A 57,671-nucleotide genomic window follows, 5' to 3' on the forward strand; every position below is an offset into this window, starting at 1 on the left:
GTGCGCAAGCCGCCGTCGAGCAGGATCACCGCCAGGGCCAGGTTGCCCACCAGGTACGCGGTCGGGTAGTTGTTGAAGATGATGCCGCCACCGTCCACGCCTGCGACCATGCCGACGGCGAGGATGATGACCAGAATAGGGATACCCAGGCGTGACGACAATGAACTGACCAGGATACTTGCACCCACCAGCAAAGCGCCGATCAGAAACAGGCTGTTGATGGTGCTGGCATCCAAAGGCAGTACTCCGGGAAACGCGGGGAAGAAGACTCGATAGCGTTGATGACTAGCAGGTCGCGTGCCAATCGATTCTAACCTGATGAATTGGCAGCATGTAAAGCGTTTCTGCAGATGTAGAAAAGGCACCGCGGTGGGTGCCTTTTCTTGTACTGCCAGGGTGGGCCTCTTCGCGGGTCAGCCCTGCTTCACTTCACGCATCGGCTTGCCTTTGACCGGCGCACCGTTAGCCACGTAGTACTTGGCAGTGCTGCGCGCCAATGGCTTGCGGTTGCGGATCTTGTCCGAGATTTTCTCGGCGATCATGATCGTGGTGGCGTTGAGGTTGCCGGTGATGATGATCGGCATGATCGACGCATCGACCACACGCAGGCCCTGCATGCCGTGCACGCGGCCTTCGCCATCGACCACCGCCATGTCGTCGGTGCCCATCTTGCACGAGCAGGACGGGTGGAAGGCGGTTTCGGCGTGCTCGCGGATGAACGTGTCCAGCTCTTCGTCCGTCTGCACGTGTGCGCCCGGGCTGATCTCGCGACCACGGTATGGGTCCAGCGCCGGCTGGGCCATGATTTCGCGGGTCAGGCGGATGCCGTCACGGAACTCCTGCCAGTCCTGCTCGGTGGCCATGTAGTTGAACAGGATGCTCGGGTGCTGGCGTGGGTCTTTCGACTTGGCCTGGATGCGGCCACGGCTTGGCGAGCGCATCGAACCCATGTGCGCCTGGAAGCCATGTTCCTTGACGCCGTTGGAGCCGTTGTAATTGATCGCTACCGGCAGGAAGTGGTACTGGATGTTCGGCCATTTGAACTCAGGACGGGTACGGATGAAACCACCGGCCTCGAACTGGTTGCTGGCGCCGATGCCGGTGCCGTTGAACAGCCACTCGGCACCAATGGCCGGCTGGTTCCACCACAGCAGCGACGGGTACAGCGACACCGGCTGGGTGCAGGCGTACTGCAGGTACAACTCAAGGTGGTCCTGCAGGTTTTCGCCGACGCCCGGCAGGTCGTGCACCACCGGGATGTCGAGGCTTTCCAGCAGGGCGCGCGGGCCAACACCAGAGCGCTGCAGCAGTTGCGGCGAGGCGATGGCGCCGGAGCTGACGATGACTTCCTTGCGGGCGCGGGCTTCGACGCGCTCTTCGCTGTCGCCGACCAGGTAGGTCACGCCAACGGCGCGCTTGCCGTCGAACAGGATGCGGTCGCTCAGGGCGTGGGTGACGATGGTCAGGTTCGGGCGCTTCTTGGCCTGGTCCAGGTAGCCGCGGGCGGTGCTGGAACGGCGGCCGTTCTTGGTCACCGAACGGTCCATCGGGCCGAAGCCTTCCTGCTGGTAGCCGTTGAGGTCTTCGGTGCGCGGGTAACCGGCCTGCACGCCGGCCTCGACCATGGCGTGGAACAGCGGGTTGTTGCCAGCCTTGGGCGTGGCGACGCTGACCGGGCCTTCGCCGCCGTGGTAGTCGTTAGGGCCGATATCGCGGGTTTCTGCCTTGCGGAAGTACGGCAGGCAGTCCAGGTACGTCCAGTCCTCAAGGCCTGGCAGTTCAGCCCAGCCGTCGAAGTCCATGGCGTTACCGCGGATGTAGCACATGCCGTTGATCAGCGAGGAGCCACCCAGGCCCTTGCCGCGGCCACATTCCATGCGGCGGCCGTCCATGTGCGGCTCCGGGTCGGTCTCGTAGGCCCAGTTGTAGCGACGGCCCTGCAGCGGGAACGCCAGGGCGGCCGGCATCTGGGTGCGGAAGTCGAAGCGGTAGTCGGGGCCACCGGCTTCGAGCAGCAGCACGGTGACGCTGGCGTCTTCGGTCAGGCGCGTGGCCAGGGTGTTACCGGCCGAACCTGCGCCGACGATGATGTAATCGAATTCTTGGGACATGAAAGTACCCTCGTTTGGCGGTGATCAGGGAGCGGGGACGCCCGTGCACGGCGGCACGGGCGTGGCTAGACAGGGTTTAGAAAACCGAGTTGTAGCCGCCCAGCTCGACCTGGACCGACTTGATGCGAGTGTATTGAGCCAGCGAGCTGACGCCGTTTTCACGGCCAACGCCCGACTGCTTGTAGCCACCGACCGGCATTTCGGCCGGCGATTCACCCCAGGCGTTGATCCAGCAGATGCCGGCTTCGAGCTTGTGGATGATGCGGTGGGCACGGGTGATGTCGTTGGTGCACACGCCAGCGGCCAGGCCGTATTCGGTGTCGTTGGCGCGGCGGATGACTTCTTCTTCGGTCTCGTAGCTGAGGATGCTCATCACTGGGCCGAAGATTTCTTCCTTGACGATGGTCATGTCGTCGGTGCAGTCGGTGAACACGGTCGGGGCGACGAAGGCGCCCTTGGCGAAATCACCCTCGGTCAGACGCTCACCGCCACACAGCACGCGGGCACCTTGCTCTTTACCCTTGGCGATGTAGCCCAGCACGCTTTCCATGTGCTGGAAGCTGACCAGCGGGCCGAAGTTGGTGTTTTCGTCTTCCGGGTTGCCCACACGGATGCGGGCAACGCGCTCGGCGATCTTGGCTTCGAAGGCGGCTTTCATCGGGGCAGGGATGAACACGCGGGTGCCGTTGGTGCACACCTGACCGGAGCTGTAGAAGTTGGCCATCATGGCGATGTCGGCGGCCTTGTCCAGGTCGGCGTCGGCGCAGATGATCAGTGGCGACTTGCCGCCCAGTTCCATGGTGACTTCCTTGAGCGACGAGCTCGAGGCGCTGGCCATGACTTTCTTGCCGGTGGTGGTGCCGCCGGTGAAGGAAACTTTTTCGATGCGCGGGTGTTCGGTCAGCCAGGTGCCGACTTCGCGGCCGCTGCCGGTCAGGACGTTGAACACGCCGTCAGGCAGGCCCGCTGCGGTGTAGATCTCGGCCAGTTTCAGGGTGGTCAGCGAGGTGACTTCCGAAGGCTTGAAGATCATCGCGTTGCCGGCGGCCAGGGCTGGCGCGGACTTCCACAGGGCGATCTGGATCGGGTAGTTCCAGGCGCCGATACCCACGGTCACACCCAGCGGCTCGCGGCGGGTATAGACGAAGGAGCTTTCACGCAGTGGGATCTGCTCGCCTTCGATGGCCGGAACCAGGCCTGCGTAGTACTCCAGCACGTCGGCGCCGGTGACGATGTCGACGTAACGGGTTTCGGAGTACGACTTGCCGGTGTCCAGGGTTTCCAGCTGGGCCAGCTCATCGTTGCGCTCGCGCAGGATGTCGACGGCGCGGCGCAGGATGCGCGAGCGCTGCATGGCGGTCATCGCTGCCCAGACTTTCTGGCCGCGTTCGGCGCTTTCGACGGCTTTTTCGACGTCGGCCTGAGTGGCGCGCTGCACATGGGCGAGGACTTCGCCGGTAGCCGGGTTGATGGCTTCGAAGGTGGCATCGCTGCCAGCGTCGACATAACCGCCATCAATGTAGAGTTTTTGCGTTCCGAAACGGGCCATAGTGTCCTCGCAAGTGCAGTGTGTGGTTGGCTACTGCGTCACGCGCCTGCCTGTTTGGCAATCGCCGTGCGCGGTTGTTCAGAGGCCTGGTCGATTGTGCCCAGGGTCTGCTGTTTAGCCAGTTGTAGATCCATGTATTCGTAAGCGATTCGTATCGCCTGGTCGGTGTCGAAAGCATCTCCCGACAGGGCGCCTCGCAGCCACAGGCCGTCGATCAGGGCCGCCAGCCCGCGGGCTGCCTTGCGCGCATGGTAAAGCGGCAGGACGCGGCGGAACTGACAGCAGAGGTTGGAATACAAGCGGTGATCGTTGATCCGCTGCAACCTGTGCAAGTCGGGCTGGTGCATGCTGGAAGCCCAGAAGGCCAACCAGGTTTTCATTGCCGGGCCGTTCACCTGGCTGGCATCGAAGTTACCTTCGATGATCACTTTCAGGTGGGCACGCGGGCTGTCGTCCGTCAGTGCCTGGCGCCGCGCTGCAACGCCTTCGTTGAGCATGCTCATGATGTAACCCATCGTCGCTGCGATCAGGCCGTTCTTGTCCCGAAAGTAGTGACTGATGATGCCGTTCGACACCCCGGCCAACCGGGCAATCAGCGCAATGCTGGCGTCCCCCAGTCCGACCTGATCGACCGCCAACAAGGTGGCTTCGATCAACTGCTGGCGGCGGATGGGTTGCATACCGACCTTGGGCATCTTGCTATCTCCTCAGGCCTGCGAGCAGACGACGGGCGGCTGACTCGGCGAAGGCCAGTCTATTTTGTTTTGATTGAACGTTCAATCAATAAAGAATAAGCTCTGCGACAATTTGTGCCATTGACACCCTTTGAGGGCAGCCAGGCAGCACGAATCGACACCCCAGGAAAATCGTGTAACCCCCGGAATACAAGGCGTTGACGGGCATGAGCGATGCGAAATGCAGATTCTGCCGAGCGGTCAAAGGCCGCGCGCAGGGCCCTTGGAGCGGGCCTGAGTCTGTTTTTTTTGCAACGATTCGATTCGGGATCACGGTTTCCAGGGTGCTTTTATAACACCTGATGCAGTGGGGGTATTCCACCAATTGCTCGGGAAAACACTGATTAGCCTCCATAGCCGTACTGCCCGGAGCATTCGTGCAATGAGTTCTGCCTCCCTTACCAAACCCCCCGCCGAGAGGGTCCGGGTCAACAGCGTGGTGTTCTACACCTCGGCGCTGCTGATCCTTGCGTTGACTGCCTTGCTTATCGCTGTACCCGAAACCGCAGGCCAAGTGCTGGGCGTGGCCCAGAAATGGCTGACGCGCACCTTCGGCTGGTACTACATGCTGGTGATCTGCGGTTACCTGCTGTTCGTCGTCTACCTGGCGTTCTCCGACTACGGCAAGCTCAAGCTTGGCGGCAAGGATGACCAGCCCGACTTCAGCTACGGCGCCTGGGCCGGCATGCTGTTTTCGTCCGGTATCGGTATTTCGCTGCTGTACTTCGGCGCCTCCGAGCCCCTGGACCACTACTTCAACCCGCCAGAAGGCACCCCTGCCAGCCTTGAGGCCGCGCGCCAGGGCCTGCAGCTGACCTTCCTGCATTGGGGCCTGCACGGCTGGGCGATCTACGCCCTGGTCGGCCTGGCCGTGGGCTACTTCGCCTACCGCCACAACCAGCCGCTGGCACTGCGCTCGGCGCTGTACCCGCTGGTCGGCGAGCGTTGGGTCAAGGGCGCTGCCGGCAATGCCGTGGACATCTTCGGCATGTTCGTCACCTTGCTGGGCCTGGTGACCAACCTGGGTATCGGTTCGATGCAGGTCTCTTCGGGCCTGGAGTACCTGTTCGGCATGGAGCACAGCCAGACCAACCTGCTGATGGTGATCCTGGTGATGGCCGGCGTTGCCACCGTGGCGGCGGTATCGGGCGTGGAGAACGGCATCCGCCGTCTGTCCAACCTGAACATCATGCTGTTCAGCGGCCTGCTGATCTTCGTGCTGCTGGGTGGCGAGACCCTGCACCTGCTCAACGGCTTCGTGCAGAACGTCGGCGACTACCTCAACGGCATCGTGCTGAAAACCTTCGACCTGTACGTCTACGAAGGCGAGGCTGGTAAATCCGAGCGCTGGCTGGGCCTGTGGACCGTGTTCTACTGGGCCTGGTGGATTTCCTGGGGCCCGTTCGTCGGCATGTTCATTGCCCGTATCTCCAAGGGCCGCACTGTGCGCCAGCTGGTCAGCGGCGTGTTGCTGATCCCGTTGGGCTTCACCTTGGCCTGGCTGTCGATCTTCGGCAACACCGCGCTGGACCTGGTGATCAACCAGGGCGCCGTGGAGCTGGGCAAGACAGCCCTTGAACAGCCGTCGATGTCGATCTACCAACTGCTGGAATACTTCCCGGCGGCCAAGATCGTGATCGGCGTGGCGGTATTCGTCGGCTTCGTGCTGTTCCTCACCCCGGCCGACTCCGGTGCGGTGATGATGGCCAACCTGTCGTGCAAAGGCGGCAAGGTCGATGAAGACGCCCCGCACTGGATGGTGGTGTTCTGGTCGGTGATCATCACCCTGGTCACCATCGGCCTGCTGTTCGCCGGCAACTTCGAAGCCATGCAGACCATGGTGGTGCTGGCCGGCCTGCCGTTCTCGGTGGTGTTGGTGCTGTTCATGTTCGGCTTGTACAAGGCCATGAAGCAGGACGTCGCCGTCGAGCAGGAGCGCGCCCAATTGGCCGCCCGTGGCCGCCGCGGCTTCAGCGAGCGGCTGACCCAGCTGGACCTGCAGCCAACCCAGGCGGTGGTACAGCGCTTCATGGACAAGCAGGTCAGCCCGGCCTTGAAGGAAGCGGCCGAGCAGTTGCGCACCTTGGGCTTCGAAGTGGAGTCCCGGGTTGGCCAGTCTCGCAACACCATGGGCCTGCGGGTGATGATGGAAGAGGGCAACCCCTTCGTCTACGAAGTAAGCCTGGACGGCTACATGGCCGCGCCGAGCGAGGCCCCGGTCGAGGGTGAGCCGGAAGTGCGCCAGCGCTTCTACCGTGCCGAGGTCTACCTGCATGATGGCAGCCAGGAGTACGACCTGATGGGCTTTGCCCCGGAACAGATCGTGCGTGATGTGCTGGACCAGTTCGAAAGCCACCGCCAGTTGTTGGGGCGTGTGTACAGCTGATGCGGTTGCAACAGGCCCTGCCCGATAAGCAGGGCCTGTTGCCTTTGTGCATGTATTAAGTAGCACCGCTACCGCAGGCGTTCGCGCAAGGCTTCTGGTCCATCCACCAGGAGGCCCTGGACATGTCCAGTTCCGACACTTCGACATTCGATTTCAAACGCGCCGCTGCCCTGCAGTTCGGCGACCGTCCGACCCTGCGTCAGGTCGTCAGCGAGCAACTGCTCACGCTGTTGCTGAGTGAGCTGCCGTGGTTGGCAGCCGTCGAGCCTACCTTGCCGTCTGCCGACGCGCTGATGTTGGACAGCCCTGACCCTTCCACACCTTACTGGTCCACTGAGCCGCTGGTCGACAGGGTGCTGCAGGCCATGCTCCAGACCAACTCGGTCGACCTGGAGCCTGTCGATGGGCGCCACCATAATCTCGGCTTGGTCGATCCGTACCGGTTCGCCGGTTCCGACAGCGCGTTCGACACCCGGCAGCTCAGTGGCTTGACGGGCCCTATCAATGACCTGATCGAACAACTGCCGCAGCACTTTTGCCAGGCGCAGCTCGACTATTGGCGCAGCCAGGGCAGCAGCGGTGCAAGCCGTGATGAGTGGCTGCAGTTGCTGTTGAAAACAGCTCTGCTGCGCGGCCTGCCGTTGCAAGGCCTGGATGCGCAAGAGCAAGCCTGCGTCCGTGACCTGATACGGGGCGGTCGTGACCAACCGGCGGTGAGCTTCGTGCAAACCCGGCTGACGACGGGCTCCGGGCATTGGGATGAGACGCTGTGCCATCTGCTGATCACCGGCGAATGGGACGAACGGCAGGTCGTGTTGTGGTGCGCCCCTTCTGGCAATGTGCGAGGTTTTCCATCCTTGGCCGCGTTCGCCCTTGCCCTGCGTGACGAGCTTGCACAGCGCTACAGCTTCGATGGCCTGTCATGGCAACGCTACCCGGTCGAGGGCAATGTATTCGCTCAGCAAGTCGGGCTGCTGCTCGAGACGCTGTTCACTCAGGTCGACAGGGTGCGCTATGGGCAGTTGGCCGATGTCGCGGCACTTGAGCGGCTGTTTGCTCAGATGAGCGACCCCGCACAGTGGTTCGACCGTTACCCCGACGATACCCCGGCGGTCGAGCCTCCGCCTGGCTTGTCGCTGAGCGACGGTGATGACAGCCTGGCTTATCACGCGGGCTTGCTGCAGCTCGCGCTCGACCAGCTCGACGCTGAGAGTATCCCAGCCTTGGATGGCATCCAGGGCCTGGCCGACTACACCCGTCAGCGCCTGAGCGAGCAGATGCGCCTGGCCCACGGCGATCACACATCCCCGGACGATCTGATGTTGCAGTTCTTCGTGGCCCGTGGGGTACCGGGTGGCGCCGGAACGGGCACAGGGGGCGGCGAGCCGTTGGTACTCGAAGGCGAGAAGACCCTCACCGAATTCGCCATCGGCAACCTCGGTGCTCTCGGGGGGGCCTCGGTGCTGCGTATCCGGTGCGCCAACGGTGCAGACGTACCTGCCTGGCTGGATGCCGACGCAGCCAATCAGTTGGTGAGCCAGGTCGATATCGGTGGCAATTACCCGGCGTACGTTGCCCGTCAACTGGACGACCCGCTGCAGCGTGCACAGCGCGTCAGGCGATTTGGCCGGGAATGGCGCAGCGCCCTGCGGTTCAGCGCGCTGACCAGCAAGCTTGAAGGCAAGCTCACGGATGCCGGCTTGCAGTGTGTGGTTGATTTCTGCGCTGGCCATGTCGACCCGCAAACCCCGCGCATGGTCCTGATGCCGCTGGCATTCAGGCGCCAGCCTCACTCTGGGCAACATGACAACGTGCGTGGCATGTATTTGCTGTTCTGCGTCGAGCCGTCGCGGGTGCTGTTCTATCGCCCTTTGTACAGGCAGGACACGCTGCGCGAATACGCAAGCCTGGCGGCGTTGCTGGAGCACATCCAACAGTCCCCCTTGTTGCAAGTGAGCATTCTGGATTGGCTGGACCCCCAGGTTCGCTCTATCTATGACCATGGTGGGTTCCGCGAACCCCATGTCACGAGTCTGGGGCCGGACCCTTTCAGCCTGCCTGAGAAGCCTGAGCCACCCGTCATCGATCCGCAGCTGTGGGGCAGCGATATCGACGACAAACTCTACAACGCCAACCGCGACCTGCTCGTCGAGTTGGCTGACATGCAATCCACCTCCAATGCAGAGCGCCGTTGGCAAACCCTGTGCCAGGGCGCTTGGCTGCTGTTTGACCTGGCCACCCTGGCGCTGCGCGGCCCGGTGGCCAGCGTGGCGTGGCTGGTACAACTGCTGACGTCGCTGGAAAACGACCTGTTGGCCCTCGAGCAGGGGGGGGAATTCGACCGCTCCGCCGCCATCGCTGACTTGCTGCTGAACCTGGGGATGGTGTTGCTGCATGCGCGGCAACCCAGTCTGCAGCTTGGTGTGGCCGGGCAGCCCCCCGGCGCAGACCAGTTCGAAGGCCCTGCCGCGCAACGCGGGGCATTTGCCGAAGTGTCGGTGGCGCCTGCCACTGAAGCCGAAGCGGCGATTGGTGCGCTGGCAGCGCTGCCTGGGCGTCAGCTTGACTTGAGCTGGCGCGGCAACCACGGGTTCAACTGGCTGCCGCCTGCGCAGCGGCAGGCGCTGCGGGCCATGCGGGTGGACATAGCACTGGATGAGTCGAACTTGCAGGCAAGTGGCGATGCTGAAGGTTTGTATCGAGTCCAAGGGAGACTCTACGCGGCCATGGGGGGCGATGCTTACCCCGTTGAAGTGGGCCCGGACGGTGTGCGAGTGATCGACTCTAAAGGCGGGTATGGGCCATGGCTGGCCTGTACGCTGGGTGTTTGGCGAGTGGATACTGCGTTACGCCTGGTTGGCGGAATGAGGCGGGGCGACACGCGGGCGCAACTGGCCCGGCGCTTTGACAAGCTGAGGGAGTTTGCCGACAACCTCAATGGCAAGGTGAACAGTGCGACGGCGCAGTTTGGAACGGTTGGAACTGAAATCACGGCACTGCAACACAAACTCACCCAGCTCAAGACCTTGCGCGCAAGGGCACAGGCCAGGGTGGACGCCGCTGTCAGTGACGGTGAGCGGGAAGCGTCCCAAGCTCTCATCAGTCAGTACGCTGTGCGTATCGCTGAGTGGGAGGCACAAATCGTCAGTAAGCGCGAAGAGGCGGTCGGGTACCTCGAAGAGGCTGTTCAAAGTGACACAGCCATACAAAGTGTTCTTGAAACCCTGTTCGAACCCAAGTTCGCCAGCGCTCGGAGCGGGTGGGAAGAGGTCATTTCAGAGCAGCGGCGCACTGTTCTGATCAATCAGATCCGTAACAGCGATTTCATCCTCAATGAGTTGTGGAACCTGGCGGATTACCCAGGGCTGGATCGCATGCAAGCCAGGCTAGATGGGCAGCCGCTGCTGCAGGTGCTCGAACCCTATCGAGCATTGCGTCGTAGACTCGAATATGTAGTGGGCCTTCAAGACCGCATACTCGCCGTCTACGAGCGCCTGGACGAGCTGTTGCCGGGTGCGCCTGGCGATCTGGTAATCAGCAGCCCCATTGAAATGCACAGTCGCACCGTTGACTCACTCATTGCGCTGCGCAAATTCAGCACAGTGCAGTTCCGTTTCCATCAGGCGATGAACCTAGCGAATCTGGCGCTGCACCTGGACGTCACCAGCGGCCAGCGCAAAGTAGCCCGGTTCAGGGAGGAGCTTACCGGGGCTGCCTTGCGCAATGCGGCCGGCGCTCATGGCGAGCTCGATTTCGCCAACCTGCCGGTGGAAGACCGGGTTGTCATCCTTCAGGAAGCGTGGGACGAGTATGCCGAGGCGTTGGTCAACAGCGCACGCATTCGCAGTGATGGTGGGGCGCTGGTCGAAGTCTCGATGACCGACCGGTACCGCACCCAGCTGGAAAAACTGAAGCTCGATGCCGGTCGCCGCCTGGTCGAGGCCATCAAAGAACAGGAAGGCGCAAACGTGCCGCCGAAGCGGGCGGCCTACCTTGTTTCGAGCGAGCCGCAACGGGTAGTGCGAAACGCCGAGGGGCAAACACTCATCGGTACCGAGCGCGATGACGACGGGCAAAAAGTGCTTGAGGTGCGTGACCCTTTCAGCGGCGTCGTACTGGCCATTTTCGACTGGGAGCATGGCCAGTGGCGAGAGCGTGTGGCTGAGCAGGTTCCGCTCGAATCGCAGGCAGAGCCCGTTGATACAGCCATGCGCGTGCAGACCCTGCTGGACGAAAACGACGAGCTGAGCCTCAAGGCGCAAGCGTACATCGACAACGACCTCAAGGGCCCTCGGCTGGCGCGGTTGTTCGAACACCAGATAGACAAGCTCGGCCGCGCGGCGACATCGCTGGGTGAGGAGGGCGCAAACCCCGCCTTGATAAAAAGCCTGGAAGCGGCCTCGGACCGGCTTCGAGCGGAGAAGAACCTCAAGCTGACCACGCTTTACACCAATACACACTACCCCAGCGCTGAAGCATTGCGGTTCTTGCATGAGCAACGCTTGCTCAAGGTGGAATATGTCAGCCCCAGGCAAGTCATGAGCAATGGCAGCACCTTCGATGAGTACAAGATCATGCGTCTGGCGCAACCTGGAGCAACGTCGGGGCGGCCATTGTGGGTGGCGCATTTTCATATGCGCTCAGCTGATGCGCTTGCCCGGGACTTTACCCAGGGCCACCTGAAAACCTGGAGCCAGCGCCGTATGAGTGGACGCGAAGAAGCTGCCGCGAGCGTTCGTGTACACCGCGGCAAGCTGACCCTGGAGCAGGCGAGCGGCATCATCCCGTTCGACTGAGGGGCTCAGCGGTTGCTGTAACGGCCGTGCTTGCCGTGGGCAGGCATGGCCTGGTTGCCACGCTCGGCGATCATCTGCGTAAGGCCGATCAGCACGATGCCTTCTGCCTTCAGCCGGGGCAGTTCGCGTTCCAGCACCTGCAGGGTCTGGGGGTAGGGGTGGCCGATCAACACGGCTGAGCCTTGCCGCCGTGCAAGCTCAACCCCCTGGCGCAACTGGCGGTCGATTGCCTCCACGGAGCGCTCGTCATCGAGGAATACGTCACGCGAAACGTGCGCCAGGCCAACGGCCTGCGCCTGGGCCGCTGCCACGGTGGCTGCACTGGTACGGCTATCGACGAAGAACAGATGCCGCCGTTGCAGTTCACCCATCAGCCAGGTCATCGGGTCCCGCTGGGCCGTCATTCGGCTGCCCATGTGGTTGTTGATGCCGGCGGCGTAGGGCACCTTGGCCAGGGCCGCATCCAGGCGGCTGGCCAGTTCGGGCAGCGGCAGGCCGGGGTGCCAGGCGTATGGGCCGGTGGCAGGGTCCATGGGCATGTGCAGGATCACCGTCTTGCCGGCCTTGTGCGCCTGGCGGGCGAAGTCGGTGGCGTGCGGGGTGTCGGGCATGATCGCCATCGTGACCGGGCCGGGCAGGGCAAGCGTGCGGTGGTCGCGCTCGCTGCTTTGGCCCAGGTCGTCGATGATGATGCTCATGTAGGCCTTGTTGGTCGGCGCCGCTTGGGCGACGCCAGCCAACACACAGAACAGCAGACACAGCAGATAGCGCATCGGCTGGATCATTTGCCCGAGGTGATGTTCAGGCCCTTGAGCAGGCTCAGCGCCTGGCTCAGCTGGAAGTCATCATCCTGCGGGCGTTCCTTGCGCTTGCTGCTGCCGGTCGGGCGGTCGGCGCCGCCGTTGCCGTTGCCCAGGTGGCCCTGCAGGTCGGCTTCCTTGAAGTTGTCGGTGTCGACCTCGGCGGTGAGCTTGGCCGGGCGCACCTCGATGTCGGGCACGATGCCCTGGGCCTGGATCGAACGGCCATTAGGGGTGTAATACAGTGCGGTGGTGAGCTTCAGGGCGCGATCGTTGGCCAGCGGCAGCACGGTTTGCACCGAGCCTTTGCCGAAGCTGTCGGTGCCCATCAGCACCGCACGTTTCTGGTCTTGCAGGGCGCCGGCGACGATTTCCGAAGCCGAAGCGCTGCCGCCGTTGATCAGCACCACCAGCGGTACGCCTTCGCTGGCATCGGCCGGGTCGGCAGAGAAACGCAGTTCGGAGTTGGCGATACGGCCTTTGGTGTAGACGATCAGGCCCTTGGTCAGGAAGTGGTCGGCCACTTCTACCGCCGACTGCAGCACGCCGCCGGGGTTGTTGCGCAGGTCGAGCACCACGCCGCGCAATTTCTTGCCGTTGTCCTTGCGCAGCTTGGCCAGGGCCTTGCCCACTTCGTCACCGGTCTTGACCTGGAACTGGGTGATACGGATGTAGCCGTAGTCGTTTTCCAGCAGTTGGCTCTTCACGCTCTTGACCTGGATCACCGCGCGGGCGAGGGTCACGTCGAACGGGTTACCGCCGTCACGGACCAGGGTCAGGGTGATCTTCTCGCCGATCTTGCCGCGCATCTTGTCGACCGCTTCGGTCATGGTCTGGCCCCGAGTCGGTGCGCCGTTGATCTTGACGATCAGGTCACCGGCCTGCACACCGGCCCGCGACGCTGGGGTGTCATCGATGGGCGAGACCACCTTGATGAAGCCGTCTTCCTGGCCAACTTCTATGCCCAGGCCACCGAATTCGCCGCTGGTGCTTTCTTGCAGCTCCTGGAAGTCTTCGGGGCCAAGGTAGGCCGAGTGCGGGTCCAGGTTGCTGAGCATGCCCTTGATGGCGTTTTCCAGCAGGGTCTTGTCGTCCACAGGCTCCACATAGGCGGCCTTGATGCGGTCCATGACCTCGGCGAAGGTGCGCAGCTCCTCCAGCGGCAGCGGCGCCTTGGCCGTCACCTCGGTGGCCGGCACCGCGGCTGGCTTGGCCGGCTCTGCGGCAGTGGCCAGGGGCGCACCGACCGCCAGGGCGATGGACAGGGCCAGCTGGGTGAGACGAGGCGAGTGCAGCATGTCGAACGAACTCCTGATCCTGTAGGCGCTCCTTGAGGAGCATCGGCGCAGCATTCAGGCTACGCCGTAAAAAGGTGAATTGGGTTGCAACCCTAACCTCTGCACCACTGTGAAGGGTCGGTAGGCCGGCCCTGCTGGCGGATGGCGAAGTACAAGCCTGCGCTGTCCTGGCCACCGCTGTCACCCACGGTGGAAATGGCGTCGCCGGCCTTGACGATGTCGCCGGCGCTCTTGAGCAGGCTCTGGTTGTGACCGTACAGGCTCAGGTAACCATTACCATGGTCGAGAATGACCAGAAGTCCAGCACCGCGCAACCAGTCGGCAAACACCACACGGCCGCCGTGTACGGCGCGTACTTGAGTGCCTGGGTTGGCGCTGATCATCACCCCGTCCCATTTGGCGCGGGCGTCACTGCCGCGTGCATCGCCGAAGCGTGCCAGCAATCGACCATTGACGGGCCACGGAAGTTTTCCCCGCGCAGCAGAAAATGCGCCGCCGTAGTTTGCGCCATCGCTGGACACTATCGGGCCAAGGGTGGTGCGGGCTTTTTTCGGTGGCTCTGCGGCTTCGCGGGCATCGTTGCGTGCGGCGGCGGCAGCCAGGGCTTCCTGTTGGCGACGTTTTTCCGCCTCCTGCTGGGCCAGCAGGGCTTTCTTGCGCGCTTCCTCGGCTTCGCGGGCCTGGCGCGCCAGGGTTTCCTCGATGGTCTTGAGGACTTTGCCAAGGTCGGCCTGGTCCTGCTCGCGGGCCTGCAGCTTCTGGTCGCGGTCTTTCATGTCGCTGTTGAGCTTGGCCAGTACTTGCTGGCGCTTGCTGCGTTCGGTTTCGAGCGCCTGGCGGCGGCTGTCGAGGTCGCCGCGCTGGGCCAGCAGTTGCGCTTGCTGGCGGCCGATGTCCTGTTCGACATTGGCCAGTTGGCGCAGGGTCTCGTTGAAGGTGCGCAGTTGTTCCAGGCGCGCCTTGCTCAGGTAATCGTAATAGGTCAGGGTGCGGGCGAATTTCTCGGGGTTCTGCTGGTTGAGCAGCAGCTTGAGGTATTCCTCGCGGCCGTTCTGGTAGGCGGAACGGGCCTGGATGGCGATCAGTCGCTGTTGTTCAACGCGGGCGCTCTGGAGTTTTTTTTTCTCGGTATCAAGGCGCTCCAGCTCGCCCTCGGTCTTTTTTAGTTCTTGTTGCAGTGCCTCCACCTGCTTTTCGAGATCGCCGATGTCGGTCTCGGTGGACTTGAGGTCTTTCTGCACGCCCGACTTCTCTTCCTGGAGCTTGCCCAGCATCTTTTTGAGCTCGGCGATGTCCTGGCGGGTGGCGTCCAGTTGTTGCTGGGTCTGCGCACGCTCATCGGCGAACGCCGGGCTGAGCAGGCAAGACAGGGCGAGTAGGATCAGGGCGCGAAGCATGGGGTTGGGCGTACCAGGGATGGAGACTGGCCTAGTATGCCCGCGCGGGCCTGCAAAAAAAACGCCTCGCGGCAGATGCGGCGAGGCGTTTGTCTGGAATTCATCGGTAAAGGGGCCGCAAAGCGGCCCCGATACACCGATCAGGCATCGACCAGAATCGACGTGCCGGTCATTTCCACAGGCTTTTCCAGCCCCAGCAGTTGCAGCATGGTCGGCGCCACGTCGGCCAGCACGCCGCCTTCGCGAACCTTGAGCTTGCGCTGGCCAACATAGATGAACGGTACCGGCTCGGTGGTGTGGGCGGTGTGCGCCTGGCCGGTGCATTCGTCTTCCATCTGTTCGACGTTGCCGTGGTCGGCGGTGATCAGTGCCTCACCGTCGACCTTTTCCAGCGCCTCGACGATACGCCCGACACAGGTATCCAGCGCTTCGACCGCCTTGACCGCAGCCTCGAACACGCCGGTGTGGCCGACCATGTCGCCGTTGGCGTAGTTGACCACGATCACGTCGTAACGCTGCTGCTCGATGGCTTCGACGATACGGTCGGTGACTACAGGCGCGTTCATCTCCGGCTGCAGGTCATAGGTGGCGACCTTCGGCGATGGGATGAGGATGCGCTCTTCGCCTTCGAACGGCTCTTCGCGGCCACCGGAGAAGAAGAACGTGACGTGCGCGTACTTCTCGGTCTCGGCGATGCGCAGCTGGGTCTTGCCGTTCTTGGCCAGGTACTCGCCCAGTACGTTGTTCAGGCTGGAGGGGGCGAAGGCGGCCGGGGCCGGGATTTTCGCCGAGTACTGGGTCAGGCCGATATAGGCCGCCATCTTCGGCAGGCGCGCCCGGGGGAACTCGTTGAAGTCCGGCTCGACGAAGGCACGCGACAGTTCGCGGGCGCGGTCAGCACGGAAGTTCATGAAGATCACCGCGTCGCCGTCTTCGACCTTGACTGCCTCGCCAATGCGCGTGGCTTTGACGAATTCGTCGTTCTCTTCACGGGCGTAGGCGGCTTCCAGGCCGGCGAGGGCGGTTTCTGCCGTGTAGTCGGCAACGCTGTCGACGATCAGGTTGTAGGCAGCGGCGACGCGGTCCCAGCGGTTGTCGCGGTCCATCGCGAAGTAGCGGCCGATGAGGCTGGCGATGCGGCCCTTGCCGAGCTTGGCGAAGGTCGTGTCGAGCAGTTCGATGGACGACTGCGCGCTGCGTGGCGGCGTATCGCGGCCGTCGAGGAAGGCGTGCAGGTAGATTTTTTCGGCGCCACGCTGTGCGGCCAGTTCGGCCATGGCAATCAGGTGGTCCTGGTGGCTGTGCACGCCACCGTCGGACAACAGGCCGAGGATGTGCACGGCCTTGCCAGCACCGGCCGCCTTGTCCACCGCGCCGGTGAGCACCGGGTTGCTGAAGAACTCGCCATCACGAATGGCCTTGGTGACGCGGGTGAAGTCCTGGTAGACGACACGGCCGGCACCGAGGTTCATGTGGCCGACTTCGGAGTTGCCCATCTGCCCGTCCGGCAGGCCCACATCCATGCCTGAACCGGAAATCAGGCCATGCGGCCGTGTGGCGCGCAGGCGGTCATAGACCGGTGTGTTGGCGGCAAAGATGGCGTTGTATTCGGGGCTTTCGCTGTGGCCGAATCCATCCAGGATGATCAGGACCAGGGGTTTGGGCGTACTCGTCATCAATCAAACTCACGGTTGTTCAAAGATGATAAAGACACGCATTTTAGGGCAAATGCGCCATCAGCGGCGAATATTCGTCCTATCCCCCGACCGGCGCGGCCACGCTGACAGGGCCAAGGTGCTTTTCCGGCCGGCCGGTCGGGCTTTGGTGGCACTGGGGGGCTGTGTATACTGGCCGGCATTTTCAATCGCCTGGAACACCGCTGATGGTTGCTCACCTGATTCAATTCGCGACAGATCACTACATCCTGGTTGCGATCTTCGTTGTTCTGCTGGTCCTGTTGCTCATCAATGAAGTCCGCCGTGGCGGCCAGAGCCTGAGCAATGGCCAGCTGACTGCCCTGGTCAACGCCGACAAGGCCTTGGTCATCGACATCCGCACCTCCAAGGAGTATGCCGCGGGCCACATCGTCGGTGCGGTGAACATCCCGCAAGACAAACTGGTCAGCCGCATGGCCGAGCTGGAAAAACACAAAGAGAAGACCCTGATCATCGTCGATGCGATGGGCCAGCAGTCCGGCACGCTCTGCCGCGAACTGCTCAAGGCTGGTTTCACCGCTGCCAAGCTGAGCGGTGGCGTTTCCAGCTGGAAAGCCGATAACCTGCCCCTGGTGAAGTGATATGAAGCCCGTCATCGTTTATTCCAGCGACTATTGCCCCTACTGCATGCGCGCCAAGTACCTGCTCGAGAGCAAGGGCATTGCGTTCGAGGAAATCAAGGTCGATGGCAAGCCGCAGGTTCGTGCCGAAATGAGTCAGAAGGCCGGCCGTACTTCGGTGCCGCAGATCTGGATCGGCAGTACCCATGTCGGTGGATGCGATGACCTCTATGCCCTGGAGCGCGCGGGCAAGCTCGACGCGCTGCTGGCGGCCTGATTTGCACTGCATTCAAAAACATTAGGATAAGGATCTGCCATGACTGACCAACAGACCAACGGCGCAGCTGCCGAAGACAACAGCCCTCAGTTCTCGCTGCAGCGCATCTACGTGCGTGACCTGTCGTTCGAGGCCCCGAAAAGCCCGCAGATCTTCCGCCAGCAGTGGGAGCCGAGCGTTGCGCTGGACCTGAACACCAAGCAGAAAGCCCTGGAAGGCGACTTCCACGAGGTGGTGCTGACCCTGTCGGTTACCGTCAAGAACGGTGACGAAGTGGCCTTCATCGCCGAAGTACAGCAGGCCGGCATCTTCCTGATCGCCAACCTCGACGCGGCTTCGATGAGCCACACCCTCGGCGCGTTCTGCCCGAACATCCTGTTCCCTTACGCCCGTGAGACCCTGGACAGCCTGGTGACCCGTGGTTCGTTCCCGGCACTGATGCTGTCCCCGGTCAACTTCGACGCCCTGTACGCGCAAGAGCTGCAGCGTATGCAGGAAACTGGCGAAACTCCGACCGTTCAGTAACGCTGCCCGGTTGTAAAAAGGCGACCTTCGAGGTCGCCTTTTTTGTGTGAGCGGTTTTATTCGCCAAGAGGCCGGCACAGGCGATGGATCAGCTCCCGGCAAACCCATTCTGGCGCCACGCCTCATACACCGTAACCGCCACGGTGTTGGACAGGTTCAGGCTGCGGCACCCCGGCCGCATTGGCAGGCGCAGGCGCTGCTCGGCGGGCAGGCTGTCCAGCACCTCGGCCGGCAGCCCACGGCTTTCGGGGCCAAACAGGAAGGCATCGCCCGGCTGGTAGGTGACTTCATGGAAGGGGTGCGAGCCCTTGGTGGTGAAGGCGAACAGCCGAGGGTTGCCCAGGCTTTCCAGGCATCCAGCCAGGCTCTCGTGGCGCTTGAGCGTGGCATACTCGTGGTAGTCCAGCCCCGCCCTGCGCAGGCGCTTGTCATCCAGCTCGAAGCTGATGGGCTCGATCAGGTGCAGGGCGCAACCGCTGTTGGCGCACAGGCGAATGATGTTGCCGGTATTCGGCGGAATTTCTGGTTGAAAAAGGATGACGTGAAACATGCACGGCTCCAGGCGTGAAGATGACGAGCATTCTACCCCTGAACCGGACCTGCGTTCGAAGGCCTTCCCGCGGGTAATGCTTTCGCTGGCCATTGTCGGCCTGATGGTGGGCCTGATGATCGGCCGCCTGACCACCCCTGATGAGCGGGTGCTGGAGCAGGTCGTGGTGGTGCAGGACGGGCTCGACCTGTGGTTCAACGAAGAACCCAAGCTGCACGGCGAAAACGTTGAAGGGACGGTTGCGGTGCTGTTCGAGGCCCAGGGCAAGGCCCAGCGAGGGCAATTGTACCTGCAGGGCAAACCGGTCGGCTGGCGCGTGCAGAAAAGCGAGGAAGGCTTGTTGCTGACGGTGGTTGCCGCGCGCCCCCTGCACGGTGAGTGGGCCGGTGCAGAGGACGCTGGGCGTTGGCGTGTGCAGGTGAGGCTGCACGAATAAAAGAGGGGATGTCCCGGCCTGCCTGTACCAGGGTCCCCAAAACTTGCGCTGCTGCAAATAAAAGTGGGGTTTTCCCGGCCTGCCTGTACCGAGGACCCCGAAACTGGGAGATACAGTACTTATTGCAGGGGGCGTGCCAGTTTTGCAAAACCCGGAAACATTGGCTTTCAGGGCTTTTTTGCCAAGTTTTGAGGGGTTTTGTGCCTTCGGGCGGTGCAGGGGGGCACAGGATCGGTGCATGGGGCTTAAAATGTTGGGGGCTGCAAAGCAGCCCCCGGATGTCATGGCCTACCTATGACTCAATGCTCTTCGCTGTCATCATCATCCCCGCCGGCGACATTCATCCCCAGCTCCTTGATCTTGCGCGTCAAGGTATTGCGCCCCCAGCCCAGCAGAAGCGCCGCATCCCTGCGCCGCCCGGCGGTATGCTTGAGCGCGGTCTCGATCATGATCCGTTCAAAGCTGGGCACCGCACTGTCGAGCAGATTGGTCTGGCCCCGGGCCAAGGCCTGGTCGGCCCACTGGCGCAACGCCTGCTCCCAATTGGTCACGGGGGCCGCGTCCTGCGGCAGGTTCAGCAGCTCTGGCGGCAGGTCACCAATCAGCACTTCACGGCTGGAGGCCATCACGGTGATCCAGCGGCAGGTGTTTTCCATCTGCCGCACGTTGCCCGGCCACGGCAGGTTGCGGATGAACTCTTCGGTCTCCGGCTTCAGCAGCTTCGGCTCCACGGCCAGCTCCTGGGCCGCGCGGGCGAGGAAGTGGCGGGCGAGGGCGGGGATGTCTTCGCGGCGGTCGGCCAGGCGCGGTATATGAATGCGGATCACGTTGAGGCGGTGGAACAAGTCCTCGCGGAACTTGCCCGCCTGCACCAGCGATTCCAGGTTCTGGTGGGTGGCGGCAATGATGCGCACATCGACCTTGACCGGCACGTGGCCGCCAACCCGGTAAAACTCGCCATCGGCCAGTACCCGCAACAGGCGGGTCTGGGTATCGGCGGGCATGTCGCCGATCTCGTCGAGAAACAGCGTGCCGCCATCGGCCTGCTCGAAGCGGCCGCGGCGCAGGTTGGCGGCACCGGTGAAGGCACCTTTCTCGTGGCCGAACAGCTCGGACTCCATCAGGTCCTTGGGGATGGCTGCCATGTTCAGGGCAATGAACGGTGACGCCGCACGCGGGCTGTGCCGGTGCAGCGCATGGGCCACCAGCTCCTTGCCGGTGCCGGACTCGCCGTTGATCAGTACCGTGATGTTGGAGTGGCTCAGGCGCCCGATCGCGCGGAACACCTCCTGCATCGCCGGCGCTTCGCCGATGATCTCCGGCGTGCGGGCCAAGGCCTGCGGTACATCCAGGCCTTGCTGCTCCTGGGCATGCTGATTGGCGCGCTTGACCAGCGACACCGCCTCGTCGACGTCGAACGGTTTGGGCAGGTATTCGAAGGCACCGCCCTGGTAGGAGGCCACGGCGCTGTCGAGGTCGGAATGGGCGGTCATGATGATGACCGGCAGGCGCGGGTGCTGCTCGCGAATCTGGGCCAGCAAGTCGAGGCCACTGGTACCGGGCATGCGGATATCGGAAATGATCACATCCGGTTGCTGGCGTGCCAGGCGGCCCATGACGCCATCGGCGCTGTCGAAGCTCTGGGTGGTCATGCCTTCTTGTTGCAGGGCTTTTTCCAGGACCCAGCGGATGGAGCGATCATCGTCGACGATCCATACGGTTTCACTTCGGCTCATGAGGCGGTGGCTCCTTGTTCCAGAGGCAGGTAGATCGAAAAGGCGGTGTGGCCTGCATGGCTTTCACATTCGATCAAGCCCTGGTGCTGGCTGATGATGTTCTGGGTGATGGCCAGGCCCAACCCGGTACCGTCCGGGCGGCCACTGACCATGGGATAGAAGAGGGTGTCTTGCAGTTCCGACGGGATGCCCGGGCCGTTGTCGATGATCTCGACCCGTGCCACCAGGCGATGCCGCACGTGGCCGATGGTGAACTGGCGCAGGGCACGGCTGCGCAAGGTGATGCGGCCCAGGCGCAGCTCGTTCTGCGAGCTGATCGCCTGCATGGCGTTGCGCACGATGTTGAGCACCGCCTGGATCATCTGCTCGCGGTCGATCAGCACATCCGGCAGGCTCGGATCGTAGTCGCGCACCAATGTGATGCACCCCTGGCTTTCGGCCTCCACCAGGCTGCAGACCCGCTCCAGTACTTCGTGGATGTTGGTCATGGCCAGCGAGGGCAGCTTGTTCGAGCCGAGCATGCGGTCGACCAGGTTACGCAGCCGGTCGGCCTCTTCGATGATCACGTTGGTGTAGTCGCGCAGGCCTTCTTCGGGCAGCTCACGGGCCAACAGTTGCGCCGCGCCGCGGATGCCGCCGAGTGGGTTCTTGATTTCGTGTGCCAGGCCACGCACCAGCATTTTGGTGGTTTCCTGCTTGCTCAGCTGGGCCTCTTCCTTGGTGATGCGCAGCAGCCGATCGCGCGGGTGCACCTCCAGCAGCAGCAGGGTCTGGCCCTGGTGCAGAATGGGGGTGACGGCGTAATCGACGGTGATGGTCTGCCCGGTCAGCGAGGTCAGTTGCGCTTCGCGCTTGGTGAACGGGTGCGCCTGCTCGACCGCTTGGCGCAATGAGCTGAGCGCTTCTGTCGATTCGGTGAACAACTCGCTGATGAACTGCCCGTGGCTGCGCTGGCCGCTGACGGCCAACAGCATTTCCGCGGCCGGGTTCATGTACTCCAGGCGCAGCTCGGCATTGAGCAGGAGCGTGGCAGTGGTCAGGTTGTCCAGAAGCAGACGGTGCTGTGCATCGCTGATGGTCATAAGGCGTCGTTGACCTCTTTTTGCGCTTGCCTGGCAGAAGTGGCCAGAGCTGGGCGCGCTGTGGATCCGCTGATGCGAGACTCTGTGCTTTCAAGAAATGCAAGAAACAAACCAAGGCTCCGAAAAGAAGCGGATTTACCTGAGAAAGCCCTGGCTTTGCGCTTATTCGGACCAGAAAGCGCTGTTCGAGCGCTCATTACGACCCGTTTTGGGCCGCAGGACAGAGCATTCGTAGCTGTTATGCACCAATATAGAGCATTGCTGTGTTCAGCGTTTAGGGCACAGCTGCCCGGTAGCGCGAACCATGGTGTCCTCCTTATTGATGGAGACTTGATTGTGCGCAGTCGGTCAGGTTCTGCTTGTAGGAGGTGTCTGATTTGGCCAGCGATAAACAAAAACGGCCTCCCGAAGGAGGCCGTCTTGGTGATGTCATCGGCGCCAGGCGCCAATCAGATCAGCAGCTGTAGTACAGCTCATATTCCAGCGGGTGTACGAAGGTACGGACCTTGATCTCTTCTTCGCTCTTCAGCTCGATGAAGGCATCGATGAAGTCGTCGGAGAACACGCCGCCCTTGGTCAGGAACGCACGGCCTTTGTCCAGCTCTTCCAGGGCTTCTTTCAGGCTGCCACAAACCTGCGGGATATCCTTGGCCTCTTCAGGCGGCAGGTCGTACAGGTTCTTGTCGGCAGCATCGCCTGGGTGGATCTTGTTCTGGATGCCGTCCAGGCCAGCCATCAGCAGGGCCGCGAAGGCCAGGTACGGGTTGGCCGATGGGTCCGGGAAGCGCGCTTCGATACGACGGGCCTTCGGGCTGCCGACGTAAGGAATGCGGATCGAGGCGGAACGGTTGCGCGCCGAGTAGGCCAGCATGACCGGGGCTTCGAAACCTGGGACCAGACGCTTGTAGGAGTTGGTCGACGGGTTGGTGAAGCCGTTCAGGGCCTTACCGTGCTTGATGATACCGCCGATGAAGTACAGGGCGGTGTCGGACAGGCCGGCATAGCCTTCACCCGAGAAGGTGTTCTTGCCGTCTTTCCAGATCGACATGTGTACGTGCATGCCCGAGCCGTTGTCGCCGTACAGCGGCTTAGGCATGAAGGTGGCGGTACGGCCGTAAGCGTCGGCAACGTTGTGCACGACGTATTTCAGGGCCTGTACTTCGTCAGCTTTCTTCACCAGGGTGTTGAACTTGACGCCGATTTCGTTCTGGCCGGCAGTCGCCACTTCGTGGTGGTGAACTTCAACGGTCTGGCCCATTTCTTCCAGTGCGTTGCACATGGCAGTACGGATTTCGTGGTCGTGGTCGAACGGCGGGACTGGGAAGTAGCCGCCTTTCACGCCTGGACGGTGGCCTTTGTTGCCGCCTTCCACGTCAGCGCCAGTCATCCACGAGCCTTGCTCGGAGAAGATCTTGAACATCGAGCCGGAGATGTCCGAGTGGAACTTCACTTCGTCGAAGATGAAGAACTCAGGCTCCGGGCCTGCGAACACGGTGTCACCGATGCCGGTGCTCTTGAGGTACTCTTCGGCGCGCTTGGCGATGCCGCGCGGGTCGCGATCGTAGCCCTGCATGCTCGACGGGTCGACGATGTCGCAGGTGATGATCAGGGTCGGCTCTTCGGTGAATGGGTCCAGCACGGCGGTGTCGTCGACCGGCATCAGGATCATGTCGGAGGCTTCGATGCCTTTCCAGCCAGCGATGGAGGAACCGTCGAACATCTTGCCGACTTCGAAGAAGTCTTCGTCCAGAGCGTCACGCGCTGGCATGGTCACGTGGTGCTGAATGCCTTTGGTGTCCGTGAAACGCAGATCAATCCACTTGACGTCATGATCTTTGATGAGTTGAACCGACTTCGACATGTTGTCCTCCGGATGGTCTAGAGCGCGGTGGGCCGCTGCCCTGGAAAAAGGGGTGTTGCCGGGCGCGGATAGTCGGCCAAGCTTACCTGCCTCACAAGGGAGCAAATTGCATGCCAGTGCCCGAAAATGGCGAGGGCGAGATAAAAGGGGGCGTTTGCGGGCATTAACTTAGGGGTGATGACTGAAAAACGCACCCATTAGAGGCAAGAAAACACCTTGTTGCACTGTATTGGTGCGCTGGTGGAGGGTGGTGCTTTGTTTGAGGGCCTGTTGACGGGTAAAGCCGCTGCCACAGGCCAAATCCACCCCTGCGGGGGTAGGTGTACCCGCGAAAGGCCCGGGGCAGGCGGCGCAAATACTGACTCTGGCCACATCAGCAAACCTTCTGTACAAAAGTTGGTCAAATCCTGAGCAATTTCCGCTATAATTCGCGCCCCTCATTTTCGGCAGGCCCTGCGCGCGCTGTTAACCAATGAAACTTATCGTCAAAGTCTTCCCAGAAATCACCATCAAGAGCCGGCCGGTGCGCAAGCGCTTCATCCGTCAGCTCGGCAAGAACATCCGCAACGTGCTCAAGGATCTCGATCCTGAGCTCGCGGTCGATGGTGTCTGGGATAATCTCGAAGTGGTCACCCGCGTCGAGGACGAAAAGCTCCAGCGCGAGATGATCGAGCGCCTCACCTGCACCCCGGGTATCACCCACTTCCTGCAGGTAGAGGAATACCCGCTCGGCGACTTCGACGACATCGTCGAGAAGTGCAAGCAGCACTTCGGTCATCTGCTCGCGGGCAAGCACTTTGCCGTGCGCTGCAAGCGCGGCGGCCACCATGACTTCACTTCGATGGACGTCGACCGCTACGTCGGCAGCCAGCTGCGCCAGCAGTGCGGCGCCGCCGGCATCGAGCTGAAGAACCCGGAAGTCCTGGTGCGCATCGAAATCCGCAACCAGCGCCTGTACGTGATCCACAACCAGCACCAGGGCATCGGCGGCTACCCGCTGGGCGCCCTGGAGCAAACCCTGGTACTGATGTCGGGTGGCTTCGATTCCACCGTGGCGGCCTACCAGATGATGCGCCGTGGCCTGATGACCCACTTCTGCTTCTTCAACCTCGGCGGCCGTGCCCACGAGCTGGGCGTGATGGAAGTGGCCCACTACCTGTGGAAGAAGTACGGCAGCAGCCAGCGCGTGCTGTTCATCAGCGTGCCGTTTGAAGAAGTGGTCGGCGAGATTCTCAACAAGGTCGACAACAGCTACATGGGCGTGACCCTCAAGCGCATGATGTTGCGCGGCGCTGCCCATATGGCCGACCGCCTGCAGATCGAAGCGCTGGTCACCGGCGAGGCGATTTCCCAGGTCTCCAGCCAGACCTTGCCGAACCTGTCGATCATCGACTCGGCGACCGACAAGCTGGTACTGCGCCCGCTGCTGGCCAGCCACAAGCAGGACATCATCGACCAGGCCACCGAAATCGGCACCGCCGATTTCGCCAAGCACATGCCTGAATACTGCGGCGTGATCTCGGTAAACCCGACCACCCACGCCAAGCGCCACCGCATGGAGCATGAAGAAAAGCAATTCGACATGGCCGTGCTGGAGCGCGCCCTCGAACGCGCCAAGTTCATCTCGATCGACCACGTGATCGACGAGCTGGGCAAAGACATCGAGGTAGAAGAAGTTCGCGAAGCGCTGCCTGGCCAGATCGTCATCGACATCCGTCACCCCGATGCTCAGGAAGACGAACCCTTGGTGATCGAGGGCGTCGAAGTCCAGGTGATGCCGTTTTATGCAATCAATAGTCGCTTCAAGCAGCTGGATGAAACTCGCCAGTACCTGCTGTATTGCGACAAGGGTGTGATGAGCCGTCTGCACGCACACCACCTGCTCAGTGAGGGACATGCCAATGTGCGTGTTTATCGTCCGGCATAAGACGCCAGGGCTGTATGGCGGCAGCATCCGCCATCGCCCTCCCGACCGCCGGCCCTGCTGAGCCTTATACCTTACATATTGGTCGCCTAGACTAGGCGGCAACCGAATCCTCTGATCGAGATACACTTGTGATCGAAAATCTGCGTAACATCGCCATCATCGCCCACGTTGACCATGGTAAAACCACGTTGGTCGACAAACTCCTGCGTCAGTCCGGCACTCTGGAGCGTAACGAGCTCAACGACGAGCGCGTCATGGACTCCAACGACCAGGAAAAAGAGCGCGGTATTACCATTCTGGCGAAAAACACCGCCATCAACTGGAACGGCTACCACATCAACATCGTCGACACCCCCGGCCACGCCGACTTCGGTGGCGAGGTTGAGCGTGTAATGTCGATGGTCGACTCCGTGCTGCTGCTGGTCGACGCCCAGGACGGCCCTATGCCGCAAACCCGCTTCGTGACCAAGAAGGCCTTCGAAGCCGGCCTGAAGCCGATCGTCGTGATCAACAAGGTCGACCGTCCGGGCGCGCGTCCTGACTGGGTTCTGGACCAGATCTTCGACCTGTTCGACAACCTCGGCGCTACCGACGAGCAGCTGGACTTCAAAGTGGTCTACGCCTCGGCCCTGAACGGCATTGCCGGTCTGGACCACGCCGAAATGGGCGAAGACATGACTGCCCTGTACCAAGCTGTCGTCGACCACGTTCCAGCGCCAGCTGTTGACCGTGACGGCCCGTTCCAGATGCAGATCTCCGCACTGGACTACAACAGCTTCCTGGGTGTGATCGGTGTTGGCCGTATCGCCCGTGGTCGCGTCAAGCCTAACACCCCGGTTGTCGCCATCGACGCCGACGGCAAGAAGCGTAACGGCCGTATCCTCAAGCTGATGGGCCACCACGGTCTGCACCGCGTCGACGTCGAAGAAGCCCAAGCTGGCGACATCGTCTGCATCAGCGGTTTCGACGAGCTGTTCATCTCCGACACCCTGTGCGACCCGACTGCCGTTGAGGCGATGAAGCCGCTGACCGTTGACGAGCCTACCGTTTCGATGACCTTCCAGGTCAACGACTCGCCGTTCTGCGGCAAGGAAGGCAAGTTCGTCACCAGCCGTAACATCAAGGACCGTCTGGACAAAGAGCTGCTGTACAACGTTGCCCTGCGCGTTGAAGAAACCGACTCCCCAGACAAGTTCAAGGTTTCGGGCCGTGGTGAGCTGCACCTCTCGGTACTGATCGAAACCATGCGTCGCGAAGGCTTCGAACTGGCCCTGGGCCGCCCGGAAGTCATCATTCGCGAAGTAGACGGCGTCAAGCAAGAGCCGTTCGAGAACGTCACCATCGACATCCCTGAAGAATCGCAGGGCAAGGTCATGGAAGAAATGGGTCTGCGTAAAGGCGACCTGACCAACATGGTCCCGGATGGCAAAGGCCGTGTACGCCTTGAATACAACATCCCGGCGCGTGGTCTGATCGGTTTCCGTAACCAGTTCCTGACCCTGACCAACGGTGCAGGCATCCTGACTTCGATCTTTGATCGCTACGACACCGTGAAGTCTGGCCACATGTCCGGCCGTCAGAACGGCGTACTGGTTTCGGTCGAAACCGGCAAGGCGCTGACCTACTCGCTGGAAACCCTGCAGGCGCGTGGCAAGCTGTTCGTCGAGCACGGTCAAGAGATCTACAACGGTCAGATCGTCGGCCAGAACAGCCGCGACAACGACCTGGGCGTCAACCCTACCAAGGGCAAGAAGCTCGACAACATGCGTGCTTCGGGTAAAGACGAAGTCATCGCGCTGGTTCCACCTGTTCGCTTCACCCTGGAACAGGCTCTGGAATACATCCAGGAAGACGAGCTGTGCGAAGTAACGCCGAAGTCCATCCGTCTTCGCAAGAAGATCCTGGATGAAAGCGAGCGTACCCGCGCTGCCAAGAAAGCCAAGAACAGCTGAGTTAGCTCTGGCTGAATGAAAACGCCCCCGGTCGAAAGGCCGGGGGCGTTTTTTTGTGTCTTTTTCACCATGTTTCACTGGAAGTAATTGCTTACTAAGGAGTTTTTGGCAATAGCACACCCCCCCAGTACGCTGCCTTTTGAATTATTTCATGGGGCAAATGATGAAGGGCAAGGGATGGAAAGAGCACTTGGCACGCGGCCGGTTTGATGTGGGTGGGGCCACCTGGAGCCTGTTACACCTACGCTCCAGTTCACATCAAATTGTCATTCCAGGGCTTGCCGTTCAGGGCGTTCAAGCAGTAACGCTTGCTATTGAGTACTCAAGCCACTGTGTCAGCTATGGTCCGAAGCAGGGTGTTGAGCTGGATTTTGACGAGATGGGGCACGATCACCTGTTGATTGATCACAGGGGCGTCTGCCGTGCGTTCTGCCCTAGGCGGTACACGCTATCCATCCAACTGCCGAGCATCATGGCTTCGCTGGCTGACCGGCAATGCCTGTTCACGGGGCATAGCAATTGGCTGACATTGGAGGGGTACCAGCTTGGGTATCCGGAAGGTAGCCATTACGAGGTGTATTTCAATCTACGCCGCGAGTCGGCTCGAAGCCTCAGGGTACACGTTGAAAGCGCCTACATACGCGACCCTGACCACCCTTCCAGTCGTCCAATGCGGCTCAAGCGACATGAAAAAATAAAAGGTTGGCTATTGATTGTGAAGAAGCTGAGAGGTGAGCCGATTCGACGACCAGTAAGGCGATAGCTGCCTGTAGAAATACGAAACCCCCAATAAAGGGGGTCGTATCGCGGATGCCCTTAGAGATTTCTCTCATCAACCGGCACGGCCGGAACCAGGTGGCGGCGTCTAGACACTTCCAAAGGAAGCTCCGTGTACATCGAGACGGGTCAAATTCTATTCAGTCTCTCTGGGATCGTCAACGGCCGACCACCTTCGGTTTGTAAGCACAGTACCCAGGCCGTGGCCCGACCTTGGGGTGGTTGCGGCAGGTATCTGGCCGCTTGTCATAAATGGTGCACAGCCGGCTCTTGCGGTCCAGATACATGCAGTCATCGTTGCTCATCCGGGTCAGGGTGAAAATGCCCGACTTCTGGTTGAAGCGCTCGATGATGCCTTCCTTCTGCAGGCGTTTGGCCACGTTTTTCGGTGGTTCGTCTTTTTCGAACTCGTCGACCACGCCGATGCGGATCAGATCCTTGATCTTCACTTCCACGGGCAGCGTGCAGCAGGTCGAGTGGCAGCCACCGCACATGTGGCTGGCATAGCGTTGCCAGGTTTCCAGGCGGTCGACTTCGGCCGCGGCAATCAGGGTCGTTTTCATCGTTATGGGGGTGAATCACGGTCTTGGGGCGCGCGATCATACCGGAGTTGTTCAATTTGTGAACAACCTTTTGCCTGATTCCTTCATCAGGCATGAAAACTGCGAACAGGTACTGTCAGTCCCTGTCGAAGGGTCTAGTCTCATCAATCTCCCTCCGTATTCGTCTACTTGCCCGAGGATGCCGCATGTCCCAGGAACCCAAAGCACGTGACGCCGAGGTGGCCGATTTTCGCGCCGCTGTGCTGGATAAGCTGACCTACGCGGTCGGCAAGGACCCCGAGCATGCCTTCGACCATGACTGGTTCGAAGCCATTGCCTTGGCGGCGCGTGATCACATGGTCGATCACTGGATGGACCATACTCGTCAGGCCTACAGGCGCAGTCAGAAACGGGTCTATTACCTTTCCCTGGAATTTCTCATCGGGCGGCTGCTGTATGACAGCCTGAGCAACCTGGGTTTGCTCGACATCGCCCGCGAAGCCCTCGACGGCCTGGACGTCGACCTGGAGCGCATCCGCCTGCTGGAGCCGGATGCCGCACTGGGCAATGGTGGCTTGGGGCGCCTGGCGGCTTGCTTCATGGAAAGCATGTCGACCCTGGGCATTGCCGCCCATGGCTACGGTATCCGTTACGAGCACGGCCTGTTTCGCCAGGCGCTGGTCGATGGTTGGCAGCAGGAGCAGACCGAGAACTGGCTGGACTTCGGCAACCCCTGGGAGTTCGAGCGCGCCGAGGTGATCTACCCGATCAGTTTCGGCGGCAGCGTCGAGACCGTGCAGGACCCCCAAGGCCAGCAACGGCAGGTGTGGTCGCCCGGCGAGACGGTGCGGGCGGTGGCCTATGACACGCCGGTGGTCGGCTGGCGTGGCGCCAGCGTCAATACCTTGCGCCTGTGGCGGGCGCGGGCGCTCGAGGAGCTGCACCTGGAGCGCTTCAACGCCGGTGACCACCTGGGTGCGGTCGCCGAAGTGGCGCGCGCCGAGAGCATTTCGCGCGTGCTGTACCCGGCCGACAGTACCGAAGCCGGGCAGGAGCTGCGCCTGCGCCAGGAGTACTTCTTCGTTTCGGCTTCGCTGCAGGACTTGCTGCGCCGCCACCTGAACATGCATGACAGCCTGCTCAACCTGCCCGATGCCGCCGCCATTCAGCTCAACGACACCCACCCCTCGATCGCCGTGGCTGAGTTGATGCGGCTGCTGGTCGACCAGCACGAAGTGCCTTGGGATACCGCCTGGGAGCTGACCGTCGGCACGCTGGCCTACACCAACCACACCTTGCTGCCGGAGGCACTGGAAACCTGGCCGGTGGCGCTGATGGAGCGCATGCTGCCGCGGCACATGCAGATCATCTACCTGATCAACGCCTACCATATCGACGCCCTGCGCGCGAAAGGGCTGCACGACTTCGACGTGTTGCGGGCCGTGTCGCTGATCGAAGAAGACAACGGCCGCCGGGTGCGCATGGGCAACCTGGCGTTTCTCGGCTCGCACAGTGTCAACGGTGTGTCGGCACTGCACAGCCAGCTGATGAAGAGCACGGTGTTCGCCGAGCTGCACAAGCTGTACCCGCAGCGGATCAACAACAAGACCAACGGCATCACCTTCAGGCGCTGGCTGTTCCAGTCCAACCCGCCACTGACCGAGATGCTGGTCGAGGCGCTTGGGCCCGAGCTCAAGGATGACCCTGAAGGGCTGCTGGCCAACCTCGTGCCCTTTGCTGACAAAAGCAGCTTCCGCAAGCAGTTCGCCGCCCAGCGCCTGCACAGCAAGCGCGCCCTGGCCAGCATCATCCAGGACCGTATCGGCGTTACGGTGAACCCCGAGGCGATGTTCGATGTGCAGGTCAAGCGCATCCACGAGTACAAGCGCCAGTTGCTCAACCTGCTGCACACCGTGGCGCTGTATCAGGCCATTCGCAACGACCCCGGTACCAATTGGGTACCACGGGTGAAGATCTTCGCCGGCAAGGCTGCGGCCAGCTACCACCAGGCCAAGCTGATCATCAAGCTGGCCAACGACATCGCCCGTGTGGTCAACAACGACCCCACCGTGCGTGGCCTGCTGAAAGTGGTATTCCTGCCCAACTACAACGTCAGCCTGGCCGAAAGCATCATCCCGGCGGCAGACTTGTCCGAGCAGATCTCCACGGCAGGTTACGAGGCGTCAGGCACCAGCAACATGAAGTTCGGCCTCAATGGCGCGCTGACCATCGGCACCCTGGACGGCGCCAACGTCGAGATGTGCGAGCAGGTGGGGGCCGACAACATGTTCATCTTCGGCCTCACGGCGCAGCAGGTCGAGGCGCGCCGGCGCGCCGGAGACTTTGGCGCCAGTGCGGCGATTGCGGCGTCCAATCGCTTGAACGATGTGCTCCAGGCCATTCGCAGCGGGGTGTTCTCGCCCGATGACCCTTCGCGTTATACCGGGCTGATCGACGGGTTGGTGGCCTATGACCGTTTCCTGGTGTGCGCCGATTTCGACGCCTACTGGGATGCCCAGCGGCGGGTCGATGAGCTGTGGCACACGCCGCAGGAATGGTGGCGCATGGCGGTGCTGAACACGGCGCGGATGGGGTGGTTCTCGTCGGACCGAACCATTCGCGAGTATGCCACCGACATCTGGAAAGCACTGGACTGACTTACCAGGGCCGCATAGCGGCCCCACTCGACAGCCGGCCTGGCCACGGCTGAACTACCGACCTATTGTGCCGTCAGACAGCCCAGGCGAGTCTCATTGCTCGCTAGCATCGCACTCTCCCTGTAAACTGCGGGGGTTTTTCTCCCCCTTTCCATTTCGGAGCCATACATGTCCCGCGTTACCCTGAGTCGCTATCTGATTGAGCAGACCCGCAGCAACAATACCCCTGCCGATCTGCGCTTCCTGATCGAAGTGGTGGCGCGCGCGTGCAAAGAGATCAGCCACCACGTGTCCAAAGGCGCCCTGGGCGGCGTACTGGGCAGCATGGGCACCGAGAACGTTCAAGGTGAAGTGCAGAAGAAGCTCGACGTGATCTCCAACGATATCCTGCTGGAGGCCAACGAGTGGGGCGGCCACCTGGCCGGCATGGCTTCCGAAGAAATGGACAACGCCTACCAGATCCCGGGCAAGTACCCTAAAGGCGCCTACCTGCTGGTCTTCGACCCACTGGACGGTTCGTCGAACATCGACGTCAACGTCTCGGTCGGCACCATCTTCTCGGTACTGCGTTGCCCCAACGAGTACCTGAGCCAGAACGAAACCCTCAACGAAAACGCGTTCCTGCAGCCAGGCACCGAGCAGGTCGCCGCCGGTTATGCCATCTACGGCCCGCAGACCATGCTGATCCTGACCCTGGGCAATGGCGTCAAGGGCTTCACCCTGGACCGTGAGCTGGGCAGCTTCGTGCTGACCCACGAGAACATCCAGGTACCGGCAACCACCGCCGAGTTCGCCATCAACATGTCCAACCAGCGTCACTGGGAAGCCCCGGTGCAGCGCTACGTCGATGAGCTGCTGGCCGGTGAGACTGGCCCGCTGAAAAAGAACTACAACATGCGCTGGATCGCCTCGATGGTAGCCGACGTGCACCGCATCCTGACCCGTGGCGGTCTGTTCATGTACCCGCGCGACGCTCGCGACCCGAGCAAGCCGGGCAAGCTGCGCCTGATGTACGAGGCCAACCCGATGTCGTTCATCATCGAACAGGCTGGCGGCGCATCCACCAATGGTTACGATCGTATCCTCGACATTCAGCCACAAAGCCTGCACGAGCGCGTGTCGGTCATTCTGGGCTCGAAGGAAGAGGTCGAGCGCGTCACCGCGTATCACAAGGAGTAAGTCATGCTCGCACCTTGGCAGCCGTTGTTGGAGTGGTGGTTCGGTTGGGGCACCAGCCCCCAGGCCGTGGCTGACGAGAAGAGCACGCTGTGGTTCGGCAAGCATCACGATGCCGAAGCTCAGGCGCTGTTTGGCGACCTGGTCGAGCATGCCCTGGCGGGTGGGCTCGACGAGTGGCAGCAGAGCCCGCAAGGCTGGCTCGGCCTGCTGATCCTGCTGGACCAGCTGCCGCGCATGATCCACCGCGACACGTCGCGCGCCTTCGAGGGCGACCGGCGTGCCCAGGTGGTGGCCATGCAGGGCCTGCAGAAAGGCTGGGATTACCAGCTGCTGCCGATCCAGCGGGTGTTCGTGCTGCTGGTGCTGGAGCATGCCGAGGTGCTGGACTGGCAGAACCTGTGCGTCGAGCGTTACCAGGTACTGCTGGACGAGCAGCCCGAGGCTCATCGGCGCTTGTTCGAGGGGTTCCTCGACTATGCCGAGCAGCACCAGCGGGTGATTGCTCGGTTCGGGCGCTTCCCGCACCGCAACCTGATGCTGGAACGGCCGAGTACCAGTGAAGAGATGGACTTTTTGCTGGAGCCTGGGTCCAGGTTCTGAGATTCATCGGCCTGCCACGCAGCCCTGACGTAGCAAAAAACCGCCACTGCACCCGCAGCGGCGGTTTTTTTATGCCGCCATTGGCTACCCGACCAATGGTGTAGGTGGAAAGGGGGGAGGGCAGGGAACCAGGGAGGGATTTTCTCGTCGAAGGTCACTGCAGGCCACTCGCCTGTATCCCCTGTCCAGGAGTGTCCTCATGTCGTTGCGTTCCCTCGCCCTGTTGTCCTTGTGCGTCGTTCTGACCGCGTGCAGCAAGATCAACCAGGAAAACTATTCCAAGCTCAAGGCCGGCATGAACAAGGCCGAGGTCGAGCAATTGCTCGGCACGCCTGCCGAGTGCTCCGGCGCGCTGGGCATGAGCAGCTGTACCTGGGGGGACGAGAAGAGCTTCATCAGCGTGCAGTACGCGGCTGACAAGGTGCTGATGTACTCAGGGCAGGGCCTTAAATGAGGCGTCTGCACCTGCTGCTGGGGTTATGCCTGGTGATGCTGCTGGGCGGTTGCGCCAGCTCTGCGCATGACCCGCTGGCACCGAAGACCGCCGGCAACGTCGACCTCAAGCGTTACCAGGGCAAATGGTATGAGCTGGCGCGCTTGCCGATGCGCTATCAGCAAGGCTGCGAGCAGTCCGAGGCCCACTACAACCTCAAATCAGACGGCTCCTACGGCGTGCTCAACCGCTGCCGTACCCTGGGTGATGAATGGTTGCGCGCAGAAGGGCATGCCAACATCCAGGAGCCTGGGCATACCGACAAGCTGTGGGTCGAGTTCGACAACTGGTTCACCCGCCTGGTACCGGGCGTGGCCAGGGGTGAGTACTGGATTCTCTACGTGGACGAGCGTTACCACACGGCGATCGTCGGCAGCCCGGACCGCAAGTACCTGTGGATCTTGTCGCGCACGCCAAGCCTGCCGGCCTGGCAGCGCGAGAGTTTGCTATCCAAGGCGCGGCAGCAGGGTTATGACACCAGCCGGCTGATCTGGCGCACGGCTGACCAGCAGATCGTCAAAAGCCATTGACCCCGCACGCGCTTGCATGTGGTGGTGGTGGTGGTGTAGGAGCGGCCTTGCGTCGCGAAAAGGGGCGCGCAGCGGCCCCAGGCTTTAGCGTCGCCGCTGGTATCGATGGGGCCGCTTTGCGGCCCTTTTCGCGACGCAAGGCCGCTCCTACACACACACACGGTCAACCCAGCAGTTGGCGCAAGACCTCGACAAACGCTTGTGCGCTTTCCTCTTCCTGGGCATGCCGCCCCTGGCGCACGACCCACTGGCCGTTGACCATCACATCGCGCACCTGGCGGTCGCCGCCTGCGAACAACCAGCGATTGAGAATGGCATCGCCATCTGCCGTGGCGATGTACGGGTCTTGACCATCGAGCACCAGCCAGTCGGCCCGCTTGCCCACCGCCAGTTCACCGATCGCCTGGCCAAGCGCCTGGGCACCGCCGCTCAAGGCTGCGTCATACAGCGTGCGCCCGACCATCGGCTGGTCACCGCGGTACAGCCGGTTGCGCCGCTGATCGCGTAAGCGCTGGCCATACTCAAGCCAGCGCAGTTCTTCCACCACGCTGAGCGACACATGGCTGTCCGAGCCAATGCCCATGCGCCCACCTTGCGCCAGGTAGTCAACCGCCGGGAAGATACCGTCGCCCAGGTTGGCCTCGGTGGTCAGGCACAGCCCTGCCACCGCGCCGCTGCGGGCCATGGCGGCGACTTCATCGGCTTCGGCGTGGGTGGCGTGAACCAGGCACCAGCGCGCGTCCACCTCGACATGCTCGTACAGCCACTGCAACGGGCGCAGGCCACTCCAGGCCAGGCAATCGTCGACTTCCTTCTGTTGTTCGGCAATGTGGATATGCACCGGGCTATTTGGGTTGCCGGCTTCCAGCACGCTGGCGATCTGCCCTGGGGTGACTGCGCGCAGCGAGTGGAAGCACAGGCCCAGTTGCTGTGCCGGTTGCGCGCCCAGCAGTGGCGCGAGTTGTTCCTGCAGGCGCAGGTACTGCTCGGTAGAGTTGATGAAACGCCGTTGCCCTTCGGTGGGCGCCTGGCCGCCGAAGCCTGCGTGGCTGTACAGCACGGGCAGCAAGGTCAGGCCGATGCCGCTGCTGGCTGCCGCGGCGCTGATGCGCCGGGACAGCTCGGCGGGGTCGGCGTAGGCCTTGCCTGCCGAGTCGTGGTGCACATAGTGGAATTCGGCCACCGAGGTGTAGCCGGCCTTGAGCATCTCGATGTACAGCTGGCGGGCGATGACCTGCAACTGCTCTGGGGTGATCTGGCCAACCAGGCGATACATCAGGTCGCGCCAGGTCCAGAAGCTGTCGTTGGGGTTGCCCGCCACTTCCGCCAACCCTGCCATCGCCCGTTGGAAGGCATGCGAGTGCAGGTTGGGCATGCCGGGCAGCAGCGGCCCGGCCAGCCGTTCGGCACCGTCGGCCGAAGCGCCGGGCTCGATGCGCGTCATGTTGCCATCGCTGGCGACCTCGATTCGGACATTGCTGGCCCAGCCATTGGGCAGCAGGGCGCGTTCGGCGAAGTAGGCGGACATCGGTGAAATCCTGTTATTGTTAACTTGTATATACATATACAGGCGTTTGCCTGCCGGGTAAACTGCGGCAAGCTACCGCTCATTCAATCGCACAAGGATCCAACGCCGTGCCGACACCTCCTGTCTCCGTGCTGGTTGCCCAGATGGGCGAGGGCCCGGCGCCGCTGTACGCGCGGGTCAAACAGATGATCATCCAGCAGATCGACAACGGCAGCTGGCCGCCTCATCACCGGGTCCCTTCAGAGAGCGAGCTGGTCAGCCAACTGGGCTTCAGCCGCATGACCATCAACCGCGCCCTGCGCGAGCTCACGGCCGAAGGGCTGTTGGTGCGCATGCAAGGGGTCGGTACCTTCGTCGCCGAACCCAAGAGCCGTTCGGCGCTGTTCGAAGTCAACAACATCGCCGACGAGATTGCCGGGCGTGGCCACCAGCATAGCTGCCAGGTGGTCATCCTCGCCGAGGAGGCCGCCGGCTCCGAGCGTGCCCTGGCGCTGGACATGCGCGAAGGCCAGCGGGTGTTCCATTCGCTGATCGTGCATTACGAAAATGGCATACCGGTGCAAATCGAGGACCGCTACGTCAATGCGGCGATCGCGCCCGATTACCTCAAGCAGGACTTCACCCGGCAAACGCCTTACGCCTACCTGTCCCAGGTCGCGCCGCTGACCGAGGGTGAGCACGTGGTCGAGGCGATTCTGGCCGAGCCGCACGAGTGCCAGCTGCTGCAGATCGAACGGGGCGAGCCTTGCCTGCTGATTCGCCGCCGCACCTGGTCCGGCCGCCAGCCGGTCACAGCCGCGCGGTTGATCCACCCCGGTTCCCGTCATCGCCTGGAAGGACGATTCAGCAAATGAGCCAATTGCAGGTGTTGCGTGCGCAGGGCTACCCGCGCATGCCATGGAAGAACGGGGGCGGCTTCACCGAGGAAATCACCCGCGACAGCGGCGAAGGCCTCGAAGGGTTCGGCTGGCGCCTGTCGATTGCCGATATCGAAGAGTCTGGCGGTTTCTCGTCGTTCGCCGGTTACCAGCGGATCATCACGGTGCTGCAGGGCGATGGCATGCGCCTGCTGGTCGACGGGCAGGCCAGCCGGCCGCTGTTGCCATACGACGCGTTTGCCTTCGCAGGCGAGAGCCAGGTCAGTTGCAAGCTGCTGGGTGGGGCGATTCGTGATTTCAACCTGATCTACGCGCCACAGCGCTATCGCGCGCGCTTGCAGTGGTTCGATGGCACCACCCGGCTGTTCAGTTCGGCGTCGACGGTGTTGTTGTTCGCCGCCAGTAACCAGGTCGAGGCGCAGTTGGCTGGGGGTGAGGTGCAGCGGCTGGGGTTGCATGACTGCTTGCGGCTTGAGGGTAACGACGCGCTGGTGGGGTTGGAGGTTCAGGGGCGGTTTTGCCTGATCGAACTGATTTCACGTTGAGATAGCCGGGGCCGCACAGCGGCCCCAGCTTTTTCTGGTTTCCAACGCAGAGGTCCAATTATTTTGGTTGTCCATGCTTGTACATACAAGTAAAGGTGTGTTTGTATATTGACCACGACACACCTGCCCGCGGACGACCGCAGAGGACCCTTCCCGTGACCGACAACAACAAATACCGTGACGTTGAAATCCGTGCCCCACGTGGCAACAAGCTGACCGCCAAAAGCTGGCTGACTGAAGCGCCGCTGCGCATGCTGATGAACAACCTCGATCCGCAGGTCGCGGAAAACCCCAAGGAGCTGGTGGTCTACGGTGGTATCGGCCGGGCCGCCCGCAACTGGGCCTGCTACGACAAGATCGTCGAGACCCTGACCCGCCTGGAAGACGACGAAACCCTGCTGGTGCAGTCGGGCAAGCCGGTCGGCGTGTTCAAGACCCACAGCAACGCCCCGCGCGTGCTGATCGCCAACTCCAACCTGGTGCCGCACTGGGCCAACTGGGAACACTTCAACGAACTGGATGCCAAGGGCCTGGCCATGTACGGCCAGATGACCGCCGGCAGCTGGATCTACATCGGTAGCCAGGGCATCGTCCAGGGTACCTATGAAACCTTCGTCGAGGCCGGCCGCCAGCACTACGGTGGCAGCCTCAAAGGCAAGTGGGTACTGACCGCGGGCCTGGGCGGCATGGGCGGTGCCCAGCCACTGGCCGCGACCCTGGCCGGTGCCTGCTCGCTGAACATCGAATGCCAGCAGAGCCGCATCGATTTCCGTCTCGAAACCCGCTATGTCGACGAGCAGGCTACCGACCTCGACGACGCCCTGGCGCGCATCGCCAAGTACACCGCCGAAGGCAAGGCCATCTCCATCGCCCTGCACGGCAACGCCGCTGAAGTGCTGCCGGAGCTGGTCAAACGTGGCGTGCGCCCAGACATGGTCACCGACCAGACCAGCGCCCACGACCCGCTTAACGGCTACCTGCCGGCCGGCTGGACCTGGGAGCAGTACCGCGACCGTGCGCAGACCGAACCGGCTGCCGTGGTCAAGGCCGCCAAGCAGTCCATGGCCGTGCACGTGCAAGCCATGCTCGACTTCCAGAAGCAAGGCATCCCGACCTTCGACTACGGCAACAACATTCGCCAGATGGCCAAGGAAGAGGGCGTGGCCAACGCCTTCGACTTCCCTGGCTTCGTGCCGGCCTATATCCGCCCGCTGTTCTGCCGCGGCGTGGGTCCGTTCCGCTGGGCCGCGCTGTCAGGTGAAGCCGACGACATCTACAAGACCGATGCCAAGGTCAAGGAACTGATCCCCGACGACGCCCACCTGCACCGCTGGCTGGACATGGCCCGCGAGCGCATCAGCTTCCAGGGCCTGCCAGCGCGTATCTGCTGGGTCGGCCTGGGCCTTCGCGCCAAACTGGGCCTGGCGTTCAACGAAATGGTACGCAGCGGCGAGCTGTCGGCGCCGATCGTCATCGGCCGCGACCACCTGGACTCCGGTTCGGTATCGAGCCCCAACCGTGAAACCGAAGCCATGCGTGACGGCTCCGACGCTGTCTCCGACTGGCCGCTGCTCAACGCCCTGCTCAACACCGCCAGCGGCGCCACCTGGGTTTCGCTGCACCACGGCGGCGGCGTAGGCATGGGCTTCTCGCAGCACTCGGGCATGGTCATCGTCTGTGACGGCACCGATGAAGCCGCCGAGCGCATCGCCCGCGTGCTGACCAACGACCCGGCCACCGGTGTCATGCGCCACGCCGACGCCGGCTACGACATCGCCGTCGACTGCGCCAAAGAGCAAGGCCTTGACCTGCCAATGATCACGGGCTGATCGCTGCACTTTGAGTGATACTGAACAACAAGAAGGGGCCTGCGGGCCCCGACAGAATGGAGTAGCGAAGTGACCGAACTGACCCTCAAGCCTGGCACCCTGACCCTGGCCCAGCTGCGCGCGATCCATGCCGCACCCGTGCGCCTGCGCCTGGATGCCAGCGCCGACCAGCCGATCAACGACAGCGTTGCCTGCGTCGAACAGATTCTTGCCGAAGACCGTACCGCCTACGGCATCAACACCGGTTTCGGCCTGCTGGCTTCGACCCGCATTGCCAGCCATGACCTGGAAAACCTGCAGCGTTCGCTGGTGCTGTCCCACGCCGCCGGCATCGGCGCGCCGCTGGACGACGACCTGGTGCGGCTGATCATGGTGCTCAAGATCAACAGCCTCAGCCGTGGTTTCTCCGGCATTCGCCGCAAGGTGATCGATGCGCTGATCGCCCTGGTCAACGCCGAAGTCTACCCACACATTCCGCTCAAAGGCTCGGTCGGTGCGTCCGGTGACCTGGCACCGCTGGCGCACATGTCGCTGGTGCTGCTCGGCGAAGGCAAGGCGCGTTATCAGGGCCAGTGGCTGTCGGCCACTGAAGCGCTGGCCGTTGCCGGCCTGGAGCCACTGACCCTGGCGGCCAAAGAGGGCCTGGCCCTGCTCAACGGCACCCAGGCTTCCTCGGCCTACGCCTTGCGCGGGCTGTTCTACGCCGAAGACCTGTACGCCGCCGCCATTGCCTGCGGTGGCCTGACCGTGGAAGCGGCGCTGGGCTCGCGTTCGCCGTTCGATGCACGGGTGCATGCCGTGCGTGGCCAGCGTGGCCAGATCGACACCGCCGCCTGCTTCCGCGACCTGCTGGGCGAGTCCAGCGAAGTGTCGCAGTCGCACAAGAACTGCGACAAGGTCCAGGACCCGTACTCGCTGCGCTGCCAGCCGCAGGTCATGGGCGCCTGCCTGACCCAGTTGCGCCAGGCTGCCGAAGTGTTGGGCGTCGAGGCCAACGCGGTGTCGGACAACCCGCTGGTGTTCGCTGCCGAAGGCGACGTGATCTCAGGCGGCAACTTCCACGCCGAACCGGTGGCCATGGCCGCTGACAACCTGGCCCTGGCCATCGCCGAAATCGGCTCGCTGAGCGAGCGCCGCATCTCGCTGATGATGGACAAGCACATGTCCCAGCTGCCGCCGTTCCTGGTGGAAAACGGTGGGGTCAACTCTGGCTTCATGATTGCCCAGGTGACCGCTGCCGCATTGGCCAGCGAGAACAAGGCCCTGTCGCACCCTCACAGCGTCGACAGCCTGCCCACTTCGGCCAACCAGGAAGACCACGTGTCGATGGCCCCGGCCGCCGGCAAGCGCTTGTGGGAAATGGCCGAGAACACCCGTGGCGTGCTGGCCATCGAATGGCTGGGCGCCTGCCAGGGCCTGGACCTGCGCAAGGGGCTGAAGACCTCGGCCAAGCTGGAGCAGGCACGCCGAGCGCTGCGCAGCGAAGTGCCGCACTACGACCGCGACCGGTTCTTTGCGCCGGATATCGAGAAGGCCGTCGAGCTGCTGGCTAAAGGCAGCCTGAGCGGGCTGCTGCCAGCTGGGGTTCTGCCTAGCCTGTGATGCCTCTGGGGCCGCCTTGCGGCCCATTCGCGGGGCAAGCCCGCCCACACAGATCTGAACCTGTGGGGGCGGGCTTGACCCGTGAAAGGGCTGCAACGCGGCCCCCTCGATCTCACGACCACAAAAACAAAATTAGGACGTGACATGCAACAAGCTCAAGGTCTTAAGCGCGGGCTGTCGGCCCGACACATCCGTTTCATGGCGCTCGGCTCCGCTATCGGTACCGGGCTTTTCTACGGTTCTGCCTCGGCCATCCAGATGGCCGGCCCAGCAGTGCTGCTGGCCTACCTGATCGGCGGCGCCGCCGTGTTCATGGTCATGCGCGCCCTTGGCGAGATGGCCGTGCACAACCCGGTCGCCGGCTCCTTCGGGCACTACGCCACCACCTACCTCGGCCCCATGGCCGGCTTCATCCTCGGTTGGACCTACGCCTTCGAGATGGTCATCGTCGCCATTGCCGACGTGACGGCCTTCGGTATCTACATGGGCTTCTGGTTCCCTGAAGTGGCCCGCTGGGTCTGGGTGCTGGGCATCGTCTTCCTGATCGGCGGCCTGAACCTGTGCAACGTCAAGGTGTTCGGCGAGATGGAATTCTGGCTGTCGCTGCTCAAGGTCGGCGCCATCGTCGCGATGATCCTTGCCGGCCTCGGCATCATGGCCTTCGGCTTCAGCCAGGTCGGCACCGGGCATGCGGTCGGGTTGAGCAACCTGGTCGAGCACGGCGGTTTCATGCCTAATGGTGTCGGTGGCCTGATCGCCTCCTTCGCAGTGGTCATGTTCGCCTTCGGTGGTATCGAAATCATCGGCGTCACTGCCGGTGAGGCCAAGGACCCACAGCGGGTCATTCCCAAGGCCATCAATGCCGTGCCGCTGCGTATCCTGCTGTTCTACGTGCTGACCCTGTTCGTGCTGATGTGCCTGTACCCGTGGCCGCAAATCGGCAGCGAAGGCAGCCCGTTCGTGCAGATCTTCAGCAACCTGGGGATTGGTTCGGCGGCGGCAGTGCTCAACGTCGTGGTGATTTCCGCTGCCATTTCGGCCATCAACAGCGACATTTTCGGCGCGGGCCGCATGATGTACGGCCTGGCCCAGCAAGGCCACGCGCCACGCGGGTTCAGCAAGCTGTCCCGGCACGGTGTGCCTTGGATGACCGTGGTGGTGATGGGCGCGGCGCTGCTGATCGGCGTGGTGCTCAACTACCTGATCCCCGAGAACGTGTTCCTGCTGATTGCCTCGATCGCCACCTTCGCCACCGTGTGGGTGTGGCTGATGATCCTGCTCACCCAGGTGGCCATGCGCCGCAGCATGAGCCGCGAGGAAGCCGCCCAGCTGAAGTTCCCGGTACCGTTCTGGCCCTATGGCCCAGCCATGGCCATCGCGTTCATGGTGTTCATCTTTGGCGTGCTCGGTTACTTCCCGGACACTCAGGCAGCCCTGCTGGTGGGTGTGGTCTGGGTGGTGTTCCTGGTCGCGTCCTACCTGCTGTGGTGCAAGCCGCGGGCAGGGCAGGGCAAAGCGGCCCAGGCGCAGGCCGAGCTGCACCGCTAGTACAGGAGATTGCAAATGAGAACCCTCTGGCAGCACTGCCATGTGGCAACCATGGTCGACGGCCGTTACTCGATCATCGAGGACGCGGCGATCGTTACCTGCGCCGGGCTGATCGAATGGATCGGCCCACGCAGCGCGCTGCGGCCGGTCGAAGCGGAGCGCACGGTGAACCTGGGCAACGCCTGGGTCACCCCCGGGCTGATCGACTGCCACACTCACGCGGTGTTTGGCGGCAACCGCAGCGGCGAGTTCGAGCAGCGCCTGCAGGGCGTGAGCTATGCTGAAATCGCCGCACAAGGCGGCGGCATCGCCAGTACCGTGCGGGCCACCCGTGCGGCCAGCGAGGATGAGCTGTTCGCCAGCGCCCGCCAGCGGGTTCAGGCGTTGATGCGTGATGGCGTGACCACCCTCGAGGTCAAGTCCGGCTATGGCCTGGACCTGGCCAACGAGCGCAAGATGCTGCGCGTGGCACGGCGCCTGGCCGACGAGTTGCCGCTTGCCGTGCGCGCCACCTGCCTGGCCGCCCACGCCCTGCCGCCGGAGTACGCCGGCAGGGCCGACGACTTCATTGCGCACATCTGCGACGAGATGCTGCCTGCCCTGGCCGCAGAAGGGCTGGTGGATGCGGTGGATGCGTTCTGCGAACACCTGGCGTTCTCCCCGGCCCAGGTCGAGCGGGTATTCATCAAGGCGCATGAGCTGGGCCTGCCGGTGAAGCTGCACGCCGAACAGCTGTCGTCGCTGCACGGCTCGAGCCTGGCGGCGCGCTACCAGGCATTGTCGGCCGACCACCTGGAATTCATGACTGAGGAAGACGCCATTGCCATGGCCGCGGCCGGCACGGTCGCCGTGCTGCTGCCGGGCGCCTTCTATTTCCTGCGCGAAACCCAATTGCCGCCGATGGACGCCCTGCGCCGTCACGGTGTGAAGATTGCCCTGGCCAGCGACCTCAACCCGGGCACCTCGCCGGGGTTGTCGCTGCGCCTGATGCTGAACATGGGCTGCACGCTGTTCCGCATGACCCCGGAAGAAGCCCTGGCCGGTGTGACCACCCATGCCGCTACGGCGCTAGGCCTTGGCGACAGCCATGGCACGCTGGAAGCCGGCAAGGTGGCGGACTTTGTCGCCTGGCAGATCGAGCGCCCCGCCGACCTGGCCTACTGGCTGGGTGGCGACCTGCCCAAGCGTGTGGTGCGCAAGGGCCACGAGATATTCAACTGAGCGAGGCGAAATGAACAAGGTACTGAGTTTTCACCAGGGCCGTTTGCCCCTGCTGATCAGCATGCCCCACGCAGGCCTGCAACTGACCCCAGCGGTGCGCGAGGGCCTGGTCGACCAGGCGCGCAGCTTGCCTGACACCGACTGGCACATCCCGCAGCTCTACGATTTTGCCCGTGAACTGGGCGCCAGCGTGGTGGCGGCGGAGTATTCGCGTTTCGTCATCGACCTCAACCGGCCCGACGACGATAAGCCGTTGTACGTCGGGGCAACCACCGGCTTGTATCCGGCCACGCTGTTCGAAGGGCAGCCCTTGTTCAAAGACGGGCAGGTGCCCTCTGCCGAAGAGCGCGCGACCTACCTGGAGCAGATCTGGCGGCCGTATCACGACACGATCAGCCAGGAGCTGGCCCGCCTGCGTGAGCAGTTCGGCTATGCGTTGCTGTGGGACGCCCACTCGATTCGCTCGCTGATCCCGCACCTGTTCGACGGCAAGCTTCCGGATTTCAACCTTGGGACTTTCAACGGCGCCAGCTGCGATCCTGAGCTGGCACAGTTGCTTGCGGGCGTGTGCGCCGAAGCGCCGGCTTACAGCCATGTACTCAACGGGCGTTTCAAGGGCGGCCATATCACCCGCCACTATGGCAACCCTGCCAACCATATCCATGCGGTGCAGTTGGAGCTGGCGCAAAGCACGTACATGGAAGAAAGCGAGCCGTTCGCCTATCGCGAAGACCTGGCGCAACCGACCCAGGCCGTGCTGCGGCGTTTGCTCGAAAGCGTGCTGGCCTGGGGCGTGCAGCGCTACGGGAAATGAGCGCAGGGGGCGGCCTGCACACAGTGGCCGCCCCGGCGAGTGGCTGCCTACTCGGTCGATGAACGGGGCTTGCGATCAGGGTCTGCAAACGATGTGAGTTCGCGAATCAGGCGTAACTCGCGTGTTTGCCTGTTGCGCTCCAATGCCTGGAACTCTTCTGCCAACGAAGAGAGGGGCCTGTCAGGGTATTGGTCCGGTAGTTCGGATACCTGGGTCTGGTATGTGTGCTCGATGTCTGCAAAACGGTCGGCATAGGCTTGGCGCAAGTACTGGACCCAGCGCGGGTTGGCGGCGGCAAAATTCAGGAAATCCTCCGCCAGCTCGCGACGCTGCACTTCCAGCTCGGCATATGCCAACTCATCGATATTGGCATTGATCGCGTAGCGCAAGGTGTCGTTGGGTAGGCCCAGTTCAAGCGGGGCATTCAGTTCACGACGGTAGGTGAGGCGAACCTCCGCTTCATCCCGGTTGGCCGCCTCGCTTTGGGCAACCTCATCCAGGGCCTGCAAGCGATACAGGCGGCGCAGTTCCCGATAAAGGTTACCCTCGGTATCTGCCGCATCGATCTGCAGGCGCTGGTTGGCGATGTACAGTTCGATGTTCTGGAATACCAGCAGCGCGCCGTCGTGGCAGGTCTGGTCGCCATTGTCCTGCACCAGTGCTTCCCTGGCCTGAAGGTTGAACAACGCAAGGTCTTGCGTGTTGACCACTGCACTGCCCAGCACCTTGCGCACACGTTGGCAGAATGACACGCGGGTCTTGCCGTTCTGGTACGGGGCCGCGTTGCGCAGGCGACCGACCAGCGCCAGAAGATGCTCGGCTTCACCTGAACCCTGGAGTGTCTCCCAGCTGTCCCGCAGTGCTTCGTTTTCGAGGTCCGTCGCGAGCAGCCAGTCTTCCACATTGGGTGCATCAGCCATTGGGTCCAGGAAGGGTAAGTGGTGGTGGCCGCCCATCCCGCCCTCTCCCGATGACTCGCTCATGCTGTCGGACAGGTCGATGGCAAAGGTATAGCTGCGCTGGCTGTCTGAAGAGGCACGGGCGCGCATGACGGTTTCGTCCGTCAGCGGGTTACTGAACAACAGAATCGAGCTGATGGGGAAGTCGTTATCCAGGTTGGCCAGGATGTGCTCTGGCAGTTCGGTGAGCTGGTTATCACTCAGGTCCAGCATCTCCAGGGGCAGCAGGCCGTCTACCCAGGCCGGCCACTGGTCCAGGGCCATGCTGTTCAGGTCGAGGCGGCGAATCGTTTGCAACGCCTGCGGCGCGTGTGTGATCGTCCCCATGCGGTTGCCCGTGAGGTCCAGTGAATTGAGGTTGGGCAGACCGCCCAGGGTGTCGAGCACCTGCTGGTCGATCAGCAGGCCTGACTGGCGCAGGGCAATGTCGGTCAAACCAGGCAAGCGCAGAAGGGCAGAAGGCAACGTTTGCTCGGCGTGCTGGTATTCGTCGATCGTCAGGCGCGTCACCCGCGCCAACCGGCTCAGCAATGCATCGAACTGTGCGGTTGAGCCGCTGACGCGATCAAGCGCCAGGTTATGTACCTGCGCGGTGAAAAAGGCAGGCAAGCGTCTCGGGAAATGCTCCAGGTCAACATCGTTCAGGCGCAATGCCGCGCGCGTCAGCCCTATCTCCTGGTTATGCCAGAACTCGTTCAGTGCTGCTGCGATGCGGGTCCTGGCCGCCATGACCGCCTGGCTGACAGGGGCGGCCGAACTGGAGGCGTTTACATAGTTGTCGATGGCGTCGCGTAGCTGTTGGCGTTGTGCCAATTGGGCGGCCAGGCGCGCTCTGACGTCTTCAGGCTGGTCCATTTCGAAGCGAGAGGCGCGGCCATCTTCGCTCAGCATCACGCGCCTCACCTCATCCTCGAAGAGCGGATTGCCCTGCATCGAGACCAGCGCGTGCTCGGCAATATTGATGTGGTTATCCCGCAGAAAGTGCGGGAGGATCCTGATGTGGTTGTTGCGCAGGCCAATGTGATGCACCTGGGTCAGGGTATTGAACCCCACCCCCTCTGGCCAATGATCCAGTGCCATGTTGTCCAGGCCCAGGTAGTCCAGTGTCAGCTCGTTGAAGCGCGGGGGGTAATGCTCGGAAAACCGGTTGCCGCTCAGGTCCAGGCGTCGCAGCTGAGTGAGCCCTGCCAGGCTGTCGATGTCAGTCGAGGACAGCGAGATATTTTGGTTGGTCAGGCTGAGCGATTCGAGCGCCGGTAGCCGCTGGGCGATCATCGGCAGGCTGAACTGCAGGGCGGAAGGCGTCCCTTCAGGCCGGTAGTTCCGGCTGATCTCCAGCGACCTCAGGTTTGCGAACTGTCGCGTCAGGCTGTCCAGTTGCGGGCCGTGCTGGTTCCAGCCTTCATAGTGTTCGGGTGACGTTTCTATCAGTTGCAGGTCCGTGACGCTGGCGCTGAAAAATTCAGGCAGTTCGAGCGGAAACTGCGCCAAGGACAGGCGTTCAAGGCGAAGCGGCCCGACGGCATCGCTGGCCGTCAGGAATGCGCGGTCATACCAGTGCTGGGTAATGGCGTTCATCAACCGCTCGAAGTCATCCGGGGGCTGATGGGGCATCCGTGCGGCCAGCTGGCGCCAGTCAGCCAGGCGGCTTTGCAGCTGGTTGCGTTGCTCCAGCAGCACGCTGAGCATGTCATCGATCTGGGCGCGGGTCAGGTTTCTGTTTTCCAGCGCTGCCAGGGTCTGTTCGGCGGGGCGAGGAATGGGGGCGTATTGGCCAATCTGGCGTATTGAATTGAGCAATGTTTGCCTCGAGATGCTGGCAACGCGCGGGCGATTGCCACCCAGCGGGTAACCCAAGCGACCATCTGCCAGGCGCATTGGCGAGCGAAAGCCCGGGCGCACGCTCTGCATGCCGAGGACCTTGCGCAATGCCGCGCGGGGCAACAGAGGCGCCTGTTGAACCCTGCGTCTGAGCGCCTGCTCATCCTCAACACCCAGCGCCTCACGTTGCTCGGCAGTCAACACTTCGAACAGCGCTCCGGGTAATGAGCTGTGCACCGAAAGCAGATCGTCGGGCCGGGTACTGTCCATGACCACGTAACCCGCACGTGCGCTGATGATCAACGTGGTCGCGGGTACTTCGCTGGCGCCGATGCTGGCGACCTGGGCGGGCGAGTGCTGACGCTGCTCAACGGTGATGGGGGTCTCGGTTGACCAGCCGGGGAGCTGCTCCAGGGTGTGCAAGACGAGTACATCGCTGTCCCAGTTACGCACGCTCTCCAGGTAGAGCCCTTCGTAGGCGCGGTTCAGCCTGACCTGCTGCGCAAGGCAACGAACCTCTTCGGCGAGCCGGGTGGGGACTTTGCGGTGGGCCAGCTCAGCCCGTTCGGAGGGGCTGGCATGGCGCAACAACTCTTCGGTGAGGGGCGCTGGAAGCTGTGGGTAGCGAGATTGGATTACTTCGGCGCCGGGCACCCGGGGCGTGGGCAGCGCTCGATAGTGCCTCTCGAATTCGCTGTGGAGCACGTTCGGCTCAGCCAATTCAGGGCGTTGCTCAAGTGCCTGATAGAGCTTGAAGCGCGACAGGGTGTCTTCCAACTGCGCGGGTAAGCGCTGACTGTCGCACAGCGCCCTGCGCAGCACATCCTCCTGCGTGCCACTTACGCGCAGGATACGCAGTGCAGTCTCATCGTCGAAATGCGCGCCAAGGTGGCCAGCGCGCCTGAACAAGGGCAGTTCTGGCCATTGCTCGGGCCGGTCTGCGGGGAGCAGCCAGGCGCCAGCACCGTTGTGGCGCAGCGGTGGTTCATAGCTGAGTGCCTTGCTGGGGTGCACAAGGCGGTATTCAGTGCTGCCAGGCGCCTGCGTGACTGAGTAGGTGTTGCTTTCGATTGCCAACCAGGCCTTGCCATCATGGTGATACAGGCCGAACTCATCCGCCTGCAGGCCAGCCGGCAGCACGGTGTCATGGGCGAACGGCCGGGCGTCCGGTAACCACAGACGGCTACCGCCATCGGGCATGACCACAGGCTCGAGCTCCTCGATGAACGAGGGCATGTCCACGGGTATCTTCTCGACGGCCGGGGTGCCATCGGCCGCGCCTGTTGCCACGGCCACTGCGGTGAGTGCGACGTTCTCGACGATGTCCATCAGGTAGTCGAGCGCTTGCTCACGATCGCCGTCGGCCCAGTTCTCGATGCCCTCGAAAACCTCGTAGCTGAGTTGAATCAGTGACAGACCAAGCATCAACTGGCCCAGGCCAGGCACGACGAAGGCACCGAGGTTCAAAGCGCCCAATGCCAGTTGGGCAAAGTAGGCCCTGCGCTTTTCGGTGGTTTTTTGATCTTCCTGGGCCGTTGAAACGGCATGGTACGAGGCATCGTCCATGCGCCGTTGGCGTTTCTGGCTGACCAGTTCGTCGAGCAGCGAGCGGTTGAAGGGCTGCAGCGTCACCGCTACCCATGCTTCGGGGTCACGTACGCGGTTGGTCTGCTCACCCTGGTGCGTCGGGGATGGCTGCACACGGCTCCAATCAACCGGTTGCAGGCAGTCGCGTAGTTTTTCCATGAAGGTGGCGCTGTCGCGGGCAGGTACGCCCTGCTGCAGATGGCGGATCTGCATTGCCCACAGTTGCTCGCGCAAGTGCACTTGAACTTCAAGAACAGTGCTGTGCACTTTCAGCGGCACTGGCGCGCCCGGCAGATAAGTTACCAGGACGTTCTTGTACGGAAGGCGAGTGATGTCGTAGCTCAGAAACAACTCGGGAAAAGGCACCACGCCGATCACCAGCGCGCCGGTCACCGACACGTCGAACAGCTTGAGGAACGCCCACCGCATGGGGCTTTCCAGGTAGTGCACCTCGTCGCCCCGGATGAGCTTCAACAAGGCCTCATACAGGGGCAGGTCGAGCATGTTGCTCAGGTAGGCCCTGTGCAGTTCGAGGCGAAAGGCGCATTGCTCAGCCTTGCCAAGCGTCTCGTTTACCGCTGCGCCATCACCCCCGGAGTCCGGCTGGTAGACGGCAGCGAGCAACGCCTGATACTGGCCGCCGATGTCCAGCTCGCGGACTAAGGAGGCAAAAGCCTGCGGGGCTATCTGAACCGGCTTGCCGGTGGGCAGATGCGCCAGGAACTGATGGCTGTCGAGCACCACGGACTTCAACGTCTGGCCATCGAGACCGCCAGGCTCGGCTTCGGCCGCTTCAAAATTTTGCAGGGCGCAATGCAGCAGGCTCTGGGTGGCCAGCTTGAACGCCCGCTGGGCAGCGGTGAACGGGTCTGCACCCATGCTTGCCTGATAGGCTTCGGCCTTGCCGGCGTTGAACAGGTAGGTCCGGGTGACATCCAGCGCCAGGCCGAAGCGCGCGTCGATGGCCGAGGTCAGCTGTTCCCTGGCGAATGTCTCCAGGTCGGGAAGGGCTTTGAACAGTGCGTTTGCGTCGCTGCTGGCGTGCCTATAGGCCTCATATTCCCTGGCCAGCTTGCGGGCATCAGCCGGTTGCTCCTGGCAAGCCTTGGCAAACCAGGGGGCAGGGGTGTTCAGTGCTGTGCGCATGTGCTGATGGGTGGCAGGCGTGGTACTGACCATCCAGGCTGGGATTTTACCCTCGATCAGGGCCTGAGGATGGGAAGTGTCATCGCTGGCGTCGGGAAGGTGAGTCATTGGCTAGCCTCGCTTGGTAAAGCAGCGAGGCTAGCCAGCGTGGCCTGTGGCATGTGCATAACATGATCTGAGCACAGACACATGCTCTAAGCGCAATTCAGGTTTATGATGCCAAACGGCAGACTTAATCCTCACACGGAGTGCGCAATGCAGACCCTCTACCCGCAGATCAAACCCTACGCCCGGCACGATCTGGCCGTGGAAGCGCCGCATGTGCTGTATGTCGATGAAAGCGGCTCGCCTGAAGGTCTGCCGGTGGTGTTCATCCACGGTGGCCCGGGTGCCGGTTGCGATGCCCAGAGCCGCTGCTACTTCGACCCCAACCTGTACCGTATCATCACCTTCGACCAGCGTGGCTGTGGCCGCTCCACGCCGCACGCGAGCCTGGAGAACAACACCACCTGGCACCTGGTCGAGGACCTGGAGCGTATCCGCAAGCACCTGGGCATCGACAAGTGGGTGCTTTTTGGTGGTTCGTGGGGGTCGACCCTGGCCCTGGCCTACGCCCAGACCCACCCTGAGCGCGTGCATGGCCTGATCCTGCGCGGCATCTTCCTGTGCCGCCCGCAGGAGATCGAGTGGTTCTACCAGGAAGGCGCCAGCCGCCTGTTCCCCGACTACTGGCAGGACTACATTGCACCGATCCCGCCTGAGGAGCGCGGTGACCTGGTCAAGGCCTTCCACAAGCGCCTGACCGGCAACGACCAGATCGCCCAGATGCACGCCGCCAAGGCCTGGTCCACCTGGGAGGGCCGCACCGCTACGCTGCGCCCCAACCCGCTGGTGGTCGACCGCTTCTCCGAGCCGCAGCGCGCGCTGTCGATTGCCCGCATCGAATGCCACTATTTCATGAACAATGCCTTCCTCAAGCCGGACCAGCTGATCCGCGACATGCCGAAGATCGCCCACCTGCCGGCGGTGATCGTGCATGGCCGCTACGATGTGATCTGCCCGCTGGACAACGCCTGGGCGCTGCACCAGGCCTGGCCCAACAGCGAGCTGAAGGTCATTCGCGATGCTGGCCACGCGGCCTCTGAGCCGGGCATCACCGATGCCCTGGTGCGCGCTGCCGAGCAGATGGCCCGTCGCCTGCTCGACCTGCCCCTGGAAGAAGCGTGAGGGCGCTGCTACAGCGTGTGCGTGGCGCACGGGTAGAGGTTGCCGGGGAGGTCGTCGGTGCCATCGACCATGGCCTGTTGGTGCTGGTGGCGGTCGAGCCTGAAGATTCCCGCGAATCGGCCGATAAGCTGCTGCACAAGCTGCTTAACTATCGGGTGTTCAGCGATGAGCAGGGCAAGATGAACCTGTCGCTCAAGGATGTCGGCGGCGGTTTGTTGCTGGTGTCCCAGTTCACGCTGGCGGCAGATACCCGCAACGGCATGCGGCCGAGCTTCTCGACGGCGGCGCCACCGGCCCTCGGTGCCGAGCTGTTCGACTATCTTTTAGAGCAGGCGAAGGGCAAGCACGCCGATGTGGCGAGTGGGCAATTTGGCGCAGACATGCAGGTGCAACTGGTCAATGATGGCCCCGTAACATTTATGTTACAAATGTGAGGCTAAAAAACCCCTTGTTTGTCGGAAAACAAGGGGTTTTGTACGATAAATAGTTAGTCCAGCCTGATGCGTTGTCACGCGACCTGCTGGATAATCGCGCGCTGCATGGACCTGCGTTCGCAGGTTCGTTTCACTCTGACTCGAGTATTGTCTGGATCCGTTTGGGGAATCATTGCGCCCTTACGGGGTCCGAACAGTGCTCGCCAACCCGGCATTTGTAGCTGGCCGTTGGTTTCATGATCTGTTTTCGGCGAGGGTTGCTCGTGATTGTTAGTCCCCATAAAGCATCAAGAATCCCCGGCATTCGGCTACGCAAGGCCCTGATGGCCAGCGTGGCACTGGTCGGCCTGATGAGCGCGGGCCAGCTGTGGGCATTCAATCTTGACGATGTTGCAGCCAAGGCAAAGGATCTGGCCGGCCAGAAGTACGAAGCACCGAAGAGCAATCTGCCGGCAGTCTTCCGCGACATGAAGTTCGCCGACTACCAGAAGATTCACTTCCTGCAGGAAAAGGCCGAGTGGGCCAAGGACAAGACCCCCTTCAAGCTGTCCTTCTATCACCAGGGCATGCATTTCGACACCCCGGTGAAAATCAACGAAGTCACCGCCTCCAAGGTCGAGGAAATCAAGTACGACCCGAGCCGTTTCGAGTTCGGTGACGTGCCGCACGACCCGGAAACCACCAAGAACCTGGGCTATGCCGGTTTCCGCGTGCTTTACCCGATCAACAAGGCCGACAAGCAGGACGAGATCATGACCCTGCTTGGCGCCAGCTACTTCCGCGTGGTCGGCAAGGGCCATGTATATGGCCTGTCGGCCCGTGGCCTGGCCATCGACACCGCGCTGCCGTCGGGTGAAGAGTTCCCGCGGTTCACCGAGTTCTGGGTCGAGAAGCCAAAGCCTGCCGACAAGCACCTGGTGATCTATGCCCTGCTGGACTCGCCGCGCTCCACCGGTGCCTACAAACTGACCCTGCGTCCGGGCAGCGACACCGTGGTCGACGTCAAATCGCGGGTCTACCTGCGTGACCACGTCAGCCGCCTGGGCATCGCACCGCTCACCAGCATGTACCTGTTCGGCCCTAACCAGCCGTCCAAGGTCATGAACTACCGCCCGGCCCTGCACGATTCCGAAGGCCTGTCGATCCATGCCGGTAACGGCGAGTGGCTGTGGCGCCCGCTGAACAACCCGAAACACCTGGCTGTCAGCAACTTCAGCGTCGAGAACCCGCGTGGCTTCGGCCTGATGCAGCGTCATCGCGACTTCAAGGACTATGAAGACCTCGACGACAACTACCAGAAGCGTCCAAGCGCCTGGATCGAGCCCAAGGGCGACTGGGGCAAGGGTACCGTCGACCTGGTTGAAATCCCGACCGCCGACGAGACCAACGACAACATCGTGGCGTTCTGGAGCCCCGAGGCCCTGCCTGAGCCTGGCAAGCCGTTCGAGTACGACTACCGCCTGCACTGGACCATCAACGAGGCCCAGTTCCAGGCCCAGGACGTGGCCTCGGTCACCCAGACCCTGCGCTCCACCGGTGACGTCAAACAGTCCAACCTGATTCGTCAGCCTGACGGCAGCGTGGCGTTCATCGTCGACTTCGCTGGAGCCAACCTGGCCGCCCTGCCGGAAGACACCGCAGTACGCAGCCAGATCAGCGTCGGCGACAATGCCGAGGTGGTCGAGAACAACCTGCGCTATAACCCAGAGAGCAAGGGCTGGCGCCTGACCCTGCGGCTGAAGGTCAAGGAAGCCAACAAATCGACGGAAATGCGCGCTGCGCTGGTTCGCGACGTGCCTGTCGAACCCGCCAAGCCTGCTACCAAGGACGCCAAGCAGGACAAGGCCGCTGCCCAGCACGCCAAGGCCGAGAAAAACGCCAAGGCCGAACAACCTGCCGCCGACGCGGCGTCCACCAACGGGACCCCGGCCACCACCGAACAAGTGCTGACCGAGACCTGGAGCTATCAGTTGCCTGCCGATGAGTAACTCAAGCGCAAGGCCGGAATCGCTTGGCGAATACCTGGCCCACCTCCCACTGAGCGATGAGCAGCGTGCGGAACTCGCCAGCTGCTCCTCGTTCGGTGAGCTGCACCAACGCCTGGCGGCCAACCCGGCCGCCAACGCCGCCGAGGCCGTGCAGGCTTCGGTGGGCCCGCGGCTGACCGTGGGCAGCGCCGCCGAGCTTGAAGAAGCCGAAATGCTCGGCGTCGACGGCAGCGGCCGGCTGTGCCTGAAAATCGCACCGCCGATCAAGCGCACCCGTGTGGTGCCCGAGCCATGGCGCACCAACGTGCTGATCCGCATGTGGCGGCGCATGACCGGGCGCACCAACGCGCCGCAGCCAGAGCAGCGCGAGCTGCCCAAGGCCCGTTGGCGCACGGTTGGTTCGATCCGCCGCTATATCCTGCTGACCCTGATGATCGGCCAGACCATCGTCGCCGGCTGGTACATGAAGGGCATCCTGCCGTATCAGGGCTGGTCGTTCGTCGACCTCGACGAGATCGTCAACCAGTCGCTGTGGGAAACCGTCGTGCAGGTGTGGCCGTATGCCCTGCAGACCTCCATCCTGATTCTCTTCGGCATCCTGTTCTGTTGGGTGTCGGCGGGCTTCTGGACGGCGCTGATGGGTTTCCTTGAGCTGCTCACCGGGCGCGACAAGTACCGCATTTCCGGCAGCAGTGCCGGCAGTGAGCCGATCGCGCCCGAGGCCCGTACCGCGCTGGTCATGCCCATCTGCAACGAAGATGTGCCGCGGGTGTTCGCAGGCCTGAGGGCAACGTTCGAATCGGTAGCCGCCAGCGGCAACCTCGACCGTTTCGACTTCTTCGTGCTCAGCGACACCAACGACACCGACATTGCCGTCGCCGAGCAACAGGCCTGGCTGGACGTGTGCCGCGAAACCAAGGGCTTCGGCCGCATCTTCTACCGCCGCCGTCGGCGTCGGGTGAAGCGCAAGAGCGGCAACCTCGACGACTTCTGCCGTCGCTGGGGCGGCGAGTACAAGTACATGGTCGTGCTCGACGCTGACAGCGTCATGAGCGGCGAGTGCCTGAGCAGCCTGGTGCGCCTGATGGAGGCCAACCCGGACGCCGGCATCATCCAGACCGCGCCCAAGGCGTCGGGCATGGACACCCTGTATGCGCGCATGCAGCAGTTCGCCACCCGTGTGTACGGCCCGCTGTTCACCGCCGGCCTGCACTTCTGGCAGCTGGGCGAGTCGCACTACTGGGGCCACAACGCGATCATCCGCATGAAGCCGTTCATCGAGCACTGCGCCCTGGCGCCGTTGCCGGGCAAGGGCGCCTTCGCCGGTGCCATCCTCTCCCACGACTTCGTCGAAGCCGCGCTGATGCGCCGTGCCGGCTGGGGCGTGTGGATCGCCTATGACCTGCCGGGTAGTTACGAAGAGTTGCCGCCGAACCTGCTCGACGAGCTCAAGCGTGACCGCCGCTGGTGCCACGGCAACCTGATGAACTTCCGCCTGTTCCTGGTCAAGGGCATGCACCCGGTGCACCGTGCGGTGTTCCTCACCGGCGTGATGTCGTACCTGTCGGCGCCGTTGTGGTTCTTCTTCCTGGTGCTGTCGACCGCGCTGCTGGCGACCAACACGCTGATGGAGCCGCAATACTTCATCGAACCGTACCAGCTTTACCCGCTGTGGCCTCAGTGGCACCCGGAAAAAGCCGTTGCGCTGTTCTCCACCACCATCGTGCTGCTGTTCCTGCCCAAGCTGCTGAGCATCATCCTGATCTGGGCCAAGGGCGCCACCGAGTTTGGCGGGCGTGTCAAAGTCACCCTGTCGATGCTGATGGAGATGCTGTTCTCCATGCTGCTGGCGCCGGTCCGGATGATCTTCCACACCCGCTTCGTGCTGGCCGCGTTCCTCGGCTGGGCCGCGACCTGGAACTCGCCGCAGCGTGACGACGACTCCACGCCGTGGAGCGAGGCCGTTCGCCGCCATGGCCCGCAGACCCTGCTGGGCTTTGCCTGGGCAGCGCTGGTGGCCTGGCTGAACCCGAGCTTCCTGTGGTGGTTGGCGCCGATCGTGGGTTCGCTGGTGCTGTCGATCCCGGTGTCGGTGATCTCCAGCCGTACCCGCCTGGGCCTGGCGGCCAAGGACGAGAAGCTGTTCCTGATCCCTGAGGAATACGCAACGCCGCAGGAGCTGCTGGCAACTGACCAGTACACCCACGAGAACCGTTGGCATGCCCTGCACGACGGTTTTGTGCGGGCAGTGGTCGACCCGCGGCAGAATGCCCTGGCCTGCGCCATGGCGACGGCTCGCCACGGCCAGGCTGCTGCGATCGAAGCGCTGCGTGCCGAGCGTGTGGCCAAGGCGCTGGACGTTGGGCCGCAAGGGCTGGACCTGAATACCCGCCTGGCCTTGCTGAGCGACCCGGTCGCCTTGGCGCGCCTGCATGATCGGGTCTGGGCCGAGCACAACGCTGCCTGGATCGATGTGTGGCGTGCTTCGATCAACAACGACCCGCATTCGCCGTTGTTGCCGTTGCATCCTGAGAATGAAGGCCAGCCGGCACTCGTCGGCGCCTGATCCATAGCATTCGCGGGGCAAGCCCGCTCCCACTGCGACTTCACAGTGCTTCAATGCTGTGCTGTCCCTGTGGGAGCGGGCTTGCCCCGCGAAGCTTCAGACCGGCCATGCAATCGATTTTGGCCAACAAAGTCCCCCCCGGCTCTAGGTCCCTGAGCCGCCATGCGTTAGCATCCGTCTCCGATAGACGCTTCGGCCAGTACGGCCGTGCCAACAATAAGATTTGCTTCTTTTTTTGCTAGGGGACTTGGTGATGATCAAGAAATACCTTTCGCGACTGCTGGTCGGTGTTACCGCCCTGGTCGCCGTCTCGGCAGCCCAGGCTGGCGCCATCGAAGACGCGGTCAAGCGCGGCACCCTGAAAGTGGGCATGGACCCAACCTACATGCCGTTCCAGATGACCAACAAGCGTGGCGAGATCATCGGCTTCGAGGTCGATATCCTCAAGGCCATGGCCAAGTCCATGGGCGTCAAGCTGGAGACCGTCTCCACCGCCTATGACGGCATCATCCCGGCCCTGCTGACCAACAAGTTCGACATGATCGGCAGCGGCATGACCCTGACCCAGGAACGCAACCTGCGCCTGAACTTCAGCGAACCCTTCATCGTGGTCGGCCAGACCCTGCTGATCCGCAAGGAACTGGCGGGCGAGATCAAGACCTACAAAGACCTGAACAACGAGAAGTACCGCATCACCTCCAAGCTCGGTACCACCGGCGAGATGGTTTCCAAGAAGTTGATCGCCAAAGCCAAGTACCACGGCTACGACAACGAGCAGGAAGCGGTGATGGATGTGGTCAACGGCAAGGCCGACGCCTTCGTCTACGATGCACCCTACAACGTGGTGGCGGTGGAGAAGGCCGGCGCTGGCAAGCTGCTGTTCCTCGAAGAACCCTTCACCTACGAGCCGCTGGCATTCGGCCTGAAGAAAGGCGACTACGACAGCATCAACTTCATCAACAACTTCCTGCACCAGATCAAGCATGACGGGACCTACGATCGTATCCACGACAAGTGGTTCAAGAACAAGGACTGGCTGAAGGAAATGGAATAAGAAGTAGCCGCAAGCCGCAAGCTGCAAGCTGCAAGAGGAGGTGGGCCAATACGCGGTCTGGTTTTCCTTGCAGCGTGTAGCTTGCGGCTTTCCGCTTTCTGGAGTAACCCCGTGATCAAACACAAGAAAGCCCAGTGGCCCTGGCACGCGCTGACTGCGCTGGTGCTGGTTGGCCTGGCGGTCAGTCTGTATCTGGCCACCTCGATGATGTCCTATGAGTGGCGCTGGAACCGCGTCCCTCAGTATTTTGCCTACCAGGCCGAAGACGCCCAGCGCGCCGCCAGCAATGGCACCGTGCAGGACATCGTCATCTCCGGTGACACCGCCCGCGTCTCGCTCAAGGGCGAAGACGGCGCTGAGCAGGTGCTCGATGTGGACAGCAACAGCCTGCAACTGAGCCGTGGCGATGACGTCGCCGAAGGCGACCAGGTCGGTGTGACCCGCCACTGGGCGG

Annotated in this window: 41 protein-coding genes (2 of these 41 running past the window's edge); 26 read left to right on the forward strand and 15 right to left on the reverse strand. The window is 62.5% G+C overall.

Going from position 1 to position 57,671, the window contains the following annotated elements; translation table 11 throughout:
* The 4 genes from HU770_RS08425 to betI form a co-directional block, all read right to left on the reverse strand.
* Window positions 1-236: the start of a potassium/proton antiporter gene (locus HU770_RS08425; RefSeq protein ID WP_033701986.1), read on the reverse strand. It extends 1,507 nt beyond the left edge of the window; 236 of the gene's 1,743 nt are visible here — the first part of the coding sequence; it begins with the start codon at window positions 234-236; its stop codon lies beyond the left edge, outside the window.
* A gap of 177 nt (window positions 237-413) precedes the next feature.
* Entirely contained in the window at window positions 414-2,111 is a 1,698-nt protein-coding gene (gene betA, locus HU770_RS08430; RefSeq protein WP_033701985.1) for a choline dehydrogenase, read from the reverse strand.
* A gap of 76 nt (window positions 2,112-2,187) precedes the next feature.
* Window positions 2,188-3,660, reverse strand: a complete 1,473-nt coding sequence (gene betB / locus HU770_RS08435) for a betaine-aldehyde dehydrogenase (protein ID WP_033701984.1) — start codon at window positions 3,658-3,660, stop codon at window positions 2,188-2,190.
* Window positions 3,661-3,698: 38 nt separating this feature from the next.
* Complete coding sequence (gene betI / locus HU770_RS08440; protein ID WP_033701981.1) at window positions 3,699-4,355, reverse strand: transcriptional regulator BetI; 657 nt, start codon at window positions 4,353-4,355, stop codon at window positions 3,699-3,701.
* A 478-nt stretch (window positions 4,356-4,833) separates the two neighbouring features.
* Here betI and HU770_RS08445 point away from each other — a divergent pair, with 478 nt between their 5' ends.
* Together HU770_RS08445 and HU770_RS08450 are read left to right on the forward strand one after the other, a co-directional pair.
* Window positions 4,834-6,780 carry a BCCT family transporter gene (locus HU770_RS08445; RefSeq protein WP_258714931.1) on the forward strand — a complete coding sequence of 649 codons (1,947 nt, stop codon included), beginning with the start codon at window positions 4,834-4,836 and terminating at the stop codon, window positions 6,778-6,780.
* Window positions 6,781-6,902: 122 nt separating this feature from the next.
* On the forward strand, window positions 6,903-11,576 hold the full coding sequence (locus HU770_RS08450) for a DUF6543 domain-containing protein (protein WP_186663480.1): 4,674 nt from the start codon (window positions 6,903-6,905) through the stop codon (window positions 11,574-11,576).
* 5 nt (window positions 11,577-11,581) lie between these two features.
* On the opposite strand, the gene HU770_RS08455 is transcribed toward HU770_RS08450, so the two are convergent.
* From HU770_RS08455 to gpmI, 4 genes are all read right to left on the reverse strand, one after another.
* The gene (locus tag HU770_RS08455) at window positions 11,582-12,349 is read right to left on the reverse strand and encodes a divergent polysaccharide deacetylase family protein (RefSeq protein ID WP_156310487.1); all 768 of its coding nucleotides are present in this window, start codon (window positions 12,347-12,349) and stop codon (window positions 11,582-11,584) included.
* 8 nt (window positions 12,350-12,357) lie between these two features.
* Window positions 12,358-13,674, reverse strand: a complete 1,317-nt coding sequence (locus HU770_RS08460; protein ID WP_033701976.1) for a S41 family peptidase — start codon at window positions 13,672-13,674, stop codon at window positions 12,358-12,360.
* Window positions 13,675-13,766: 92 nt separating this feature from the next.
* On the reverse strand, window positions 13,767-15,071 hold the full coding sequence (locus HU770_RS08465; protein ID WP_033701975.1) for a murein hydrolase activator EnvC: 1,305 nt from the start codon (window positions 15,069-15,071) through the stop codon (window positions 13,767-13,769).
* A gap of 140 nt (window positions 15,072-15,211) precedes the next feature.
* Window positions 15,212-16,747: a 2,3-bisphosphoglycerate-independent phosphoglycerate mutase gene (gene gpmI / locus HU770_RS08470; protein ID WP_186663481.1), complete on the reverse strand. Its 1,536-nt coding sequence runs from the start codon at window positions 16,745-16,747 to the stop codon at window positions 15,212-15,214.
* 206 nt (window positions 16,748-16,953) lie between these two features.
* On the opposite strand from gpmI, the gene HU770_RS08475 reads away from it, so the two are divergent.
* Genes HU770_RS08475 through secB form a run of 3 tightly spaced genes read left to right on the forward strand, consistent with a single transcriptional unit; the run spans window position 16,954 to window position 18,148 of the window.
* Window positions 16,954-17,367 (forward strand): rhodanese-like domain-containing protein, encoded by a 414-nt coding sequence (locus HU770_RS08475; RefSeq protein ID WP_033701972.1) that lies wholly within the window; start codon window positions 16,954-16,956, stop codon window positions 17,365-17,367.
* Window position 17,368: 1 nt separating this feature from the next.
* The gene (gene grxC, locus HU770_RS08480) at window positions 17,369-17,623 is read left to right on the forward strand and encodes a glutaredoxin 3 (RefSeq protein ID WP_033701970.1); all 255 of its coding nucleotides are present in this window, start codon (window positions 17,369-17,371) and stop codon (window positions 17,621-17,623) included.
* 39 nt (window positions 17,624-17,662) lie between these two features.
* Window positions 17,663-18,148, forward strand: coding sequence for a protein-export chaperone SecB (gene secB, locus HU770_RS08485; RefSeq protein ID WP_033701969.1), 486 nt, complete (start codon window positions 17,663-17,665; stop codon window positions 18,146-18,148).
* An 88-nt stretch (window positions 18,149-18,236) separates the two neighbouring features.
* On the opposite strand, the gene trmL is transcribed toward secB, so the two are convergent.
* Window positions 18,237-18,698: a tRNA (uridine(34)/cytosine(34)/5-carboxymethylaminomethyluridine(34)-2'-O)-methyltransferase TrmL gene (gene trmL, locus HU770_RS08490; protein ID WP_186663482.1), complete on the reverse strand. Its 462-nt coding sequence runs from the start codon at window positions 18,696-18,698 to the stop codon at window positions 18,237-18,239.
* Here trmL and HU770_RS08495 point away from each other — a divergent pair.
* Window positions 18,697-19,134: a hypothetical protein gene (locus HU770_RS08495; protein WP_047582213.1), complete on the forward strand. Its 438-nt coding sequence runs from the start codon at window positions 18,697-18,699 to the stop codon at window positions 19,132-19,134. The two genes, trmL and HU770_RS08495, sit on opposite strands and share 2 nt — an antisense overlap.
* Before the next feature lie 299 nt (window positions 19,135-19,433).
* Here HU770_RS08495 and ntrC read toward each other — a convergent pair whose 3' ends face one another.
* The 3 genes from ntrC to glnA form a co-directional block, all read right to left on the reverse strand.
* Window positions 19,434-20,870, reverse strand: coding sequence for a nitrogen regulation protein NR(I) (gene ntrC, locus HU770_RS08500; protein ID WP_033701965.1), 1,437 nt, complete (start codon window positions 20,868-20,870; stop codon window positions 19,434-19,436).
* On the reverse strand, window positions 20,867-21,952 hold the full coding sequence (gene glnL / locus HU770_RS08505; RefSeq protein WP_186663483.1) for a nitrogen regulation protein NR(II): 1,086 nt from the start codon (window positions 21,950-21,952) through the stop codon (window positions 20,867-20,869). The genes ntrC and glnL overlap by 4 nt, the downstream gene beginning before the upstream one ends.
* A gap of 454 nt (window positions 21,953-22,406) precedes the next feature.
* Window positions 22,407-23,813 carry a type I glutamate--ammonia ligase gene (gene glnA, locus HU770_RS08510; protein ID WP_033701962.1) on the reverse strand — a complete coding sequence of 469 codons (1,407 nt, stop codon included), beginning with the start codon at window positions 23,811-23,813 and terminating at the stop codon, window positions 22,407-22,409.
* A 472-nt stretch (window positions 23,814-24,285) separates the two neighbouring features.
* On the opposite strand from glnA, the gene thiI reads away from it, so the two are divergent.
* On the forward strand, window positions 24,286-25,740 hold the full coding sequence (thiI, locus tag HU770_RS08515) for a tRNA uracil 4-sulfurtransferase ThiI (protein WP_186652896.1): 1,455 nt from the start codon (window positions 24,286-24,288) through the stop codon (window positions 25,738-25,740).
* A gap of 128 nt (window positions 25,741-25,868) precedes the next feature.
* The gene (typA, locus tag HU770_RS08520; protein WP_033701960.1) at window positions 25,869-27,692 is read left to right on the forward strand and encodes a translational GTPase TypA; all 1,824 of its coding nucleotides are present in this window, start codon (window positions 25,869-25,871) and stop codon (window positions 27,690-27,692) included.
* Between the two features lie 935 nt (window positions 27,693-28,627).
* Here typA and HU770_RS08525 read toward each other — a convergent pair.
* The gene (locus HU770_RS08525; RefSeq protein WP_016712459.1) at window positions 28,628-29,032 is read right to left on the reverse strand and encodes a YkgJ family cysteine cluster protein; all 405 of its coding nucleotides are present in this window, start codon (window positions 29,030-29,032) and stop codon (window positions 28,628-28,630) included.
* Window positions 29,033-29,217: 185 nt separating this feature from the next.
* Here HU770_RS08525 and HU770_RS08530 point away from each other — a divergent pair, with 185 nt between their 5' ends.
* The 5 genes from HU770_RS08530 (at window position 29,218) to HU770_RS08550 (ending at window position 34,470) form a co-directional block, all read left to right on the forward strand.
* Window positions 29,218-31,668 carry a glycogen/starch/alpha-glucan phosphorylase gene (locus tag HU770_RS08530; protein WP_186663484.1) on the forward strand — a complete coding sequence of 817 codons (2,451 nt, stop codon included), beginning with the start codon at window positions 29,218-29,220 and terminating at the stop codon, window positions 31,666-31,668.
* A 168-nt stretch (window positions 31,669-31,836) separates the two neighbouring features.
* The gene (locus tag HU770_RS08535) at window positions 31,837-32,847 is read left to right on the forward strand and encodes a class 1 fructose-bisphosphatase (RefSeq protein ID WP_033701958.1); all 1,011 of its coding nucleotides are present in this window, start codon (window positions 31,837-31,839) and stop codon (window positions 32,845-32,847) included.
* Window positions 32,848-32,850: 3 nt separating this feature from the next.
* Window positions 32,851-33,447 carry a DUF924 family protein gene (locus tag HU770_RS08540; RefSeq protein WP_186652894.1) on the forward strand — a complete coding sequence of 199 codons (597 nt, stop codon included), beginning with the start codon at window positions 32,851-32,853 and terminating at the stop codon, window positions 33,445-33,447.
* A gap of 199 nt (window positions 33,448-33,646) precedes the next feature.
* Window positions 33,647-33,901, forward strand: coding sequence for an outer membrane protein assembly factor BamE (bamE, locus tag HU770_RS08545; protein ID WP_008094623.1), 255 nt, complete (start codon window positions 33,647-33,649; stop codon window positions 33,899-33,901).
* A complete protein-coding gene (locus HU770_RS08550) occupies window positions 33,898-34,470 on the forward strand; it encodes a lipocalin family protein (RefSeq protein ID WP_033701956.1) in 573 nt (190 codons plus the stop codon). The genes bamE and HU770_RS08550 overlap by 4 nt, the downstream gene beginning before the upstream one ends.
* Window positions 34,471-34,633: 163 nt before the next feature.
* On the opposite strand, the gene HU770_RS08555 is transcribed toward HU770_RS08550, so the two are convergent.
* A complete protein-coding gene (locus HU770_RS08555; protein WP_186663485.1) occupies window positions 34,634-35,998 on the reverse strand; it encodes a formimidoylglutamate deiminase in 1,365 nt (454 codons plus the stop codon).
* A 143-nt stretch (window positions 35,999-36,141) separates the two neighbouring features.
* On the opposite strand from HU770_RS08555, the gene hutC reads away from it, so the two are divergent.
* From hutC to hutG, 7 genes are all read left to right on the forward strand, one after another.
* A complete protein-coding gene (hutC, locus tag HU770_RS08560; protein WP_177326481.1) occupies window positions 36,142-36,852 on the forward strand; it encodes a histidine utilization repressor in 711 nt (236 codons plus the stop codon).
* Window positions 36,849-37,421 carry a HutD family protein gene (locus HU770_RS08565; RefSeq protein WP_186652891.1) on the forward strand — a complete coding sequence of 191 codons (573 nt, stop codon included), beginning with the start codon at window positions 36,849-36,851 and terminating at the stop codon, window positions 37,419-37,421. The genes hutC and HU770_RS08565 overlap by 4 nt, the downstream gene beginning before the upstream one ends.
* Window positions 37,422-37,576: 155 nt before the next feature.
* Window positions 37,577-39,250, forward strand: coding sequence for a urocanate hydratase (gene hutU, locus HU770_RS08570; RefSeq protein ID WP_033701952.1), 1,674 nt, complete (start codon window positions 37,577-37,579; stop codon window positions 39,248-39,250).
* Window positions 39,251-39,319: 69 nt separating this feature from the next.
* Window positions 39,320-40,852 carry a histidine ammonia-lyase gene (gene hutH / locus HU770_RS08575; RefSeq protein WP_033701951.1) on the forward strand — a complete coding sequence of 511 codons (1,533 nt, stop codon included), beginning with the start codon at window positions 39,320-39,322 and terminating at the stop codon, window positions 40,850-40,852.
* 144 nt (window positions 40,853-40,996) lie between these two features.
* Entirely contained in the window at window positions 40,997-42,400 is a 1,404-nt protein-coding gene (locus HU770_RS08580; protein WP_186652890.1) for an amino acid permease, read from the forward strand.
* A gap of 15 nt (window positions 42,401-42,415) precedes the next feature.
* Complete coding sequence (gene hutI / locus HU770_RS08585) at window positions 42,416-43,621, forward strand: imidazolonepropionase (RefSeq protein WP_186652888.1); 1,206 nt, start codon at window positions 42,416-42,418, stop codon at window positions 43,619-43,621.
* Window positions 43,622-43,631: 10 nt separating this feature from the next.
* Window positions 43,632-44,435 carry an N-formylglutamate deformylase gene (gene hutG, locus HU770_RS08590; protein ID WP_033701947.1) on the forward strand — a complete coding sequence of 268 codons (804 nt, stop codon included), beginning with the start codon at window positions 43,632-43,634 and terminating at the stop codon, window positions 44,433-44,435.
* Between the two features lie 47 nt (window positions 44,436-44,482).
* Here hutG and HU770_RS08595 read toward each other — a convergent pair whose 3' ends face one another.
* Window positions 44,483-50,056, reverse strand: a complete 5,574-nt coding sequence (locus HU770_RS08595; protein ID WP_186663486.1) for a DUF6543 domain-containing protein — start codon at window positions 50,054-50,056, stop codon at window positions 44,483-44,485.
* Window positions 50,057-50,203: 147 nt separating this feature from the next.
* Here HU770_RS08595 and pip point away from each other — a divergent pair, with 147 nt between their 5' ends.
* From pip to HU770_RS08625, 6 genes are all read left to right on the forward strand, one after another.
* Window positions 50,204-51,175, forward strand: a complete 972-nt coding sequence (pip, locus tag HU770_RS08600; RefSeq protein WP_033701946.1) for a prolyl aminopeptidase — start codon at window positions 50,204-50,206, stop codon at window positions 51,173-51,175.
* Entirely contained in the window at window positions 51,172-51,609 is a 438-nt protein-coding gene (gene dtd / locus HU770_RS08605) for a D-aminoacyl-tRNA deacylase (protein WP_186652886.1), read from the forward strand. The genes pip and dtd overlap by 4 nt, the downstream gene beginning before the upstream one ends.
* A 263-nt stretch (window positions 51,610-51,872) precedes the next feature.
* Window positions 51,873-53,597, forward strand: coding sequence for a glucan biosynthesis protein G (locus HU770_RS08610; protein WP_309475604.1), 1,725 nt, complete (start codon window positions 51,873-51,875; stop codon window positions 53,595-53,597).
* On the forward strand, window positions 53,590-56,163 hold the full coding sequence (mdoH, locus tag HU770_RS08615) for a glucans biosynthesis glucosyltransferase MdoH (protein WP_186663487.1): 2,574 nt from the start codon (window positions 53,590-53,592) through the stop codon (window positions 56,161-56,163). Before HU770_RS08610 ends, mdoH begins: the two co-directional genes overlap by 8 nt.
* A gap of 256 nt (window positions 56,164-56,419) precedes the next feature.
* A complete protein-coding gene (locus HU770_RS08620) occupies window positions 56,420-57,217 on the forward strand; it encodes a transporter substrate-binding domain-containing protein (protein WP_186652955.1) in 798 nt (265 codons plus the stop codon).
* 111 nt (window positions 57,218-57,328) lie between these two features.
* On the forward strand, window positions 57,329-57,671 hold the 5' end (the start) of the coding sequence (locus HU770_RS08625) for an amino acid ABC transporter permease (protein ID WP_186652883.1). Its footprint extends 620 nt past the window's final position; 343 of the gene's 963 nt are visible here — the first part of the coding sequence; its start codon is at window positions 57,329-57,331; its stop codon lies off the right edge, out of view.

The sequence above is a fragment of the Pseudomonas sp. SWRI68 genome (genome assembly GCF_014269165.1).
Classification (GTDB): domain Bacteria; phylum Pseudomonadota; class Gammaproteobacteria; order Pseudomonadales; family Pseudomonadaceae; genus Aquipseudomonas; species Aquipseudomonas capeferrum.

Bases quoted from the DNA above. Each gene is read 5' to 3' on its own strand.
- betA (WP_033701985.1), bottom strand. From the start codon at position 2,111: ATGTCCCAAGAATTCGATTACATCATCGTCGGCGCAGGTTCGGCCGGT.
- betB (WP_033701984.1), bottom strand. From the start codon at position 3,660: ATGGCCCGTTTCGGAACGCAAAAACTCTACATTGATGGCGGTTATGTC.
- betI (WP_033701981.1), bottom strand. From the start codon at position 4,355: ATGCCCAAGGTCGGTATGCAACCCATCCGCCGCCAGCAGTTGATCGAA.
- HU770_RS08450 (WP_186663480.1), top strand. From the start codon at position 6,903: ATGTCCAGTTCCGACACTTCGACATTCGATTTCAAACGCGCCGCTGCC.
- HU770_RS08455 (WP_156310487.1), bottom strand. From the start codon at position 12,349: ATGCGCTATCTGCTGTGTCTGCTGTTCTGTGTGTTGGCTGGCGTCGCC.
- HU770_RS08460 (WP_033701976.1), bottom strand. From the start codon at position 13,674: ATGCTGCACTCGCCTCGTCTCACCCAGCTGGCCCTGTCCATCGCCCTG.
- HU770_RS08465 (WP_033701975.1), bottom strand. From the start codon at position 15,071: ATGCTTCGCGCCCTGATCCTACTCGCCCTGTCTTGCCTGCTCAGCCCG.
- gpmI (WP_186663481.1), bottom strand. From the start codon at position 16,747: ATGACGAGTACGCCCAAACCCCTGGTCCTGATCATCCTGGATGGATTC.
- HU770_RS08475 (WP_033701972.1), top strand. From the start codon at position 16,954: ATGGTTGCTCACCTGATTCAATTCGCGACAGATCACTACATCCTGGTT.
- grxC (WP_033701970.1), top strand. From the start codon at position 17,369: ATGAAGCCCGTCATCGTTTATTCCAGCGACTATTGCCCCTACTGCATG.
- secB (WP_033701969.1), top strand. From the start codon at position 17,663: ATGACTGACCAACAGACCAACGGCGCAGCTGCCGAAGACAACAGCCCT.
- HU770_RS08495 (WP_047582213.1), top strand. From the start codon at position 18,697: ATGCACGGCTCCAGGCGTGAAGATGACGAGCATTCTACCCCTGAACCG.
- trmL (WP_186663482.1), bottom strand. From the start codon at position 18,698: ATGTTTCACGTCATCCTTTTTCAACCAGAAATTCCGCCGAATACCGGC.
- ntrC (WP_033701965.1), bottom strand. From the start codon at position 20,870: ATGAGCCGAAGTGAAACCGTATGGATCGTCGACGATGATCGCTCCATC.
- glnL (WP_186663483.1), bottom strand. From the start codon at position 21,952: ATGACCATCAGCGATGCACAGCACCGTCTGCTTCTGGACAACCTGACC.
- glnA (WP_033701962.1), bottom strand. From the start codon at position 23,813: ATGTCGAAGTCGGTTCAACTCATCAAAGATCATGACGTCAAGTGGATT.
- thiI (WP_186652896.1), top strand. From the start codon at position 24,286: ATGAAACTTATCGTCAAAGTCTTCCCAGAAATCACCATCAAGAGCCGG.
- HU770_RS08525 (WP_016712459.1), bottom strand. From the start codon at position 29,032: ATGAAAACGACCCTGATTGCCGCGGCCGAAGTCGACCGCCTGGAAACC.
- HU770_RS08530 (WP_186663484.1), top strand. From the start codon at position 29,218: ATGTCCCAGGAACCCAAAGCACGTGACGCCGAGGTGGCCGATTTTCGC.
- HU770_RS08535 (WP_033701958.1), top strand. From the start codon at position 31,837: ATGTCCCGCGTTACCCTGAGTCGCTATCTGATTGAGCAGACCCGCAGC.
- HU770_RS08540 (WP_186652894.1), top strand. From the start codon at position 32,851: ATGCTCGCACCTTGGCAGCCGTTGTTGGAGTGGTGGTTCGGTTGGGGC.
- bamE (WP_008094623.1), top strand. From the start codon at position 33,647: ATGTCGTTGCGTTCCCTCGCCCTGTTGTCCTTGTGCGTCGTTCTGACC.
- HU770_RS08550 (WP_033701956.1), top strand. From the start codon at position 33,898: ATGAGGCGTCTGCACCTGCTGCTGGGGTTATGCCTGGTGATGCTGCTG.
- HU770_RS08555 (WP_186663485.1), bottom strand. From the start codon at position 35,998: ATGTCCGCCTACTTCGCCGAACGCGCCCTGCTGCCCAATGGCTGGGCC.
- hutC (WP_177326481.1), top strand. From the start codon at position 36,142: ATGGGCGAGGGCCCGGCGCCGCTGTACGCGCGGGTCAAACAGATGATC.
- HU770_RS08565 (WP_186652891.1), top strand. From the start codon at position 36,849: ATGAGCCAATTGCAGGTGTTGCGTGCGCAGGGCTACCCGCGCATGCCA.
- HU770_RS08580 (WP_186652890.1), top strand. From the start codon at position 40,997: ATGCAACAAGCTCAAGGTCTTAAGCGCGGGCTGTCGGCCCGACACATC.
- hutI (WP_186652888.1), top strand. From the start codon at position 42,416: ATGAGAACCCTCTGGCAGCACTGCCATGTGGCAACCATGGTCGACGGC.
- hutG (WP_033701947.1), top strand. From the start codon at position 43,632: ATGAACAAGGTACTGAGTTTTCACCAGGGCCGTTTGCCCCTGCTGATC.
- HU770_RS08595 (WP_186663486.1), bottom strand. From the start codon at position 50,056: ATGACTCACCTTCCCGACGCCAGCGATGACACTTCCCATCCTCAGGCC.
- pip (WP_033701946.1), top strand. From the start codon at position 50,204: ATGCAGACCCTCTACCCGCAGATCAAACCCTACGCCCGGCACGATCTG.
- mdoH (WP_186663487.1), top strand. From the start codon at position 53,590: ATGAGTAACTCAAGCGCAAGGCCGGAATCGCTTGGCGAATACCTGGCC.